The organism is Pseudomonas sp. B21-059, assembly GCF_026016285.1.
GTDB classification, from domain to species: Bacteria; Pseudomonadota; Gammaproteobacteria; order Pseudomonadales; family Pseudomonadaceae; genus Aquipseudomonas; species Aquipseudomonas danubii.
Genome location: NZ_CP087201.1, coordinates 4,685,001 through 4,742,671 on the forward strand (window position 1 = coordinate 4,685,001; position 57,671 = coordinate 4,742,671).

48 protein-coding genes (1 of these 48 only partly in view) are annotated in these 57,671 nt (G+C 64.6%); 27 read left to right on the forward strand and 21 right to left on the reverse strand.

All coding sequences use genetic code 11. The annotated features are described in order from the left end of the window. The first annotated feature begins 39 nt into the window (after positions 1-39). Both rhtA and LOY69_RS20490 read left to right on the forward strand, forming a co-directional pair. Positions 40-927 carry a threonine/homoserine exporter RhtA gene (gene rhtA / locus LOY69_RS20485; protein ID WP_102860986.1) on the forward strand — a complete coding sequence of 296 codons (888 nt, stop codon included), beginning with the start codon at positions 40-42 and terminating at the stop codon, positions 925-927. A gap of 158 nt (positions 928-1,085) precedes the next feature. Further along, positions 1,086-1,367 carry a hypothetical protein gene (locus tag LOY69_RS20490; protein ID WP_102880366.1) on the forward strand — a complete coding sequence of 94 codons (282 nt, stop codon included), beginning with the start codon at positions 1,086-1,088 and terminating at the stop codon, positions 1,365-1,367. A 9-nt stretch (positions 1,368-1,376) separates the two neighbouring features. On the opposite strand, the gene LOY69_RS20495 is transcribed toward LOY69_RS20490, so the two are convergent. Continuing rightward, complete coding sequence (locus LOY69_RS20495) at positions 1,377-1,946, reverse strand: TetR/AcrR family transcriptional regulator (RefSeq protein WP_102880367.1); 570 nt, start codon at positions 1,944-1,946, stop codon at positions 1,377-1,379. Positions 1,947-2,038: 92 nt separating this feature from the next. On the opposite strand from LOY69_RS20495, the gene LOY69_RS20500 reads away from it, so the two are divergent. Continuing rightward, positions 2,039-2,779, forward strand: coding sequence for an SDR family oxidoreductase (locus tag LOY69_RS20500; RefSeq protein WP_102860983.1), 741 nt, complete (start codon positions 2,039-2,041; stop codon positions 2,777-2,779). 35 nt (positions 2,780-2,814) lie between these two features. Beyond that, positions 2,815-3,408, forward strand: a complete 594-nt coding sequence (locus tag LOY69_RS20505; protein WP_102860982.1) for a 2-hydroxychromene-2-carboxylate isomerase — start codon at positions 2,815-2,817, stop codon at positions 3,406-3,408. 71 nt (positions 3,409-3,479) lie between these two features. Here the strand turns inward: LOY69_RS20505 and LOY69_RS20510 are convergent, their stop codons facing one another. From LOY69_RS20510 to LOY69_RS20525, 4 genes are all read right to left on the reverse strand, one after another. Further along, positions 3,480-5,288: an aminopeptidase P family protein gene (locus LOY69_RS20510; RefSeq protein ID WP_110653168.1), complete on the reverse strand. Its 1,809-nt coding sequence runs from the start codon at positions 5,286-5,288 to the stop codon at positions 3,480-3,482. A gap of 55 nt (positions 5,289-5,343) precedes the next feature. Then, complete coding sequence (locus LOY69_RS20515) at positions 5,344-6,513, reverse strand: cysteine desulfurase family protein (RefSeq protein ID WP_265073525.1); 1,170 nt, start codon at positions 6,511-6,513, stop codon at positions 5,344-5,346. Positions 6,514-6,723: 210 nt separating this feature from the next. Next, on the reverse strand, positions 6,724-7,338 hold the full coding sequence (locus LOY69_RS20520; RefSeq protein ID WP_102860979.1) for a LysE family translocator: 615 nt from the start codon (positions 7,336-7,338) through the stop codon (positions 6,724-6,726). 103 nt (positions 7,339-7,441) lie between these two features. Beyond that, positions 7,442-7,702 (reverse strand): hypothetical protein, encoded by a 261-nt coding sequence (locus LOY69_RS20525; protein ID WP_265073526.1) that lies wholly within the window; start codon positions 7,700-7,702, stop codon positions 7,442-7,444. 399 nt (positions 7,703-8,101) lie between these two features. Here LOY69_RS20525 and msuE point away from each other — a divergent pair, with 399 nt between their 5' ends. The 4 genes from msuE to LOY69_RS20545 all read left to right on the forward strand — a co-directional run bounded on the left by msuE (position 8,102) and on the right by LOY69_RS20545 (position 12,261). Further along, positions 8,102-8,665: an FMN reductase gene (gene msuE / locus LOY69_RS20530; protein ID WP_102860977.1), complete on the forward strand. Its 564-nt coding sequence runs from the start codon at positions 8,102-8,104 to the stop codon at positions 8,663-8,665. Between the two features lie 9 nt (positions 8,666-8,674). Beyond that, entirely contained in the window at positions 8,675-9,814 is a 1,140-nt protein-coding gene (gene ssuD, locus LOY69_RS20535; protein WP_265073527.1) for an FMNH2-dependent alkanesulfonate monooxygenase, read from the forward strand. 134 nt (positions 9,815-9,948) lie between these two features. Beyond that, a complete protein-coding gene (locus LOY69_RS20540) occupies positions 9,949-11,136 on the forward strand; it encodes an acyl-CoA dehydrogenase family protein (protein WP_110597227.1) in 1,188 nt (395 codons plus the stop codon). A gap of 24 nt (positions 11,137-11,160) precedes the next feature. Next, on the forward strand, positions 11,161-12,261 hold the full coding sequence (locus tag LOY69_RS20545; RefSeq protein WP_265073528.1) for a sigma-54 interaction domain-containing protein: 1,101 nt from the start codon (positions 11,161-11,163) through the stop codon (positions 12,259-12,261). Here LOY69_RS20545 and LOY69_RS20550 read toward each other — a convergent pair. Beyond that, a complete protein-coding gene (locus tag LOY69_RS20550) occupies positions 12,258-12,620 on the reverse strand; it encodes an antibiotic biosynthesis monooxygenase (RefSeq protein ID WP_265073529.1) in 363 nt (120 codons plus the stop codon). The genes LOY69_RS20545 and LOY69_RS20550 overlap by 4 nt on opposite strands. A gap of 108 nt (positions 12,621-12,728) precedes the next feature. Between LOY69_RS20550 and soxR the strand changes: the two genes are divergently transcribed. Continuing rightward, complete coding sequence (gene soxR / locus LOY69_RS20555) at positions 12,729-13,196, forward strand: redox-sensitive transcriptional activator SoxR (protein ID WP_102880377.1); 468 nt, start codon at positions 12,729-12,731, stop codon at positions 13,194-13,196. A gap of 96 nt (positions 13,197-13,292) precedes the next feature. Here the strand turns inward: soxR and LOY69_RS20560 are convergent, their stop codons facing one another. From LOY69_RS20560 to LOY69_RS20570, 3 genes are all read right to left on the reverse strand, one after another. Continuing rightward, the gene (locus LOY69_RS20560) at positions 13,293-14,063 is read right to left on the reverse strand and encodes a MetQ/NlpA family ABC transporter substrate-binding protein (protein ID WP_265073530.1); all 771 of its coding nucleotides are present in this window, start codon (positions 14,061-14,063) and stop codon (positions 13,293-13,295) included. Positions 14,064-14,151: 88 nt separating this feature from the next. Continuing rightward, the gene (locus LOY69_RS20565; RefSeq protein ID WP_110597225.1) at positions 14,152-14,817 is read right to left on the reverse strand and encodes a methionine ABC transporter permease; all 666 of its coding nucleotides are present in this window, start codon (positions 14,815-14,817) and stop codon (positions 14,152-14,154) included. A gap of 4 nt (positions 14,818-14,821) precedes the next feature. Further along, positions 14,822-16,045, reverse strand: a complete 1,224-nt coding sequence (locus tag LOY69_RS20570; RefSeq protein WP_265073531.1) for an SfnB family sulfur acquisition oxidoreductase — start codon at positions 16,043-16,045, stop codon at positions 14,822-14,824. 282 nt (positions 16,046-16,327) lie between these two features. Here LOY69_RS20570 and LOY69_RS20575 point away from each other — a divergent pair, with 282 nt between their 5' ends. The 10 genes from LOY69_RS20575 to LOY69_RS20620 all read left to right on the forward strand — a co-directional run bounded on the left by LOY69_RS20575 (position 16,328) and on the right by LOY69_RS20620 (position 24,608). Beyond that, positions 16,328-16,795, forward strand: coding sequence for a VOC family protein (locus LOY69_RS20575; RefSeq protein WP_110597223.1), 468 nt, complete (start codon positions 16,328-16,330; stop codon positions 16,793-16,795). 344 nt (positions 16,796-17,139) lie between these two features. After that, positions 17,140-18,363 carry a PepSY-associated TM helix domain-containing protein gene (locus LOY69_RS20580; protein WP_110597222.1) on the forward strand — a complete coding sequence of 408 codons (1,224 nt, stop codon included), beginning with the start codon at positions 17,140-17,142 and terminating at the stop codon, positions 18,361-18,363. Then, positions 18,360-18,899, forward strand: coding sequence for a thiamine pyrophosphate-binding protein (locus LOY69_RS20585; protein WP_102880384.1), 540 nt, complete (start codon positions 18,360-18,362; stop codon positions 18,897-18,899). The genes LOY69_RS20580 and LOY69_RS20585 overlap by 4 nt, the downstream gene beginning before the upstream one ends. After that, complete coding sequence (locus LOY69_RS20590) at positions 18,899-19,237, forward strand: hypothetical protein (protein WP_102880385.1); 339 nt, start codon at positions 18,899-18,901, stop codon at positions 19,235-19,237. The genes LOY69_RS20585 and LOY69_RS20590 overlap by 1 nt, the downstream gene beginning before the upstream one ends. Then, positions 19,234-19,806 (forward strand): DUF6162 family protein, encoded by a 573-nt coding sequence (locus LOY69_RS20595; protein ID WP_102880386.1) that lies wholly within the window; start codon positions 19,234-19,236, stop codon positions 19,804-19,806. The genes LOY69_RS20590 and LOY69_RS20595 overlap by 4 nt, the downstream gene beginning before the upstream one ends. A 35-nt stretch (positions 19,807-19,841) precedes the next feature. Beyond that, positions 19,842-20,771: a metal ABC transporter substrate-binding protein gene (locus LOY69_RS20600; protein WP_115580603.1), complete on the forward strand. Its 930-nt coding sequence runs from the start codon at positions 19,842-19,844 to the stop codon at positions 20,769-20,771. Further along, the gene (locus tag LOY69_RS20605) at positions 20,768-21,511 is read left to right on the forward strand and encodes a metal ABC transporter ATP-binding protein (protein ID WP_110653160.1); all 744 of its coding nucleotides are present in this window, start codon (positions 20,768-20,770) and stop codon (positions 21,509-21,511) included. Before LOY69_RS20600 ends, LOY69_RS20605 begins: the two co-directional genes overlap by 4 nt. Next, positions 21,511-22,410, forward strand: coding sequence for a metal ABC transporter permease (locus LOY69_RS20610; RefSeq protein WP_011062450.1), 900 nt, complete (start codon positions 21,511-21,513; stop codon positions 22,408-22,410). The genes LOY69_RS20605 and LOY69_RS20610 overlap by 1 nt, the downstream gene beginning before the upstream one ends. After that, positions 22,411-23,394, forward strand: a complete 984-nt coding sequence (locus LOY69_RS20615; protein WP_265073532.1) for a metal ABC transporter solute-binding protein, Zn/Mn family — start codon at positions 22,411-22,413, stop codon at positions 23,392-23,394. It abuts the gene before it with no gap. A gap of 386 nt (positions 23,395-23,780) precedes the next feature. Next, positions 23,781-24,608, forward strand: coding sequence for a class I SAM-dependent methyltransferase (locus LOY69_RS20620; protein ID WP_265073533.1), 828 nt, complete (start codon positions 23,781-23,783; stop codon positions 24,606-24,608). A gap of 430 nt (positions 24,609-25,038) precedes the next feature. On the opposite strand, the gene LOY69_RS20625 is transcribed toward LOY69_RS20620, so the two are convergent. The 4 genes from LOY69_RS20625 to LOY69_RS20640 all read right to left on the reverse strand — a co-directional run bounded on the left by LOY69_RS20625 (position 25,039) and on the right by LOY69_RS20640 (position 29,090). Continuing rightward, the gene (locus LOY69_RS20625; protein WP_016965112.1) at positions 25,039-25,263 is read right to left on the reverse strand and encodes an MbtH family protein; all 225 of its coding nucleotides are present in this window, start codon (positions 25,261-25,263) and stop codon (positions 25,039-25,041) included. A gap of 82 nt (positions 25,264-25,345) precedes the next feature. Then, positions 25,346-26,758 carry an aspartate aminotransferase family protein gene (locus LOY69_RS20630; protein WP_110597217.1) on the reverse strand — a complete coding sequence of 471 codons (1,413 nt, stop codon included), beginning with the start codon at positions 26,756-26,758 and terminating at the stop codon, positions 25,346-25,348. Between the two features lie 328 nt (positions 26,759-27,086). Continuing rightward, positions 27,087-28,412 (reverse strand): ATP-binding protein, encoded by a 1,326-nt coding sequence (locus tag LOY69_RS20635; protein WP_123394232.1) that lies wholly within the window; start codon positions 28,410-28,412, stop codon positions 27,087-27,089. Beyond that, positions 28,413-29,090 (reverse strand): response regulator, encoded by a 678-nt coding sequence (locus LOY69_RS20640; protein WP_102880393.1) that lies wholly within the window; start codon positions 29,088-29,090, stop codon positions 28,413-28,415. A gap of 154 nt (positions 29,091-29,244) precedes the next feature. On the opposite strand from LOY69_RS20640, the gene dsbD reads away from it, so the two are divergent. Genes dsbD through dsbG form a run of 3 tightly spaced genes read left to right on the forward strand, consistent with a single transcriptional unit; the run spans position 29,245 to position 32,596 of the window. Next, the gene (gene dsbD, locus LOY69_RS20645; protein ID WP_110653156.1) at positions 29,245-30,990 is read left to right on the forward strand and encodes a protein-disulfide reductase DsbD; all 1,746 of its coding nucleotides are present in this window, start codon (positions 29,245-29,247) and stop codon (positions 30,988-30,990) included. Beyond that, a complete protein-coding gene (locus LOY69_RS20650; protein WP_265073534.1) occupies positions 30,990-31,853 on the forward strand; it encodes a TlpA family protein disulfide reductase in 864 nt (287 codons plus the stop codon). Before dsbD ends, LOY69_RS20650 begins: the two co-directional genes overlap by 1 nt. Next, a complete protein-coding gene (gene dsbG / locus LOY69_RS20655) occupies positions 31,829-32,596 on the forward strand; it encodes a thiol:disulfide interchange protein DsbG (protein WP_110597215.1) in 768 nt (255 codons plus the stop codon). The genes LOY69_RS20650 and dsbG overlap by 25 nt, the downstream gene beginning before the upstream one ends. 67 nt (positions 32,597-32,663) lie before the next feature. Here dsbG and LOY69_RS20660 read toward each other — a convergent pair whose 3' ends face one another. The 5 genes from LOY69_RS20660 to LOY69_RS20680 all read right to left on the reverse strand — a co-directional run bounded on the left by LOY69_RS20660 (position 32,664) and on the right by LOY69_RS20680 (position 49,883). Then, entirely contained in the window at positions 32,664-33,482 is an 819-nt protein-coding gene (locus LOY69_RS20660; protein ID WP_265073535.1) for an alpha/beta fold hydrolase, read from the reverse strand. Positions 33,483-33,590: 108 nt separating this feature from the next. Continuing rightward, positions 33,591-33,947 carry a DUF6124 family protein gene (locus LOY69_RS20665; RefSeq protein WP_265073536.1) on the reverse strand — a complete coding sequence of 119 codons (357 nt, stop codon included), beginning with the start codon at positions 33,945-33,947 and terminating at the stop codon, positions 33,591-33,593. A 571-nt stretch (positions 33,948-34,518) separates the two neighbouring features. After that, positions 34,519-35,568 (reverse strand): hypothetical protein, encoded by a 1,050-nt coding sequence (locus tag LOY69_RS20670; protein WP_265073537.1) that lies wholly within the window; start codon positions 35,566-35,568, stop codon positions 34,519-34,521. A 119-nt stretch (positions 35,569-35,687) separates the two neighbouring features. Then, the gene (locus LOY69_RS20675; protein WP_265073538.1) at positions 35,688-36,725 is read right to left on the reverse strand and encodes a ParB/Srx family N-terminal domain-containing protein; all 1,038 of its coding nucleotides are present in this window, start codon (positions 36,723-36,725) and stop codon (positions 35,688-35,690) included. A 141-nt stretch (positions 36,726-36,866) separates the two neighbouring features. Continuing rightward, on the reverse strand, positions 36,867-49,883 hold the full coding sequence (locus LOY69_RS20680; protein WP_265073539.1) for a non-ribosomal peptide synthetase: 13,017 nt from the start codon (positions 49,881-49,883) through the stop codon (positions 36,867-36,869). A gap of 374 nt (positions 49,884-50,257) precedes the next feature. On the opposite strand from LOY69_RS20680, the gene LOY69_RS20685 reads away from it, so the two are divergent. Continuing rightward, positions 50,258-50,806 carry an RNA polymerase factor sigma-70 gene (locus LOY69_RS20685; RefSeq protein WP_011062465.1) on the forward strand — a complete coding sequence of 183 codons (549 nt, stop codon included), beginning with the start codon at positions 50,258-50,260 and terminating at the stop codon, positions 50,804-50,806. A gap of 40 nt (positions 50,807-50,846) precedes the next feature. On the opposite strand, the gene LOY69_RS20690 is transcribed toward LOY69_RS20685, so the two are convergent. From LOY69_RS20690 to LOY69_RS20700, 3 genes are all read right to left on the reverse strand, one after another. Then, a complete protein-coding gene (locus tag LOY69_RS20690) occupies positions 50,847-51,200 on the reverse strand; it encodes a pyoverdine biosynthesis protein (RefSeq protein WP_110594528.1) in 354 nt (117 codons plus the stop codon). Positions 51,201-51,295: 95 nt separating this feature from the next. Then, complete coding sequence (locus tag LOY69_RS20695) at positions 51,296-52,090, reverse strand: substrate-binding periplasmic protein (protein ID WP_102880405.1); 795 nt, start codon at positions 52,088-52,090, stop codon at positions 51,296-51,298. A 96-nt stretch (positions 52,091-52,186) separates the two neighbouring features. Continuing rightward, on the reverse strand, positions 52,187-52,810 hold the full coding sequence (locus LOY69_RS20700) for a TetR/AcrR family transcriptional regulator (RefSeq protein WP_102880406.1): 624 nt from the start codon (positions 52,808-52,810) through the stop codon (positions 52,187-52,189). A 178-nt stretch (positions 52,811-52,988) separates the two neighbouring features. Between LOY69_RS20700 and LOY69_RS20705 the strand changes: the two genes are divergently transcribed. The 4 genes in view from LOY69_RS20705 to atuD are tightly spaced (at most 41 nt apart) and all read left to right on the forward strand, a layout consistent with a single transcriptional unit that may run on beyond the window. Beyond that, entirely contained in the window at positions 52,989-54,779 is a 1,791-nt protein-coding gene (locus LOY69_RS20705) for an acyclic terpene utilization AtuA family protein (RefSeq protein ID WP_102860946.1), read from the forward strand. Between the two features lie 10 nt (positions 54,780-54,789). Then, positions 54,790-55,659 carry an SDR family oxidoreductase gene (locus LOY69_RS20710; protein WP_102880407.1) on the forward strand — a complete coding sequence of 290 codons (870 nt, stop codon included), beginning with the start codon at positions 54,790-54,792 and terminating at the stop codon, positions 55,657-55,659. Positions 55,660-55,662: 3 nt separating this feature from the next. After that, entirely contained in the window at positions 55,663-57,279 is a 1,617-nt protein-coding gene (gene atuC, locus LOY69_RS20715; RefSeq protein WP_265073540.1) for a geranyl-CoA carboxylase subunit beta, read from the forward strand. A 41-nt stretch (positions 57,280-57,320) separates the two neighbouring features. Then, positions 57,321-57,671, forward strand: partial view of a citronellyl-CoA dehydrogenase gene (gene atuD / locus LOY69_RS20720; RefSeq protein ID WP_102880409.1) — the 5' end (the start) only. It continues 807 nt past the right edge of the window; 351 of the gene's 1,158 nt are visible here — the first part of the coding sequence; the start codon lies at positions 57,321-57,323; its stop codon lies off the right edge, out of view.

The following is a 57,671-nucleotide window of genomic DNA, read 5'->3' on the forward strand; positions in this document are numbered from 1 at the left end:
CCACGTGCTCCTCCCCTCAGACTCTGGATGACTCTCCGCATGAACGACCAACCGCGCAGCCTTGCCTCGACCTTGTTTCCGGTGGGGTTACTGCTCATTGCCATGGCCTCGATTCAATCAGGCGCCTCCCTGGCCAAGAGCATGTTCCCCGTCGTTGGCGCCCAAGGCACGACCACCCTGCGCCTGATCTTCGCCAGCATCATCATGCTGCTTCTATTAAGGCCCTGGCGCGCCAAGTTCACCGCCAATACCCTGCGCACCGTGATTGTCTACGGCATGGCCCTGGGCGGGATGAACTTCCTCTTCTATATGTCCCTGAGAAGCGTGCCCCTGGGAATCGCTGTCGCTCTGGAGTTCACCGGCCCATTGGCGGTGGCCATCTACGCCTCACGCAAGGCTATCGACTTCCTGTGGATCGCCCTGGCCATCGTCGGACTGCTACTGCTGATTCCCACTGGAGCTACCGAAACCGCCATCGACCTAGTGGGCGCAGGCTACGCACTCGGGGCTGGAGTCTGCTGGGCACTGTACATCCTGTTCGGGCAAAAGGCCGGGGCCGAAAACGGTATCCAGACCGCAGCCCTGGGAGTCATGATCGCGGCACTCTTCGTCGCCCCTATTGGCATCGTCCACGCCGGCGCCGCACTACTCACACCTTCCTTGATCCCCGTAGCCCTGGGCGTGGCCATCTTGTCTACCGCGCTTCCCTATAGTCTGGAGATGGTCGCCCTGACTCGCATGCCCGCGCGCACCTTTGGCACCCTGATGAGTATCGAACCCGCTTTCGGTGCACTTTCCGGCCTGCTGTTCCTGCACGAATACCTTTCCCTCGCGCAATGGATGGCCATCGCCTGCATCATCCTTGCTTCCGTAGGGGCAACCCTGACCATGCGCCGCGAGTCCAAACCATTAGTTGCGGTTGATTGAGATTCAACTCTGGTAATTGCCGTTCAATTAGGCCATGTTTAGTCGGCTACTCAACGTCAGCCATGGAGTTGTCAGACAGGGATATCGCAAACGCAAAAGACCATAGCTAATGCAGTCACACTCGGGCGTTAGATCCGGGGCTAGCGATAAGGACGGGGATGAAACGATTTTTGATAATGTTGGCCGTACTTGCCATTGCAGGCTGCGCTGCGACCGCGAAAACTGAAGTCAAACGGGGTAAGAAAGGACTCCACATCAACTGCTCGGGTTTGTCTTCTTCCTGGGACAAGTGCTACACCAAGGCCACCCAGTCCTGCGGCCCCAAAGGCTACAAGGTGATCGCCAAATCTGGTGATGCCGTGGAGGACCCGGGGGATTACCCCTTCGGCCTGAACCCAGCCGGTTACACCAGCCGCAGCATGATCATCATCTGCAAATAGTGGCACCGTTCAATCTTCGGGCAGCCCTTCCAGCTGCCCAATGATCTGTTCATGGCTCGACGCCAGCACCTGCTGCTGGATACTCGGGCTCACCAGCATTCGCGCCACCACCAACGCGCCGACACACTGCGACAGAATCGACCAGGCCAGGCTTTCGCTACCTAAAGTCTGCGCCCAAGCCTGATGCAAACGGCAGATCCAGTCTTGCGCCTCCTGTCGGACTTCGACACTGCCCCGAGCAATCTCCGCACCCAACGCTGGCAACGCACAGCCCGCTCCCGGCTGCTGCAGATGCGCCACACTCAAATACTGCTTCAGACAGCGCCGCAGCTTTGCCTGATTCTGCCGCCCCTCCCCGCCCAGGCGCTCCAGGCTCTGGCTCAACTCGCGCTCGACAATGGAACCGAACAACTCGTCCTTGGACGTGAAGTGCGTATAAAAAGCCCCGCCACTGAGGCCGATGGCCTTCATCAACGCATCCACACCGACAGTAGAAAAACCGTTGTTCTTGGCCTGGGTGGCACTGCTCTGCAGCAGGCGTTCACGGGTTTCCTGCTTATGGCCGACTGAATAACGCATTCCTGATGGACTCCCCTGCTCGCTTGACGACAGAAAAATCATAGCATAACGTTCGTTTAGTTAACGATCGTTTACCCAATAGCGAGCCTCCCATGACTACAGCCTCGAACAAGAACAAAGTCGTACTGGTGGTCGGTGCCGGTGATGCCACCGGTGGTGCCATTGCCAAGCGTTTCGCCGCAGAAGGCTTTACTGCCTGCGTGACCCGACGCAGCGCGGACAAACTGCAGCCGCTGGTGGAGGCCATCCAGCAAACCGGTAGCCAAGCCCATGGTTTTGCCTGCGATGCGCGCAAAGAAGAAGACGTGGTGGCACTGATCGAACAGATCGAAACCCAGATCGGTCCGATCGAAGCCTTCGTCTTCAACATCGGCGCCAACGTGCCTTGCAGCATCCTTGAGGAAACCGCACGCAAATACTTCAAGATCTGGGAGATGGCCTGTTTTTCGGGCTTCCTCAATGCCCGCGAGGTGGCCAAGCGCATGGTTACCCGCAAGCGCGGCACCATCCTGTTCACCGGCGCCACCGCCGGGGTCCGCGGCGCCGCGGGCTTTGCCGCCTTTGCCGGCGCCAAGCACGGTATCCGCGCCCTGGCCCAGAGCATGGCCCGGGAGCTGGGGCCCTTGAACATCCACGTCGGCCACATCATCGTCGACGGCGCCATCGACACCGACTTCATCCGCACCAGCTTTCCCGAGAAATATGCCCTCAAGGATCAGGACGGCATCCTCAACCCCGAGCATATCGCCGAAAACTACTGGTACCTGCACAGCCAGCCCCGTGATGCCTGGACCTTCGAACTGGACCTGCGTCCCTGGAACGAACGCTGGTAATCCCCTTCCATAACAACAATCAGGGAATCTGCATCATGAATAAAAAGGTGGAGTTCTTCTTCGACCTGGGCAGCCCGACTTCATACCTGGCCTACACCCAACTGCCGAAGATCTGTGCCCAGACCGGCAGTCAACTGGTCTACCAACCCATGCTGCTGGGCGGCGTCTTCAAGACCACCGGCAACGCGTCCCCCATCAGCGTCCCCGCCAAAGGCCGCTACATGCTGCAGGACTTGGCGCGCTTCGCCCAGCGCTACCAGGTGGAGCTCAATTTCAACCCGCACTTCCCCATCAACACCCTGCTGCTGATGCGCGCCACGACCGGAGTGCAGATGCATTTACCGGAACGCTTCATCGATTTCATCGACTGCCTGTTCCGCGCACTCTGGGTCGACAAACGCAACCTCAACGACGCCGCCAGCGTCGCCCAGGTCCTGGAACAAGGCGGTTTCGACCCACAGCAGATCCTCGACCTGAGCAATGCCGAGGACGTCAAGACCGCTCTCAGGAACAACACCGAACAGGCGTTGCAGCGGGGAGTATTCGGTGCTCCCAGCATGTTCGTGGGTGAGGAATTGTTTTTCGGTCAGGATCGGCTCGACTTCGTCCGGGAAGCCTTGAGCAAGTGACCACCGGCATCTGCGGCGACGCTTGAGTCGCCGCAGCCACCTCACCCGCGTTGCGCGGGTGAGGCCTTGCATCAGATCGCTGCAGTGCGCGCCTGCAACCACTCCAGCGCCGCCCCTTCCAACAGCGGACTGAGACGCCTGCGAACATCACCGTGATAAGCGTTGAGCCACTCGCGCTCATCCTGAGTCAGCAACGACGGTTCCAGGCAACGGCTGTCGATCGGGCACAACGTCAGGGTTTCAAACTTCAGGAACTCACCAAACTCGGTCGTACCTGCCTCACGGTTCAACACCAGATTCTCGATCCGCACCCCCCAACGCCCGGGACGATAGGTCCCCGGTTCGATGGAGGTAATCATCCCCGGCTGCATCGCGGTTTGCGGCGCCGGTGCGGCCTGATAGGCAATCACCTGCGGCCCCTCATGCACGTTCAGGAAGTAGCCGACACCATGCCCGGTGCCATGTCCGTAATCCACGCCTTCGGCCCAGATCGGCGCACGGGCGATGGCATCCAGCAGCGGCGAAAGAATGCCCCGAGGGAACTGCGCCCGGGACAAGGCGATAACGCCCTTGAGCACTCGGGTGCAATCGCGCTTCTGCTCGGCACTCGGTTTACCGATCGGCACCATGCGGGTGATATCGGTGGTGCCGCCCAGGTACTGGCCGCCGGAGTCGATCAGCAACAGGCCATCGCCCTCGATCACCGCGTGTTCTTCAGGTGTGGCGTGGTAATGAGGCATCGCCCCATTGGCATTGAATGCGGCAATGGTATTGAAGCTCAGGGAGACATAACCCGGACGCCGCTCACGGGCGGCGGTCAGGTGTTCATCAATGGTCAGCTCGGTGACTCGTTCACGCCCCAGGGCACTCTCCAACCAGGCGAAGAATTCACAGAGGGCCGCGCCGTCCTGCTCCATAGCCTGACGAATGTGCTCGGCGTCCGCCAGGCTCTTGCGCGACTTGGCCAAGGTAGTGGGATTGAGCCCTTCCAGCAGCTTCACCCCGGGAAGCAGATTATCCAGCAGGCCGCTGGTGACCCGTGCCGGATCAATCTGCAAGGTCGCGTCTTCAGGCACTGCGCGCAGCGCCGCCGCCACTTCCGAATAGTCCCGCAGGCTCACGCCATCCGCCTCCAGCACCCCACGCAGCGGGTCATCGACCTTGCTCAAGGCCACGAACAAAGTGGCCTGCTGCTGGCTGATCAAGGCGAAGGACACAAACACCGGGTTGAACGAAACGTCCGCCCCCCGCAGGTTGAACAGCCAGGCGATATCGTCGAGGGTGGCGATGAAATGCCAATCCGCGCCACGCTCCTTGAGGGTTTCCCGCAGCTTGCCGAGCTTCTCCACCCGGCTCTGCGTCGCCTGTGGCGGCAAGTGTTGATAGACCGGCTGATCCGGCAACGCGGGACGATCACTCCACACTTCCTGGAGCAGATCGATGTCGGTCCGCAGACGGGCTCCGCGCTCCTGCAACTTGGCACTCAGGGTGCGGGCCGAGGCCACGGCCATCACCGCGCCATCCACCGCCACCACCGCGCCTTGCGGAGTCTGCTCCGCCAGCCAGTCCAGGGGGCCAGGCTGGCCCGGCTGCAACTTCACCAGTTCGATACCACTGCCCTTGAGCTCCTTGCTGGCCTGTTCCCAGTAACGGCTGTCAGCCCAGACTCCGGCAAAATCCGCGGTCACGATCAGCGTGCCCACCGAGCCATGGAAGCCCGACAGCCACTGGCGCCCCTGCCAGTAACCCGGCAGGTATTCCGAGAGATGCGGGTCGGCCGACGGCACCAACAAGGCATGAATGCCTTCGCGGCTCATCAACTGACGGACGTGCGCCAAGCGCTGGGGGACCACTCCCTGGGTCGAAGGCTGGGTACTCATTGTGTCTCCTTAACCGGCTTATTCATTGTTATGGAAGATCGAGATCACTCGACCCTCAAGACTGGGCTCCGGCCCAGAACGCCGGAGCAGTGGCGCATGACGCCTTGATCAATTGTGCGGCGCGATCCACATCCTCCTCGGTGGTAAAACGCCCGAGGCTCAAGCGAATGGTGCGACTGGCCTGCAATGCATCGTGCCCCAGGGCCAGCAGCACATGGGAAGGCGCATTGCTCGCCGAATTGCAGGCCGAGGTCGCGGAAAACGCCAGGGACGCACTCAGTGCTGCCGAGTCGAAGCCCCCCTCGCTGAAAGTCAGGCTCAAGGTATGGGGAATGCGCTGGCTGACACTGCCATTCAAGCGCAGGCCGGCAATGCCCGCCAGTTGCTCCAGCAGTCGCTGGCGCAAGCGGACGATGGCCGCGGTTTCTTCCTCGAACAACTCACCCGCCAGGGCAAAGGCCGCGCCCATGGCGGCGATCTGATGGGTGGCCAGGGTCCCGGAACGCAATCCGCCTTCATGACCGCCACCATGAATCTGCGCCAGCAGCCGCTGCTGCGCCCCCGGCCCGACATACAGCGCGCCGATGCCCTTGGGGCCATACACCTTGTGCGCGGAGAACGACATCAGGTCCACCGGCCAGTGCCCAAGATCAATCGCCACCTTGCCGGCCCCCTGGGCCGCATCCACATGCAGCAGCGCACCTCGCTCGCGCACCACCTGGCCAATCGCCGGGATGTCGTTGAGGGTGCCCAGTTCGTTGTTGACCAGCATCAACGACACCAGAAAAGTGTCGTCGCGCAAGGCTTCACTGACCGCCTGGGCGGTGATCAACCCGTCGGCGTCCGGCACCAGATAGGTCACCGCCACGCCGGCTTCCTGCAACTGGCGGGCGGTGTCGAGCACCGCCTTGTGTTCGATCTGGCTGGTGATGATGTGCCCACCGCTCAGGCCCCGAGCCTGCATCACGCCCTTGAGCGCCAGGTTGTTGGATTCGGTGGCGCCGGAAGTCCAGACGATCTGTTCAGGCTGCGCGCCCACGCACTGTGCGACTTGCTGCCGGGCGCGCTCGACACTGCGCCGCGCCTCCTGGCCAAAAGCATGGGAACTGGACGCCGGGTTGCCGAAATTGGCGTTGAAACCCAGACATTCCAGCATGACCTGGATGACCCGCTCATCCACCGGCGTGGTGGCGGCGTAGTCGAAATAAAGAGGACGTTTGTTCATGACTGAAGACCCGCAGAGCTTGTTCCAGGATCGGCATTGGCTCAGAGAAGATGATGCACAAGCGCGCCGTACAAGAACGGCGCGTCAACAGCGGGCACTGAGCAATACGCGATCGGATGCAGTTAAAGAAGAACACCTTCGTTTAAAAGTGCGTAGGAACGCTCCTGGGACGCAGCTTAACAGGCTCGGGGCAACGCGTTGAAGCGCCGCTTAACTGATGTTCTCCAGCAACAAGGGCGCCAGGGAAATCACCAGCAATCCGGCCATTCCCAGATTGAACAGGCGCAGCCAGCGAGGGTTGCGCAGCACATTGCGCAACAGGCTGCCGCACGCGGCCCAGAGGCTGACCGTAGGGGCGTTGATCAAAGCGAACACCGCCGCGATCACCAGCACATTGGTGAAATAACCCTGCAACGGGGTGTAAGTGCTGATGGCCCCCACCGCCATCACCCAGGCCTTGGGATTGACCCACTGAAACGCGGCAGCGCCCCAATACCCCAAAGGTTGCCCCTGGCCCTGCTGCTCTTCGGACATGGGCCCGGAACGGGCGATCTTCCATGCCAGGTACAGCAGGTACGCCGCTCCGACATATCGCAGCACGCTGTACAGCAACGGATAAGCCTCGAACACCGCCCCCAGACCCAGGCCAACCGCCAGCACCAGAACGAAAAAACCGCAGCTGATGCCCAGGATATGAGGAATGGAACGGTTGAAGCCGAAGTTCACCCCCGAGGCCAGCAACATGGTGTTGTTAGGGCCGGGCGTGATGGAAGTGACCAGGGCAAACAGGGCGAACGCCAACAGCAGGTCAACGGAAAGGGTCATGAATGCAAGGTCCTGGGCAAGGGCGATCAGGCCTCGACCCTAACTCAGGGCCTGCCTGAAACCCACGGACAGTTACGCAAAACTTCGACCCGTACAGTTCTCTTCAACTGGCCGGATGGTGTCGACTGATATTGCGCTGGGCGCTCATCTCGCCCTGGCTATCGAACGCCGCAGGACGGCCAAGCAACTCGGCCTTTTTCTGCTGGTACTCATCGAACGACAAGCCGCGGCGATTCAAGGCTTCCAGCGCCAGTTCGCGGGTTTCCTCGGCCGTGTAGGGACGCAGCTCAGGAGTGCCCGGGCTGGCACAGCCGGCCAGCACACTAAAAACCAACATCGACAGAACAACGGAGGAAGCCTTCATGGCGAGCACCTGGAGCGGGTTGCGAACAATGAACAAAGGCTACTCGCGCACCGGCACTGGCAAAAATCATCCCGCTCGATAGTCGCTATTGACCGTTCCAAGGCCTTGGCAGTCGCTCCTTATATTCCATAAAGACCTATAAATATGGAAACAAGCTCTTTTGAGGAATAACAGCAAGCCTTTATAACAGCTGCATTGCGTTGCCCAACTGTTGCCCTGGCAACTGTTCGTCCGGCAACAGTCGATCAACAAAACAGTGCCTGCGCAACAGCAGCCAATACGCACCGGATCGCCGGAAAGCCCCGTAATACAAGGCTTTAACGGGTTGGTACAGCTCTTGCTCCCGATCCAGGACACCTGCCATTGCTCGTAGAGCCACTGTTTAAAAAGGAACCGATCATGTCCCGTCCCTTGAACGTCGTTGCCCTCTCCGGTGGAACCTGGCGCCCGTCCCGCACCCTGGTGCTGACCCAGGCCCTGCTGGACGAACTGTCCGGGCACCTGCCGATCAACAGCCACCTCATCGAACTGGGCGATATTGCCCGTCCGCTAGGCGCAGCCCTGTCGCGCCAGGAACTGCCGGCCGAGGTCGAGGCCGAGCTCCAGGCCATCGAAAACGCCGACCTGTTGATCGTTGCCGCCCCGGTCTATCGCGGCTCCTACCCCGGCCTGCTCAAGCACCTGTTCGACCTCATCGACCTGAACGCCCTGATCGATACCCCGGTGCTGCTGGCCGCAACCGGAGGCAGCGAGCGCCACGCCCTGGTGCTGGATCACCAGTTGCGTCCGCTGTTCAGTTTCTTCCAGGCCCTGACCCTGCCGATTGGCGTGTACGCCACCGAAGCCGACTTCAGCCATTACCAGATCACCAGCGAACTGTTGAAAGCTCGCATCCAGCTGGCCGCCGAACGGGCCGCGCCGCTGTTCGGCGCTCACCCGAAAAACCTGCTGAAAATCGCTTAAGGACCTGTCATGGATGTGTTCTGGTTTCTTCCGACCCACGGCGACGGCCACTTCCTGGGCACTGCCCAGGGCGCCCGCCCGGTCACCCTCAACTACCTCAAGCAAGTCGCCCAGGCTGCGGACAGCCTGGGCTATCACGGCGTGCTGATTCCCACCGGACGCTCCTGCGAAGACTCCTGGGTCATCGCCTCGGCCCTGGTGCCGCTGACCGAGCGCCTGCGCTATCTGGTGGCGATTCGCCCGGGGATCATCTCCCCCACTGTTTCCGCGCGCATGGCCGCCACCCTGGACCGGCTGTCCAACGGCCGCCTGCTGATCAATGTGGTCACCGGTGGCGACCCGGACGAAAACCGTGGCGACGGCAGCTTCCTCAGCCACAGCGAACGCTACGAAGTGACTGACGAATTCCTGCAGATCTGGCGCCGGGTGCTGCAAGGCGAAGCCGTGGACTTCGAAGGCAAGCACCTGCATGTGCAGAACGCCAAGGCCCTGTATCCACCAGTGCAGAAACCCTATCCCCCGCTGTACTTCGGCGGCTCCTCCGAGGCCGCCCACGAATTGGCCGCCGATCAGGTGGACGTGTACCTGACCTGGGGCGAGCCTCCGACGGCGGTGGCCCAAAAGCTGGCCGACGTGCGCGAACGCGCCGCGCGCAAGGGCCGCACGGTGAAGTTCGGCATTCGCCTGCACGTGATCGTCCGCGAAACCGAGGACGAAGCCTGGAAAGCCGCAGACAAACTGATCGAACACATCAGTGACGACACCATCGCCGCCGCCCAGCAATCCTTCGCGCGCTTCGACTCCGAAGGTCAGCGGCGCATGGCCGCCTTGCACGGCGGTCGCCGCGATCAACTGCAGATTGCTCCCAACCTCTGGGCCGGGGTCGGCCTGGTGCGGGGTGGCGCCGGCACCGCCCTGGTGGGCAACCCGCAACAAGTGGCCGAGCGCATCAAGGAATACGCCGACCTGGGGATCGAGAGCTTTATCTTCTCCGGCTACCCGCACCTGGAAGAGGCCTATCGCTTCGCCGAACTGGTGTTCCCACTGCTGCCGGAACCCTATGCCAGCCTGGCCGGCCGCGGTGTGACCAACCTCACCGGGCCGTTCGGCGAAATGATCGCCAATGACGTGTTGCCCAACAGCCGCTGAAATCCCCAAAGCTGTTGTAGGAGCCGGCTTGCCGGCGAAGGCGATCTTCCGGCCCTCTTCGCTGGCAAGCCAGCGCCTACAGCTCGCAGCACCTTTTCCCGGCCGCCGCAACGGCCACGAACGAGGAACACCGCGTGACTGCCAAACCGCAAAGCGCCCTGTTGTCCCCCTTGCAGACCGCCCGCCAACTGGCCGCCGAGTTTGCCCTCACCGCCGTCGAACGCGATGAACGTGGCGGCACCCCCAAAGCCGAGCGTGATGCCCTGCGCCACAGTGGCCTGCTGGCCCTGAGCATCCCCACCCAGTTCGGCGGGCTCGGCGCGCCCTGGAGCGAAACCCTGAACATCGTCCGCGAGTTCGCTCGGGTCGACAGCTCCATCGCCCACGTCTTCGGCTTCCATCACCTGATGCTGGCCACCGTGCGCCTGTTCGCCAAGCCCGAACAATGGCAACCCTGGTTCGAACAGACCGCGCGCAAGAACTGGTTCTGGGGCAACGCCCTCAATCCACTGGACACCCGCACCCTGGTCAAGAACCTCGGCGGCTGGCGCGAGTTCTCCGGCAAGAAGAGCTTCTGCTCCGGGGCCAGCGATTCGGAAATGCTCATCGCCTCGGCGGTGGATGAGAGCAACGGCGGCAAATTGCTGATCGCCGCCATTCCCAGTGGTCGCAGCGGCATCACCCTGCACAACGACTGGAACAACATGGGCCAGCGCCAGACCGACAGCGGCAGCGCCACCTTTGAACGGGTCAGGGTGGAAGAGTCGGAACTGCTGCTGGACCCGGGCCCGCTGAGCACCCCGTTCGCCTGCCTGCGCCCGCTGATCGCCCAACTGACCTTTACCCACATGTTCCTCGGCATTGCCGAAGGCGCCTTCGAGGAAGCTCGGCAATACACCCTGAGCGAGACCCGGGTCTGGCATAAGTCCAGCGCCCAGGATGTGCGCCAGGACCCTTACATCCTCAGCCACTACGGCGAATTCTGGGTGGCCCTGGAAGGCATCCGCCTGCTGGTGGAACGGGCCGCCGGGCTGCTGGACCAGGCCTGGGCCAAAGGCCCGAACCTCAGTGCCGAGGAGCGCGGGCACCTGGCCACGGCGATCGCCACCGCCAAGGTCGCCGCCAGCCGCCAGGGCCTGGACCTGTGCAGCCGGCTGTTCGAAGTCACCGGCGCACGCTCGACCCACGCCTCCCTGCGCCTGGACCGCCATTGGCGCAACCTGCGCACCCAGACCCTGCACGACCCGCTGGATTACAAGCTTCACGAGCTGGGTGACTGGGCACTGAACCAGTCCCTGCCGACCCCGACTTTTTACTCCTAGCCCTTTTGTTCACGGAGAGTGCCGATGCAGCTGCTGACCCTACCCCCTTCGCCTGCCCTGGCGACCTCGATCCGCGCCACCGCCCAGGTGTTCGAGGACCCGAAATCCCAGGCCCTGCTGGCGCACCTGCAACAGGTGGCACCCAGTGAAGCCAGCGTGCTGATCATCGGTGAAACCGGGACCGGCAAGGAGCTGGTAGCACGCCATATCCACAACCTCAGCGCCCGGCGCAACCGGCCGTTCGTGGCGGTGAACTGCGGCGCCTTCTCCGAATCCCTGGTGGAGGCCGAACTGTTCGGCCATGAAAAAGGCGCTTTCACCGGCGCCCTTAGCGCCAAGGCCGGCTGGTTCGAAGAGGCCGACGGCGGCACCCTGTTCCTCGACGAGATCGGCGATTTGCCCATGGCCATCCAGGTCAAGCTGCTGCGGGTGCTGCAAGAACGGGAAGTGGTGCGCCTGGGCTCGCGCAAAAGCATCCCCATCGACGTGCGGGTCCTGGCCGCCACCAACGTCCAGCTGGAAAAGGCCATCAATGCCGGGCACTTTCGCGAGGACCTGTATTACCGCCTGGACGTGGTCAGCCTGGAACTGAGCCCGCTGCGCGAACGCCCCGGCGACATCCTGCCCCTGACCCGGCATTTCATCGAGGCCTACAGCCAGCGCCTGGGCTACGGCAGCATCAGCATCAGCAAAGAGGCCGAACACAAACTCAAGAGCTACAGCTGGCCGGGCAACATCCGCGAACTGGAAAACGTCATTCACCACACCCTGTTGATCTGCCGCAACGGCGTGATCGAGCGCGATGACCTGCGCCTGTCGAACATGCGCATCGAGCGTGCCGATGACAGCCATCCCAACCACGACGACTCCGCCGAAGCGCTGCTGGACCGCGCCTTCCAGAAACTCTTCGCCGAGCAGGCCGGCGCCTTGCATGAAAAGGTCGAGGACGCCCTGCTGCGCGCGGCCTATCGCTTCAGCCACTACAACCAGGTGCACACCGCCAACCTGTTGGGCCTGAGCCGCAACGTCACCCGCACCCGGCTGATCAAGATCGGCGAACTGGCGGTCAACAAGCGGCGCCCGGTGGACGCCCACAGCGAACGCACCCTGCAGTTGTCGATCTAGAGCAGGTTGCAGTGCAAGGCATTGTCCTGGCTGCGGGCAATACTGCTCAGCACCTGGAACGAACCGAAGGTCACGGTCTTGGCCTGATGGGTCAGGATCAACTGCCAGAAATCCTGCTCGCCGCTTTCGAAACGCTCGAAGGCCGCCTCGCCGGCTTCCCGGGATTGCCATTGCAGGTAATTGAGCACCCGCCGACCGTCGTCGCTGGCCTGCACACTGGCACTGAGAAAGCCGCCATAGCCTTGGGCCAGGCGCTCGGTCTGCGCGGACAAGGCCGACACCAGAGCCTCCTGCTGGTGCGGTTCGATCTCGAACTCGATCAACTGGGTGAAACTGCGGTTTCTCTCAAATGCGGTCATGAACGGCTCCTTACAGCGGTCGGACAGAATCTTGCGATTGAATGCGCTGCAGGGTAAAACCTCTAGTTAAGTCAAGGTCAAGCCTGTTTTTCATCCTGGTGCCTTTTAATGATCGAACCCGACGCCCTCCACAAAGAACTGACGGTGGGCCAGCTCTCGGCTCGCAGCGGCGTGGCCGTGACCGCGCTGCACTTCTACGAAAGCAAAGGACTGATCAAGAGCAACCGCAACGCCGGCAACCAACGGCGCTATCCGCGCTCGGTGCTGCGTCGCGTGTCCTTGATCAAAGTGGCCCAGCGCCTGGGCATTCCCCTGGCGGAGATTGGCCAGGCCCTGGCGACCCTGCCCGCCGACCGCGCGCCCACTGCCGCGGACTGGCAGCGCCTGTCGGAACAGTGGAGCCGCGAACTGGACGAACGCATCCGCCAACTGAGCCTGCTGCGCGAGCGGCTGAACCAGTGCATTGGTTGCGGCTGCCTGTCCATGGAAGGGTGTCCGCTGCGCAACCATGGAGATGCCCTGGGAGACGCCGGCCCGGGCGCCCGCCTGCTGGAGCCCGACGCCACCACCCCGTAACCGGCTTGTCTCATAGGAGCCGGCTTGCCGGCGAAGGCGATCTCACGGGCCCCTTCGCTGGCAAGCCAGCTCCTACGGCCGGGGACGGGGCGATGCTCAGAAGCCGGGGGCGATCTGGCCTTTGTAGCGGGTCAGGATGAATTGGCGCACAGCGTCGGAGTTCAGCGCCTTGGCCAGTTTCTGAATCCGCGGGTCGTTGCGGTTGTCCGGGCGGGCCACCAGGAACTCGATGTACAGGTCCTTGCCCTTCTCTACGATCAAGGCGCTGTTGGTGTCGATCCCGGCCTCCAGGGCGTAGTTGGCGAAGACGAACGCCAGGTCCACCTGGCTCACCGAACGGGCCAGCAAGGCGCCTTCCAGTTCACGGATTTTCAGGTGCTTGGGGTTGTCGACGATGTCACGCGGGGTGGCCAGGGTGTTGCTCGGGTCCTTGAGCTTGATCAGCCCCGCCTCATGCAGCAGCACCAGGGCACGGCCGGTGTTCACCGGGTCGTTGGGAATCGACACCGTGGCGCCGTCCTTGAGCTCGGCAATGTGCTTGATCCTGGTGGAATAGGCACCAAAGGGCTCGATGTGCACCCCCACCACCGGCACCAGGTCGGTGTGCCGGGTCTTGTTGAAGTCATCGAGGAACGGCCGGTACTGGTAGTAGTTGGCGTCGAGGTTCTTCAGGGCCAGTTGCTGGTTGGGCTGGATGAAGTCGGTGAAGACCTTGATGTCCAGGTCCACGCCCTCCTTGGCCAACTCGGGTTTGACGAATTCGAGGATCTCGGCGTGAGGAACCGGGGTGGCGCCCACCACCAGCTTCTCGTTGGCATGCACGCTCAAGGACAGCACAGCGGCCAATACGGCCAGGGTCTTTTTCATGGAGTTGCTCCTAAGGCAGATGACTGACAGCCGTCGTGAGGCGCACGTGGGCCGTGTGTTTTGGGTGTTTGTTATTCACGGGTTTGATTCAACGTCGGCTGTAGCGCGCCACCAGACGGTCGCCGGTCATCTGCAGGGCCTGCACCAGCACCAGCAGCAGGACCACGGTGACCAGCATCACGTCGGTCTGGAAACGCTGGTAGCCGTAGCGAATGGCCAGGTCCCCCAACCCGCCAGCGCCGATCACCCCGGCCATGGCGGTGTAGTCCACTAGCACGATGGCGGTCACCGTGACCGCTGCCAGCAGGCCGCCTCGGGCTTCGGGCAACAACGTGTGGCGGATGATCTGCCAGGTGCTGCCGCCCATGGCCTGGGTCGCCTCCACCACTCCACGGTCCACCTCCCTCAGGGCGGTTTCCACCAGCCGGGCAAAGAACGGTGTACAGCCCACCACCAGCGGCGGGATGGTGCCCGGCACGCCGAGGGAAGTGCCCACCAGCAGCGTGGTCAGGGGAATCAGCACGATCAGCAGGATAATGAAGGGCAAGGAGCGCAGCACGTTGACCAGCACCGACAGCACTCGATAGATGCCCTGGGCTTCATGCAACTGGCGCTGGCCGGTGAGAAACAGCAGCACCCCCAGCGGCAGCCCCAATAGCACGGTAAAGCCCAGGGCTGCACCAAGCATGCTCAGGGTGTCGAGACAGGCCTGGGCGATATCGGCCCAATAGATGTTCTTGAACCACTCGGCCATGGCGTCAGGACCAGTCGTGGCGCGGTGGCTTGATGTCGTTGAGCAGCCAGTTGCCCACCACGTGGTACTTCCAGCGCACCGGGTCGTGCAGGGTGTGCACCCGGGCATTGCGCCAGTGGCGGTCGAAGTTGTGGCGCTTGAGGGTCGAGCGGGTGCCACCCAACTCGAACAGCTTGTTGCTGGCCTCGATGGCGATTTCGGTGGTCAGCACCTTGGCCTTGGCCACCGCCAGGGAAGCCCGGGCGACACTGTCTTCATCAGGTGCCGGACGCGCCGCATCCAGGGCCAGGCCGGCCCGTTCCAGCAGGGCTTCGGCGGCCTCCAGGCGGATCTCCAGGGCCCCCACCTGGATGATGGTCAGTGGATCTTCACTGGCCTTTTCCACCCCGGCGTCGATCCACGGCCGGGCGTGCTGACGAACAAAGGCGATGGTGTCCCGTAGCGCCGCCCGGGCGATGCCGGCGTCGATGGCCGCCGTGGTCAGCTGGGCGAAGGGCCCGGCCAGGGTCGGGCTTTCATAGGAGCGATAGGTGGGGAACAGGTTGAAGGCCGGCACCAGCAGGTTTTGCGCCAGCACCGTGCCACTGGACGTGGTGCGCTGGCCGATGCTGTCCCAGTCATCGATCACCACCAGCCCTTCGCTGCCCCGGGGCACAAAGGCCAGTTGCCCGCGGCCCTGCTCGTCCAGGGCCAGCACCGCCAGCCAGTGGGCGTACAGCGAACCGGTGCAGTAACCCTTGCGGCCGTTGATCACATAACCGTCACCTGAGCGCCGGATGCTGGCCTGAATGTCCTGAACGTTCTTGCCGCCGGTTTCCGACAGCGCATTGGCAAAACGGTGGCCTTGCAGGGCCAGGGCAAAAAAATGCGCCTGCTGCTCCGGGGTGCCTTGCAGGCGGATGTCTTCCAGCAGGCAGTAGTGATTCTGCGGGATCTGCCCCAGGGACGGATCGGCGGCGGAAATGATGGCGATCACCTCGGCCAGCACCGCGTAGGACACCTGTGCGCCGCCATATTCCCGGGGCACGCTGATGCCCCACAGGCCACTGTTGGAATACAGGTCGACCACCTGCGACGGCACCTCACGAGTGCGGTCGCGCTCGGCGTCCTGCTCCAGCAGGACGGCAGCCACGCGCCGGGCCACGATCAACGCTTCGGCGCCATCGCGGATCACATGGGCGGCCGGGGTATGCAGGGGATAAACGGCAGATTCAGGCAATGAAGACATACAGCGCTCTCGGGCGAATGAAGGTTCCAACCCGCCATTGCAGCTTCTGTGCCGAAAGATCAGCCCCATGAATTCAAGGGCTTACAGCCCGTTCCTGGCGGTTGCCCAGCGGGCCGCCAGACAAATTGCTGGAGGGCTGTTGTTGGGCCAACAGTGAGTCGCTGTTGCCTGGACGACACCTCGTCAGCCCACACCGGTACCGAAGGTTCCCGGGTATAGAGTGAGAGCTGCTCGATCCAGCGACGGACCCGTTTCCAACAACAACATCAAGGAGAAACCCAGATGAGCGTCAAACCCATTCCCGAAGGCTTCAACGGCGTCACTCCCTACTTGGGCATCAAGCGCGCCGCCGAGGCCATCGAGTTCTACAAGCAGGCCTTCGGCGCGGTGGAAACCATGCGCCTGGAGATGCCCGACGGCAGCGTGGGCCATGCCGAACTGCGCATCGGCGGCTCGGCCATCATGCTCGGCAGCCCCTGCGAGGAAACCCCGATGGAAAGCCCGGACAGCCACAAGACGTCGGTTGGGCTGCATCTGTATGTGGAAGATGTCGATCGCAGCTTCGCCCGGGCATTGGCCGTCGGCGGCACCGAGGTGTCGGCAGTCAAGGACCAGTTTTACGGCGACCGCAGCGGCAGCCTGCGTGACCCGTTCGGCCATGTGTGGTTCCTGGCCAGCCGCAAGGAAGACCTGAGTACCGAGGAAATCAGCCGGCGGGCGCAGGAAATGTTCCAGCAACAACCCCATTGACCCGCCCTGACGCCCAGCCGGCGAAGCCCCTCTCACGGCCCTCCTCTTGTAGGAGCCGGCTTGCCGGCGAAGGCGATCTCACGGTCCCCTTCGCTGGCAAGCCAGCTCCTACACCGGTCAGCCGCCCCTGATGCACAAATCGAACGACCAGGAATCCCCGTTTCACGGGGCTTTCCTGGCTTCGTAACATTTACTTTCATATCGCCTTTCAGGATTTACGATTCTCATTCGTCTTAATTAGATGCAGCAGGCCGCGTTGGCCAAGGCTATGCCCGGCACCTTTGCGCCGGGCTCGGCCCAGGGTTCCAGTGCCGCTCCATTCCTCGAATCAAGACGCCCACTCCATGTCGAAGAAGTCCCGTTCAAAAATCTGGTTTCTGGTGCACAGCTGGCTGGCCCTGCCCATCTGGTTCTTCGTGCTGATCGTCTGTGTCACCGGCACCCTTGCGGTGGTCAGCCAGGAGATCGTATGGCTGGCCAATCCGGATATCCGAGCCAGTAAACCCAGCGATGATGCCCAGCCGCTCAATTACGACCAGATCGTGGCGGCCATCAAGCAGGCCGACCCCAGCACACGCATCGATACCATCGTGACCCCGGACGAAAGCCATTTCGCCCTGAGTGTCAGCGTCAGCTACCCGGACGGCCGTTCCCCAACGCTGTACGTCAACCCCTACACCGGGGCGATCCAGGGCACCAGCCCAGTGTTCGACTTCCAGGGCTTCACCCGGGCCCTGCATGGCTGGTGGCTGGTGCCCTTCACCAACGGCTACAGCTGGGGTTGGTACCTGGTGTCGTTCCTCGGCCTGCCGCTGCTGATCTCGTTGATCACCGGGCTGGTGGTCTACAAGAAGTTCTGGAAGGGCTTTCTCAAGCCGACCCTGCGCCTGCGCCATGGGGCACGGATCTTCTGGGGCGACTTCCACCGCCTGAGCGGCATCTGGTCCATCTGGTTTATCACGGTGATCTCGATCACCGGCATCTGGTTCCTGATCGAGGCCGTGCTCGCCGACAACCACATCAGCATTTCCAGCCAACCCATTGTTCCGGTCATCGCCCGGGAGCAGGTGCCGACCACCACCGATGGCAGCCCCGCGCCGATGATCGGCCTGGACCAGGCCATCGGCATCGCCACCCAGAAGATCCCCGGTTTCGACATCAGCTTCGTCAGCCTGCCAAGCAATGCCTACAGCCACCTGTACGTAGGCGGTCGTGGCTGGTACCCGCTGATGTACCAGACCGCCAACATCAACCCCTACACCGGCTCCCTGGACACCTCTCACCTGCTGGGGGACCGCAGCACCCTGGAGTTCGTCACCGAGTCCATGCGCCCGCTGCACACCGGTGATTTTGGCGGGATCTGGGTCAAGCTGATCTGGTTCTTCTTCGGTCTGGTGCTGAGCATGATGGTCCTCAGCGGGCTGTTGATCTGGACCAAGCGCACCGCCCTGGCCACCGCCAACGCCCTCAAGCGTGAGGAGAAGGCCGCCCGGGCGCGTCCCGCGAGCAAACCCGTGCCGACGCCCACCCCGGCCATGAGCATCGAAACTTCGGAGAGCCACCCGTGAGCCAGACCCACAGCGCAACCGCGCCTTCGCAGCTGAGCCGGCTTTGGCATAAATGGCGCTTTCACCTGAACATCCTGCTGTTGCTGATCCCCCTGGGCTTCATGCCCAAGTACCTCGCCGATGCCTCGTTGTTTCGCGGCGACAGCGGCCTGGGGGAACGGGAGATCGGTGAAATCCAGGTCGGCCCCTGGAGCCTGCGCCTGGCCGAGATGCGCAACGAAGCGCCCCGCAGCGATGGCCCCGCCGGCTACCTGAAAAGCTTCAACGCCGCCCTGTGCCAGGCCTGCATCGAACCGGTCAAGGCGACCTACCTGCGCATCGGCAAACCCCGCAGCCTGCGGGCCGCCGGGGTGATCTTCTTCGGCAGCCCGTACCGCATGGGGGCCAGCCTGCCGATTCCGCAAAAGACCAAAGCCGACGCTGAGCTGTGGATCACCCTGGAAGGCTGGGACGGCAGCATGCACCAGGCATCCATTCCCCTGAGCCAGGCGTCCCCCGCCACCGTGGCCTGGCTCGAAAAACAAGGAGGCAAATGATGATTCGCGCAGTATCTACCCGGCGCCTCGGCGCCGCTGCCCTGTTGCTGCTGAGTGCCGCCTTCAGCCACAGCGCCCTGGCCCACAACCCGATGTGCGAGTGCAAGGCCATCGACGCCGAGCAGATCCGCTGCACCGGCGGTTTTTCCGATGGCAGCGGCGCTCCGGGGGTGACCCTGGACGTGATCGGCTACGACGAAACCATCCTCGTGCCGGGCAAGCTCGGCAGCGATTCGACCCTGACCTTCAAGAAACCCTCCAGCGAGTTCTACGTGCTGTTCGATGCCGGCCCCGGTCACGTGGTCGAGATCGACCAAGCGGATATCGAGACCCCATGACTCCTGCCACCACCCAGGTCGTGCGCCCCGCCGGCGCCGGTCACGAAACCCTCTACGTCCTGTTGCTGTGCCTGCTGATTCTGTGTGTCGCCGGCAGCGTGGTGCTGTGGCGCGGCGAAACAGTCGAAACCGCCAGCGTCGCCAGCCACCAGCTCGACGCCCGCCGCGATCTGAGCGCCGGCGAACAAGGCATCTACGCCGACCTGCGAGTGACCCTCGACGAGATCCATCTGCTGCAGGCCGAAAGCCAGACGCTGCCAAGCCCGGAGCAACTGGCCGAGGAAGGCTTCGCCCCCTTTGCCCAGGACGCCAGCTCGGTGAGTCGCGGCGGCCATGCCTGGCAATTGCAGGACCAGGCCTACCTGGGCCTGAGCCAGAACCCGCAAGTGGCCGGCTCCTTCCTGATGCGCCTGGACACCGAAGATCAGGCCAAGGTGGACATCTGGCTCAACCGCGCCCCGTCCGTCGCCGTGCCGGTCGATCTCAGCGACGCGACGCTGGCTGCCGCTGGCTGGCAACAGGTGGTCGCGCAATTCGATGCCGGGGTGACTCGCCAGCATCGTCACTGATCTTTTTGCATTCACCCGAGAGAAGAACGCTAGCCATGCCCATTTCATCGCAACGCCGCCCATTCCTGCGGGTGCTGCTGGTCAGCCTGCTGGCCCTGGTGCTCAGCCCCCTGGTCAGCGCCGACCCGGCCAAGCGCCTGCGCATCGGTATCACCCTGCACCCTTATTACAGCTACGTGGCGAACATTGTCGGCGACAAGGCCGAGGTGGTGCCGCTGATTCCCGCCGGCTTCAACCCCCACGCCTACGAGCCCCGGGCCGAAGACATCAAGCGCATCGGCAGCCTGGACGTGATCGTGCTCAATGGCGTGGGCCACGATGACTTCGCCGACCGCATGATCGCCGCCAGCGAGCGCCCGGACATCCCGGTGATCGAAGCCAACGAGAACGTGCCGCTGCTGGCCGCCACCGGCGTCGCCGCCCGGGGCGCCGGCAAAGTGGTCAACCCGCACACCTTCCTGTCCATCAGCGCCTCCATCGCCCAGGTCAACAACATCGCCCGGGAGCTGGGCAAGATGGACCCGGCCAACGCCAAGACCTACACCCAGAACGCCCGGGCCTACGGCAAGCGCCTGCGGCAGATGCGCGCCGACGCCCTGGCCAAGCTGACCCAGGCGCCCAACGCCGACCTGCGGGTGGCCACGGTACACGCGGCCTACGACTACCTGCTGCGCGAGTTCGGCCTGCAAGTCACCGCGGTGGTGGAACCGGCCCACGGCATCGAGCCCAGCCCCAGCCAGTTGAAGAAGACCATCGACCAACTGCGAGAACTGGACGTCAAGGTGATCTTCTCGGAGATGGACTTCCCCTCCACCTACGTCGAGACCATCCAGCGCGAATCCGGGGTCAAGCTCTACCCGCTGTCGCACATTTCCTACGGCGACTACAGCGCCGAGAAATACGAGAAGGAAATGAAAGGCAACCTCGACACCGTGGTCCGGGCCATCCAGGAGGCCGGGGCATGACCGCCATCGAGACCCTGCTGCGGGGCCCGGCCATCGAGTTCGACCAGGTCAGCCTGACCCTGGGCCGCACCACCATCCTCGACCGCGTGACCTTCCAGGTGCAGCCCGGCAGCGTGCACGCACTGGTGGGGCCCAACGGCGGCGGCAAGAGTTCGCTGATCAAGACCCTGCTGGGGCAGATGCCGCACCAGGGCCAACTGCGCCTGCAATGGCCCGGCGCTCCCGGCACCATCGGCTACGTGCCCCAGGCCCTGGAGTTCGACCGTGGCCTGCCGATGACCGTGGACGATTTCATGGCTGCCATGTGCCAGCGCCGCCCGGCCTTCCTTGGCCTGAGCCGGCATTACGCCCAGGCGATTGGCGAAGCCCTGGAACGGGTCGGCATGCAAGACAAGCGCAAACGGCGCATGGGCGCCCTGTCCGGGGGCGAACGCCAGCGCGTACTGCTGGCCCAGGGCCTGATCCCGGCCCCGCAACTGCTGGTGCTGGACGAACCGATGTCGGCCCTGGACGAAGCCGGGATCCAGGTCTTCGAACGCCTGCTCCACGATTGGCGACAGAGCGGCATCACCCTGCTGTGGATCGAGCACGACCTTGAGGCGGTGGGCCGCCTGGCGGACCGGGTCACCGGCCTCAATCGCCGGGTGCTGTTCGACGGTCCGGCGCAACAGACCCTGACCCCGGAGCGCCTGCTCAGTCTGTTCTCCACCCATCCACGAGCCGCCGGGAGCGCTGCCTGATGACCTATGAAGCATTTCGCCTGATGGTCCAGGGTTGGGCCTCGGCCGGCTACCTGCCCGAAGCCCTGGCCTATGGCTTTGTGGTCAATGCGTTGCTGGCCGGCCTGCTGATCGGACCGGTCCTGGGCGGCCTGGGCACACTTGTCGTAGTCAAGCGCTTCGCCTTCTTCTCCGAAGCCGTGGGCCATGCGGCGCTGACCGGGGTGGCCATCGGTATCCTGCTGGGCGAACCCTACACCGGCCCCTACGGCAGCCTGTTCGGCTATTGCCTGCTGTTCGGCATCCTCCTCAACTACCTGCGCAACCGCACCGGGCTGGCTCCGGACACCCTGATCGGGGTGTTCCTCTCGGTATCTCTGGCCCTGGGCGCCAGCCTGCTGCTGATCCTGGCCGGCAAGATCAACGTGCACATTCTGGAAAACGTGCTGTTCGGCTCGGTGCTCACGGTCAACGGCAACGACCTCTTGGTGCTGTTGATCGTCGGCGCCCTGGTGCTGGGCCTGAGCCTGCCGCTGTACAACCGCATCATGCTGGCCAGCTTCAATCCGCAGCTGGCGGCCGTGCGCGGAGTGGCGGTGAAGACCCTGGACTACCTGTTCGTGATCCTGGTGACCCTGATCACCGTGGCCGCGGTGAAGGTCATCGGCGCGATCCTGGTGGGCGCGCTGCTGGTGATTCCGGCCGCAGCGGCCCGCCTGCTCAGTCAGTCGCTCAAGGGCTTTTTCTGGATCTCGGTGAGCATCGCCACCGTCAGCACCTTGTGCGGCATCTTGCTGCCCATCGTCTTCGACCTGCCGGTGCCTTCCGGCGCGGCCATCATCCTGGTGGCCGGCGTGGCCTTCGCCCTGGCCGCCATCGCCCGCGGCACCGTCCCCAGCCTGAAAGGGAATATCGGATAAATGCACAGCTCACTGCGTCACTTGTCATTGCCTCAACTGAGCCTGGCCCTGATCCTCGGCGGCCTGATCAGCAGCCCGGCCCTGGCCGAGCGCGACCACTTCGAACCGATGCGCGTGGTGGCCAGCCACGGCATGGGCAATACCGCGCTGCACAGCGCCGCCTCGCAGAAACCGCTGACGGTGCTGGCCTCGCTGCCGGTGACCTTCGGCCTCGGCCAGCTGCTGCTGCAAGGCACACACATCAAGCTGGAACGGGCGGCCCCGGCCAATCTTCCCGGCTCGCGGCAGACCGCCTATTTCACCGGGCGCGGCGCTGCGGCCCTGAGCAAGCTGGCGCTGGATGCCGACGCGGTGATCGGCCTGCGCTCGATCTGGCCGGACGACCCGCTGTACCCCAATGCCCGGCGCAGCAATATTCGTATCGTCGAGATCGATGCCGCGCGCCCGGTGGATGGCGCCCTGGCCGGGGTGGCCCTGCAACCGGGCCAGAGCGACGGGCTCAATGCCCAGCCCTGGCTGTCCAGCAACAACCTGGGACGTATGGCCGACGTGCTCGCGGCCGACCTGGTACGCCTGGCCCCCGAAGCCAAGCCACAGATCGAGCGCAACCTGGCGGGAATCAAACAACGCCTGCTCAAACTCAGCGCCGACAGCGAAGCGCGCCTGGCCGAGGCCGACAACCTCAGCGTGCTGAGCCTCTCCGAGCACTTTGGCTATCTGGTCAGTGGCCTGAACCTGGAACTGGTGGGAGTCGACGCCCGCGCCGACAACGAATGGACGCCCGAAGCGCTGCAGAAGCTGCAAGCCCGGCTCAAGGACAACGACGTGGCCCTGGTCCTGCACCACCGCCAGCCGTCCGAGGCACTGAAAGCCGCCATCAGCGCCGGTGGCAGCCAGTTGCTGGTCCTTGAAACTGACGGCGCCGACCCGCTCAGCGAACTGGAAGGCAACCTGCAAAAAGTCACCCAGGCCCTGACCCTGTAGCCGCTGCCGCAGGCTGCGAAGGCCTGGGCGGTACTCCGGCGCAGGGACGCGGCGCTCGACAGACAATCGCCAGGCAAGGTCCTGCGGACCTTTGCGCAGCTTCGCCATGGCTCAGCAGCGGCTACAGCACCCATCTCGATCCGGGCTTTTGTAGCCGCTGCCGCAGGCTGCGAACGGTCTGGGCGACACTCCGGCGCAGGGACGCGGCGCTCGACAGCAATCGCCAGGCAAGGTCCTGCGGACCTTTGCGCAGCTTCGCCATGGCTCAGCAGCGGCTACAGTCGGGGTCAGGGGACCGGGGCCGCTTACATATTTGCTCAAGATCGCGGTCATTTCCCGGTGCTAGTCTGCGCGTCGCAACAATGCCCAGACAGGAAGACCAGGCCATGAGCGAATACCTGACCCTCAACAAGACCAATTGGGACGAACGCGCGCCCTTGCACGCGGCCTCGGCGGATTACGCGGTGCAGCGCTTTGTCGACGACCCGCAGTTTCTCTCCGACGTGGTGCAGTTCGACCGTCCTCTCTTGGGCGACATCCAGGGCCTGCGCGGCGTGCATCTGCAATGCCATATCGGCACCGACACCCTGTCCCTGGCGCGCCTGGGCGCACGGATGAGCGGGTTGGATTTTTCCTCGGCCTCCCTGGCTGAAGCCCGGACCCTGGCCCAACGCTGCAATACGCCTATCGACTACCACGAGTCGGACGTGTTCGCGGCCACCGACGTACTGCCCCGCGGCGAATTCGATCTGGTCTACACCGGCATCGGCGCGCTGTGCTGGCTGCCGAGCATCGAGCGCTGGGCACAGACCGTCGGCGCCCTGCTCAAGCCCGGTGGCCGGCTGTTTATCCGCGAGGGGCATCCAATGCTCTGGGCCCTGGATGAAGAACAGCGCGATTCGCTGCAAGTGGCGTTTCCCTACTTCGAACGCAGCGAGCCGCTGGTCTGGGACGAGGACACCACCTACGTGGAAACCGAGAGCAGCCTCAAGGCCACGGTGACCCACGAGTGGAATCACGGCCTGGGGGAAATCATCAGCGCCTTGCTGGCCCAAGGCCTGGAAATCACCGGACTGGTGGAACACCAGAGCATTCCCTGGGAGGCCCTGCCCGGGCAAATGGTGGTGGATGAACGCGGCGAATGGCGACTCAAGGAAGCGCCATGGCGCCTGCCACTGAGCTACACCCTGCAAGCCGTCAAGCGCATGGCCTGATCGCCCGGCATGAAAAACCGCCAAGCTCAAGACGCCAGCGCCTTTGTAGCCGCTGCCGCAGGCTGCGAACGACTCCGCAGGAGGCGCTGCTCTTGAGATCGCAAAAGGTCCTACGGCCCTTTGCGCAGCTTCGCCGTGGCTCAGCAGCGGCTACACAACAATCTCGATCCGGTTTTTTGTAGCCGCTGCCGCAGGCTGCGAACGGCTCCGCAGGAGGCGCTGCTCTTGAGATCGCAGAAGGTCCTGCGGCCCTTTGCGCAGCTTCGCCGTGGCTCAGCAGCGGCTACACAACAATCCCGATCCGGTTTTTTGTAGCCGCTGCCGCAGGCTGCGAACGGCTGCGCAGGAGGCGCTGCTCTTGAGAACGCTGAAGGGCCTGCGGCCCTTTGCGCAGCCTCGCAGGCTCGGCAGCGGCTACAGGTCTTGCAGATCAGCCGGCCACGGCCTGCTGGTCCATCTTCTGGCGCAGGCTCAGGGGCCGCATGTCGGTCCAGACTTCTTCGATGTAGGCCAGGCACTCTTTCTTGAAGCCGCTCTTGCCCACAGTGCGCCAGCCCTGGGGCACGGCCTTGTAGTCGGGCCAGATCGAGTATTGCTCTTCGTGGTTGACCACTACCTGGAACAGGATGTCCTCACGGTCGAATACTGAAGTCATTGCTTGTCTCCGTCGTTAATAAGGTGTGCCGCGCCCCAGGCGTGGCAGTTGTGTAGAAGGAACGAACCAGGGCCGCGAAAAATTAAAGACTGGCCACCGCGGCGGCCACTGCCTTGCTGAAGATGTCCGCCACCTGATCGATCTGCGCCGCGCTGATGATCAGCGGCGGCAGGAAGCGCACCACGCTGCCATGGCGCCCGCCCAGTTCGAGGATCAGGCCGCGCTTGAGGCATTCACGCTGCACCAGCGGCGCCAGGCGCAAATGTTGCGGCGGATGGCCCTGGGCATCCCGGGCGCCGGCAGGGTCCACCAGCTCGACGCCAAGCATCAGGCCACGGCCACGGACATCCCCCAGTTGCGGGAAGTCCCGCTGCAGGATCAGCAGGTGCTCGCGCAAGCGCTCGCCCATCGCCGCCGCGTGCTCGGGCAGCCGGTGCTGCTTGAGGTAGCGCATCACCGCGGAACCGGTGGCCATGGCCATCTGATTGCCACGGAAGGTCCCGGCGTGTGCCCCCGGCTGCCAGGTGTCGAGCCAGTCGCGATAGACCATCACCGCCAGCGGCAGGCTGCCGCCGATGGCCTTGGACATCACCACCACATCGGGAATGATCCCGGCGTGCTCGAAGGCGAACATCTTGCCGGTGCGACCGAAGCCGCTCTGGATTTCATCGACGATCAGCGCCACCCCGGCCTGCTCGGTGATGCGCCGCAACCCTCGCAGCCAGTCCAGGTCCGCCGGAATCACCCCGCCCTCGCCCTGCACCGCCTCGACGATGACCGCCGCTGGCAGGGCCACGCCCGCTTCAGGATCGCTCAGCAGGTTTTCCAGGTAATGCAGGTTGACCTTGACCCCCTCGGCGCCCCCCAGCCCGAACGGGCAGCGGTAGTCATAGGGAAAGGGCAGGAACTGCACACCATTGTTCAAGAGTCCCGCCAACGCACGCTTGGGCCCCAGGCTGCCCATCAGGCTCAGCGCGCCCTGGCTCATGCCGTGGTAACCGCCCTGGAACGACAGCACGGTGCTGCGTCCGGTGGCGGTGCGCACCAGCTTCAGCGCGGCTTCCACGGCATCAGTGCCGGTGGGGCCGCAGAACTGGATCTTGGCTTCGGCGGCCAGGGCCTCGGGCAACAGGCCGAACAGGTCCTGGACGAACTGGTCCTTGACCGGGGTGGTCAGGTCCAGGGTCAACAGCGGCAGTTCATCGGCCAGCACCTGCTGGATCGCGGCGATCACCACCGGGTGGTTGTGGCCCAGGGCCAGGGTCCCGGCCCCGGCCAGGCAATCGATGAAACGCCGGCCTTCGACATCCTCGACATGAATGCCACTGGCCCGTTTCAGGGCCAGGGGAATGCGCCGCGGATAGCTGCGGGCATTGGATTCCTGACGGCTCTGACGGGCCAGCAGGGGCGACTCCTCGAACTGGTAAAGCGCCTCGGCCGGGGCGGGAGCAAGGCCCACCGGCTGATCGTCCATAAGGCTGGTAACGGCTGACATGTCTCGAACCCTCGCGCTGCAATTTGAGCAAAACGACCACCGGCCGGATGCGCAGCCCAAGCGCGGGTGCGCACTGACAGGTTTTCCTGTTCTAAAAACGCATCAGCGCGGTCGGGATTTACACCCCAGGACGAGGAAATTGCACATACCGCCCCGTAGGAGCCAACTTGCTGGCGAAGGCGATCTCAGGGGCCTCTTCTCTGGCAAGCCAGCTTCTGCGGCGGGCAGGGGGGAACGTACAAGGCACTGTAGGAGCCAGCTTGCTGGCGAAGGCGGCCTCAAGGGCCTCTTCGCTGGCAAGCCAGCGCCTACAGGGGACGGTGATGGGTCAGGCGCGGTGGGCAGGCAGGGTCAGCTCGACCCGCAGGCCATCAGGAAGACTGTCGAAGTGCAGCTCGCAAGCGCAACGCTGGACAATGGCCTGGACAATCGCCAGGCCCAGACCGCACCCGGTGCTCTGGCTGTTGCGCCAGAAACGCTGGGTCAGGTGTTGCAGGTCTTCCTGGGCAATCCCCGGGCCATGGTCACGCACCTGGAAACGCAGGCGACCGGCCACCAGCTCCAGGTTCAACTCCACCGGGCAGTCTTGCGGGGTGTGGCGCAGGGCGTTGTCCAACAGGTTGCGCAAGGCGGCAATTGCCAAGGTCGAGGGCATGACCACCGGGGCCTCGGCGGTGTGCTCTCCCAGGTGCACCTTGACCCGCTGCCGGGCGCCCACGGCGGCATCCTGGATTGCCAGGCGAACCACTTGCTCGGCATTGCAGTGCACGCCGTCATCGAACGACAGGCTGCCCTCGACCCGAGCCAGCAACAGCAGTTGTTCCAGGGTCCGGTGCAGGCGGTCGGCGCCCTCCTCCGCCCGGGCCAGGGATTGATCCCGGGCCGCGCCGTCGGTCATGCGCGCCACCTGCAGGTGGGTCTTGATCGCAGTCAGCGGGCTGCGCAATTCATGGGCGGCGTCGCCAGTCAGACGGCGTTCGCGCTCGATGGTCTTGGCGATGCGCTGGAACAGCTGGTTCTGGGTGTCCACCAGCGGCCGCAATTCGCTGGGCATGGGCCGGATCTGCAACGGCTCCAGGGAGTCAGCGCTGCGGCGCATCAACGCGTCGCGAATCCGGTTCAGCGGCGCCAGGCTCTGGCCGATGCCCAACCACAACAGCCACAGACAGCCCAGCAAGGCCACCCCCACCGGCACCGAAGCGGCCAGCAGCACCGACATGTTCAGCGCCTCGCGTTCCACCTGGCGGTCAGCGGTGGTGATGCGCAGATCACCGCGCACCAGGGTGAAGGTGCGCCAGGGCGCGCCGTCGATCATCTGGTCATGAAAGCCCAGCTTCTCGGCTTCCAGGGTGTGCTCCGGGGTGCTGTGGCTGCGGGCCAGGACCTGCCCGCGCAGGGAACTGACCTGACAGGCCATGCCCCCGGGAATGGTCAAGGCCGCGCTGGCAATCGGATGGGCATGTGTATCGGAAGGCAGCGCCGGCATCTGTTCCAGTAGACCGGCCACCATGCGCGCCGAAGCCACCAGCCGCTGATCCAGGGAAAACATCATCTGATTACGCAGATCGCTGAGCATCCAGGCCGCGGCCAGGGTCCAGATCAGAATGAAGGCGGCGCCCAGGGTCACGCTCAGGCGCAGGCGCAGGCTCCTCACTTACGACTGCTCCTGGCCATCGGCCGGCCCCAGGCGATAACCCAGGCCGCGCACCGTCTCGACGATGCCGTTGCCCAGTTTGCGCCGCAGGTGGTGGATGTGCACGTTGAGGGCGTTGCTTTCCAGTTCATCGTTGAACCCGTAGACGCTGTCCTTGAGCTGTTCGCTGGACAGCACCCGGCCGCGGTTGTGCAGCAGGGCCTGAAGCAGCGCCTGCTCGCGCCGGGACAGATCCACCGGCTCGCCGCCCAGGCGGGTTTCCCGGGTGCTGGGGTCGTAGGTCAGGCGTCCGTGCTCGATCAGGTTGACGCTGCGCCCCGCTACCCGGCGCAACAGGGTATGCAGACGCGCCGCCAACTCCCGCAGGTCGAACGGCTTGAGCAGGTAATCGTCGGCCCCGGCCTGCAGGCCGTCGACCCGATCGGTCACCGAATCGCGGGCGGTGAGGATCAGCACCGGAATCTCCAGGCCCTGCTGGCGCTGTTGCTTGAGCAACTTCAAACCATCTTCATCCGGCAGGCCCAAGTCCAGTACCATCACGTCGAAATCGGCCACGCCGAGCATGGCCCGCGCCGCCGAGGCGGAGGCCACATGCTCGACCGTCAGGCCCTGGGCCGTGAGGCCGGCGACTATTCCGCTGGCAATCAGCTCATCATCTTCACAGACAAGTACGTGCATGGTCGGTCCTGTAACAAAGGCGTTGATTAGACAGGCGGCGGATTAAGCGGACATTATGCCCGCCACCGCCGTGCAACAACCCAAGTATGGTTAATCATCGGTTAATCAGGACCCGCCATTGTGCATCCCACTTGCACCGGTTTAAGGCTTGACCATGCGTCGATTGCTCATTTTGCTGTTTATGCTGTTCACCACCCTGGCAGAAGCCAGCAACAATCCGTTCGAGGTCAAGCCCGACTTCCTGCCGGTGGACAAGGCCTTCACCTTCACCTCCGAGCGCCTGCCTTCCGGAGAAACCCAGCTGTTCTGGCAGATTGCCGACGGCTACTACCTGTACCAGAAACGCCTGAAGTTCGATGGCCTGGCCCAGGAGCATCAGCCGACGCTGCCGGACGGCGAACACCACAGCGACGAATTCTTCGGCGAGCAGACCGTGTATCGCCAGGGCCTGGAAGTGAAGCTGCCGCCCGCCGCCAGCGGCAAGGTCAAGCTGGGCTGGCAGGGCTGCGCCGACGCCGGCCTGTGCTACCCGCCGCAAACCCTGGAACTCGACCTGGGTGGTGCGCCCGCCGCCAGCAGCCCGGTCGCCGCCGGCCCTGGCACGGCCCAGGACCAACTGCTGGCCAACGACCTGCAACAAAAATCCTGGGGCCTGGGCCTGCTGGCCTTCTTCGGTTTCGGCCTGCTGCTGGCCTTCGCCCCTTGCTCACTGCCGATGCTGCCGATCCTCGCGGGGATCGTTGTCGGCAGCGGCGCCAGCCCGCGCCGAGGCTTGGCCCTGGCCTCCAGCTACGTGCTGTGCATGGCCCTGGTGTATGCCGGCATGGGGGTGATCGCCGCCCTGCTGGGCAGCAACCTGCAGGCCTGGTTGCAACAGCCCTGGGTGCTGGGCAGCTTTGCCGCGTTGTTCGTGCTGCTGGCGCTGCCGATGTTCGGCTTCTTTGAATTGCAAATGCCCGCGTTTCTGCGCGACCGCCTGGAAGGCGCCAGCCGCCAGCGCCAGGGCGGCAGCCTGATCGGCTGTGGCGCTCTCGGCGCCCTGTCGGCGCTGTTGGTAGGTCCGTGCATGACCGCGCCCCTGGCCGGTGGCCTGCTGTACATCGCCCAGACCGGCAACGCCCTGTTTGGCGGCCTGGCGCTGTTCGCCCTGGGCCTGGGCATTGGCCTGCCGCTGCTATTGCTGGTGACCGTGGGCAACCGCTTCCTGCCCAAGCCGGGGCCGTGGATGAACCTGCTCAAGGGCGTGTTCGGCTTCCTGTTCCTGGGCACCGCTATCTATATGTTGCGCCCGGTGCTCGACACCAGCCTGTGGATCGGTCTGTGGGGCGCCCTGGCCCTGGTACTGGCCTATTGCGCCTGGCAGCAACGCGCCATCGCCGGGCGCCTGCTGCACCTGTTTGGCGCCGCAGCCGTGTTGTTTGGCCTGTGGGGCAGCGTGCTGCTGGTGGGCGCCGCTGGTGGCAGCGATGACCTGTGGCGACCGCTGAAGGTCTACAGCGGTGGCAGCGTGGCCAGCAGCGCCACGGCCCACGATGCCTTCACCACCGTCAAGTCGCCTGCGGAACTGCAACGTGCCCTGGACAGCGCCCAGGCCCAGGGCCAATGGGTGCTGCTGGACTACTACGCCGACTGGTGCGTGTCCTGCAAGATCATGGAGAAAACCGTGTTCGGCCAGCCCCAAGTCCTCGACGCCCTGAAGGACGTGCGCCTGCTGCGCCTGGACGTCACCCATGACAACGCCGACGGCCGCGAACTGCTCAGCCGCTACAAAGTGCCCGGCCCACCCAGCTTCCTGTGGATCGGCCCGGACGGCAGCGAACGCCGCAGCCAGCGCATCACCGGTGAAGTCGATGCCACGGCCTTCCTGCAACGCTGGACTCAGACCCGGGAAGCCCGTTGATGCTGACCTTTACCATCGGCACCTTCGCCATCGCCCTCAACCACCTGCTGCTGATCAGTGCCCTGGCCCTGGCCACCCTGGTGGGCTGGCGGGTGGCCAAGCGCGGCGGCGACAATCCGGAATCGGTGCTGTTCATGCTGTTCCTGCTGGGCATGCTCGCGGCGCGGATCTGCTTTGTCATCGCTTACTGGAAGCACTACCAGCACAACCTGTGGCTGATCATCGACCTGCGCGACGGCGGCTTCCTGGCCTGGCCGGGGGTCATCATCATGCTTCTGGCAGCCCTGGCCTGGGGCTGGAAACGCCCACCGCTGCGCCGCCCGCTGGGCGCCGGTATCGCCAGCGGCCTGGCCTTCTGGCTGCTGGCCAGCCTGTCCCTGGCGCTCTACGACCAGGGCACCCGCCTGCCGGAAATGCCCCTGCGCAATGCCACCGGCGACACCGTGCAGCTCACCGACTACCAGGGTGGGCCACTGGTGATCAACCTCTGGGCCACCTGGTGCCCGCCGTGCCGGCGAGAAATGCCGGTCCTGGAGCGCGCCCAGCAGCAACGTCCGGACCTGACCTTCCTGTTCGTCAACCAGGGTGAAAGCATGCAAAGCGTGGCCACCTTCCTCGCCACCCAGGAACTGAACCTGAACAACGTGCTGTTCGACAGCGGCGGCCGCCTGGGCCAGGCCGTGGGCTCCATGGCCCTGCCCACTACACTGTTCTACAGCGCCGACGGCCGTCTGCTGAGCAGTCACCTGGGTGAACTCTCGGAAGCCAGCCTGGCCCGTGCCCTGGAAAACTTCGACGACGCCCATCCGACCCCGGTCGCCCCTGCAAGGAAACTGCCATGCCCTTCATCCGCCACCTGCTGAGCCTGTCCTTGGGCGCAGCCCTGCTCAGCGCGCCGCTGCTGCACGCCGAAGAACTGCCCGCACCGATCCGCAAGATCGAAGAAAAAGGCGCCAAGATCCTCGGCAGCTTCGATGCCCCGGATGGCCTCAAGGGCTACGCCGCGCAGTACCAGAACCGAGGCATGGCCCTGTACCTGACCCCGGACGGCAAGCACGTGCTGCTGGGCAACCTGTACGACGCCGACGGCAAGGACCTCAGCGCCGAGCCGCTGCAGAAACTGGTCTACGCACCGATGGCCAAGGAAGTCTGGAACAACCTGGACAAGAGCAACTGGATCGCCGACGGCAAGGCCGATGCGCCGCGCATCGTCTACCTGTTCAGCGACCCCAACTGCCCCTACTGCAACATGTTCTGGCAACAGGCGCGGCCCTGGGTGAACGCCGGCAAGGTGCAACTGCGGCACATCATGGTGGGCATCATCCGCGAAGACAGCCCGGGCAAATCCGCCGCCCTGCTGGCCGCCAAGGACCCGCAACAGGCCCTGCAGGACCACGAGAAAGCCGGCAAGGCCAGCGCCCTGAAACCCCTGGCGAGCATTCCAGCGGCGGTGCAGGCCAAGCTCGACGCCAACATGAAACTGATGGAAGAGCTGGAGCTGTCGGCGACCCCGGCGATCTTCTACCTCGACGACAAGGGCGAACTGCAACAACAGCAAGGCGCCCCTGCCCCGGGCAAGCTGACGCAGATTCTCGGCCCGAAATAACCCCCCTGCGTGGCGAGGGTGCTTGCTCCCTCGCCACCAAAGCTCCCCCGCCACCGCCCTTGGCGGGTCAATGCGAATGGCGCGTCGCCAGGAAATCCAACAAGGCCCGGGTCACGAACTCCGGGTTCTCGCGGCTGGAGATATGCCCCGCCTCGGGCACCAGCTGATAAGGGCAGCCGATGCGCTCGGCCATCTCGACGGTTTCCGCCGGTGGCCGCGGCTGGTCCTGATCGCCGCACAGCAGCAAGGTGCTCTGTCGATCCAGGCGCGCCAGCTGATCCAGCACATCCGCCCGGCTGAAGGTAATGCGCCCCATGGGAATCACGCTCGCGCGCAGGCGCTCGGCCGGCAGCGCCGCGAGGCTGGCGCGAAAATCCTGGAACAGCGCCGACTGCCGATCAATACCCGGACGGAAGAAGATCGGCACCACGATATCCAGCAGCGGCTCAGCGATCAGGCCGCTGTCCTCGATCTGCTGGAACAGGGAAAAGTAGTACTGCCGGGTCGGCTCAGGCTCGGCGCCCAGGTAAGTGTCCATCAGCACCAGACCGTCGATGCGCTGCGGCGCCGCCAGGGCCATACGGGCGCCCCACATGCCGCCCACCGACAAGCCCACCAGGGTCACCTGCTCAATTTGCAAATGGTCGAGCAAGGCCAGCATCTGCCGCGCCACATCGTCCAGCGACGCGGTGCCTTGCGGCAACGGCCCGGACTGGCCATGGCCCCACAGGTCCACGGCAATCACCCGGTACCGCGCCGACAACGCCTCGATCTGCGGCGCCCACATGCCGGTGTCCCACAAATAACTGCCGGCCAGGAACACCACCGGCCCCTGGCCCTGGTCAAGGTAGTGCAACGGTTGTCCATCGATGGTCGCGAAAGGCATTGGCTAGCTCCTGCAGGAAATGACGAAAAAGGTCCGACAGACTGTGCCGTGAAAAAAGCTCAGTCAATCGGACCGGGGCGACAAAAACGTATCAGGAAATGCCCGGATTCAAGGCCCGCGCTGGCCGTCGAGCAAGGCCTCGACCACCGCCCGCGCCATCTCCACCGAATGCACCATGGACCAGATCAGCCCGCGCTCCAGGCCGCTGCCCTGCTGGGTGATTTCATCGCAGACCTCTTCGGCGCATTTGAGCAGCAGCGCCACATGCACCAAGGCCTCTTCGGCGCTGACGCCTTCGCGCACGCTGAACAGCGAGTCGGGGGAAACGGGGTTGGCTTGGGTCGTGAGCTGGAACAGCGCGGGGTCCAGCGGTTGCCGGGCCAGGGCCACGCGCAGGGTGGCGTTGGCGGCTTTAAGGGCGGGATCGCGGTAGGAAGTGGGGGGATCGGGGACGAGCTTTTTCATGGTCAAACTCCTGGTAATGACAAGGAGCTGACACCGTTCGCTTGCACACGAATAAGGTGGCAGCCGTACGCGGGTGTGCAAGACCGAGTTACCAGAACCCCGGCAGATCCGAAGATCTCCCGCGCACGGCCGCCATAACACGGCGAACATGAAATCGCTCAGGCATGACTGAGCGCTTATGCGTCTGGTAACAGTCGGACTTGCACATCCGAGCCATCGATTGGGCGATGGCTCCGGAACCCTAGCCCGCCCACCAGGCGCATTCAAGCGGCCCGCAGTTTCTCGGATTTGCCTTACAAAAGAAAGCGACTAAACGCCATTCCAGCGACCTTCCAGCCTGTTTCCGAAATCACCTTGCCCCGATCGGCATTGGCCTGTGGACCTATGGCCCTGCGGACCTGTAGCCGCTGCTGAGCCTTGGCGAAGCTGCGAAAAGGTCCGCAGGACCTTGCTTGACGATCTCCCGTCAAAGACCGCTGGCGGCCTTGAAATCGCCGCGTCTGCTGCGCAGCCGTTCGCAGCCTGCGGCAGCGGCTACAAAAAACCGATTGGCATCAGCCGCAAGCATGACTCAGCGGTATTCTTCCGGCGCCTCGCGCTCGAGGATTTCTTCAAGATCGCTCAGGTCACCGCGTTCCTTGAGGATGCCGCTGACCTGGTCGATCCACGTCTGCTCCGAGGCAATCCCCGCCCAGGACTGGCTGCCGAAGCCGTGATACGGCCGGTCGTCGAAGGTGCTGATCAGCAACTGGTTGAAGCGCCCGGTGTCGAGTTTGTTGCGCTGGATTTGCACTTGCAGCGCCCCCAGCACCTTCTGCTGCTCTTGCGGGTTGGGGCGATAGCGGTAGAGCCGCGGCGAGCTGAGCACCAGAAACTCCGGCGGCAGGTTTTCATCGATGGCCGCCTGCAGGCGGTAATGGCCATCGAGAATCAGATAGCAGCTCAGACCGGTGACGTACCACAGCAGGATCGGCGGCAAGCTGCCTTCGCGGGCTTTTTTGCGCCACCACTTCAAGCGCCCGGAATGCGGGTCCACGGCATGCAGGCCGACTACTGCGCCACCGTACTCCCCCAACCCGACCCAGCGCGCCGTACCGGCCTGTTGGTTGTCGAGGATGTTGCGGCCATAGATCGCCCACTGCGGCATATGGCTCAGGGCATCTTCACCGCCCTTGAAGTACCAGGCTTCGGTGCCGCTGAGCAGCGGCCGCATCGGTTTCTGCGATGCCGGGCGCAGGGCCCGCACCAGCCAGTAGCCGGGGTAAAAGAAGTCCGGCTGGTGCTGCATCAGTTGCTCGACGAAGAAGCGGCTCCAAGCCTTGAGGCGCAGCGCCGGGTCGAGGCGCGCCTGTTGTTCCACCTGAGGCGAGTCGATGGGGCCCACCAGGGTTTGCGGCAGTTGCTCCGGCAGGTGATTGCGCACCAGCCATACGCCATACAGGCAGCGGGACATGGTGCCCCAGAGCAGGGTCTGGTCGCCCAGCACCAACTGCATACGGCAGTTGTTGCCACTGAGCAGGCACAGGTTGGGTTTGCCGTTGGCCGGGCGTTTGACGTCCACGCCGAGGCCGTTCCAGTGGCCGGCCAAATCCTCGATGTCACGCCAGAAAATCTGTTCCACGATTGTCCCTAATCCTTGATCAATGACCGGCCCAGCGGCAGGCGGGCGCGACTATAGCAGAGGGCTGGAGGGCGCATTCGCCTGTAGGAGCTGGCTTGCCAGCGAAGGCGGCCGGCGCTTTACCCATGGCGCGCAATGACCGCGTCCACTTCGTCTGCCAACCCTTGCCCGCCCAGGCACTGACGCACCTCGTCACACCACTGCGACTCCGGTTCATTGCCGGCCCAGGCCGGGGTAGCGCTGCGGTACTGCGGCCGGTCATCGAACGCCTGGATCAGCACCCGGTTGAGGTTGTCGGTGCTCAGGGCCGGGTTGCGCGGCACCGCGTCGCCGCGCTTGCGCAGTGAATCCATGACCCGTTGCTGATGCTCCAGGCTCGGTGCGAAGCCGCGCTCGCGGGTGGCGCTGAGGACGATAAATGATGGCGCGAGGTTTTCCGCGATGGCCGCCTGCAAACGGTAATGGCCGTCGATCACCACGTAGGACGCCAACCCGCCGACGTACCACAACAGGATCGGCGGCAGGCTGCCTTCGCGGGCCTTCTTGCGCCACCACTTCAAGCGCCCAGCCTCGGGGTCGACACGGTGCAGGCCGATGAGCTTGCCGCCGCCGTGCCACCAGTCGATCCACTCCAGGGTCTGGGGTTGCAGGTTGTCGAGAAAATCCTCGCCGTACAGCCGCCAGTTGGGCACGTGGGTCAGGGCATCTTCGCGGGAGCTGAAGCGCCAGTTGTCCAGGCCGCTCGCGGTGCTGGAGGGCTCCGGCAGCAGGCCCTGGGCCAGCCAGAAACCGGGGGTGAGAAAGTGCCGGGCGCTTTCACTGAGATGGCTGACGAAATAGCGGCTCCAGGCCTTGATCCGCCGCTCGGGCGCCAGCGCCGCGTGCTGCTCCACCGTGGGTGAGTCGATGGGTGCCAGCAACCGGCATTCGGCGCCGTCCGCCAGCGGGTTGCGCACCAGCCAGACGCCGCCGTGGTCGCGGGCCAGGGTGGCCCAGAACAACGGCGTGTCGTGGTGCATCAACTTGATCCGGGCATTGGCGCCGGTGCGCAGGTACAGCGGCGGTTTGTCCGTGGCACCCGGCTGCACGTCGACACCCAGGCCACTCCAGTTGCCCAACGTATCTTCGATGTCGTGCCAGTAAAGCGGCTCTGCCATGGTTCCGGTCCTTGAATGAAAACGCCCGGCGCAGGTGCTTGGACCTGAGCCGGGCGCGATCATAACAGAGGGTCCAAGGGCCTATGTACCGTCAACCCGACTCCTGTAGGAGCTGGCTTGCCAGCGAAGCCGACACCTGGGTTACAAGCCCTCCAACTCGGCCATCAGATCACTCAGCCGGTCGACCTTCTCCTCGCTGATCTCGCTCCCGACCAAGCCGTCGATGTACGCGGCCAACTCCTGCACTGTGCTGCATTCGAACATGGCCCGCAGCGGTACGTTGCGTTGCAGGGTCTTCTGTACCCGCGAGGCAATCTGCGTGGCCAGCAAGGAATGCCCGCCCAATTCGAAGAAGTTGTCGCGCACGCCCACCCGTTCGACCTTGAGCACCTCGGCCCAGATATCGGCCAGGGTTTGCTCCAGCTCACTGCTCGGGGCTTGATAGTCCTGGCTCTGCAACTGGCCGATCTCCAGGGCCGGCAGGGCCTTGCGATCGAGCTTGCCGTTGGCGTTGAGCGGCAGGCGCTGCAGCCACAGCCAGTGCAGCGGCACCATGTATTCCGGCAGCTCGGCGCGCAGACGCGGTTTGATCCGCTCCAGGCATTCGCTCGGGCTCAGGCTTGAGTCACTGGCCACCAGATAGCCCACCAGATGCTTGCCGTTGACCCCTTCCTGCACCCCCACGGCGGCATCGCGCAGTTCCGGCTGTTCGTGCAGGCGCGCTTCGATTTCCCCCAGTTCAATGCGATAGCCACGGATCTTCACCTGATGGTCGATCCGGCCGACGTATTCCAGTACGCCGTCGCTGCGCCGGCGTGCCAGATCGCCGGTGCGGTACAGGCGTTCGCCCGCCGCACCGAACGGATGGGGCACGAAGGCCTGCGCGGTACGCAACGGGTCGCTGACGTAGCCACGGCCGACACCGGTGCCCGCTACGCACAGCTCGCCGACGGCGCCCAGGGGTACCAGCTCCAGGGCTTCGTCCATCAGGTACAGCCGGTTGTTGTCGGTGGGCGTACCGATGGGCAGGTAGGCGCCCCGGGTCGAAGCCAGGTCCACCCGGAAGAAGGCCACGTCATCGGAACATTCCGCCGGACCGTAGGCGTTGACCAAACCGATCTGTGGATAACGCAGCAGCCATTGGTGCGCCAACTCCGGTGGCATGGCCTCGCCGGTGGGCAGCATCCAGCGCAGGCCATCCAGGGCAATGGCGTCCTGGGCGAGCATGCCCTGGATCAGCGACGGCACGCTCTCCAGCACGGTGATGCCCTGCTCCTGGACGTGAGCCAACAGGCCCTGGGGATCGTGGGCGATGGCGTTGGGCACGATGTCGACCCGGGCGCCGAACAGCGGTGCGGCAAGGAACTGCCAGACCGAAATGTCGAAGCTCTGGGACGCGGTCTGGGCGATCACGTCGGCTTCGCTTAAGTGCAGGTACGGCACCTTGCTCAGCTGGTTGTTGAGCATGCCGCGCTGCTCCACCATCACGCCCTTGGGCAGGCCGGTGGAACCGGAGGTGTAGATCACGTAGGCCAGGTTGTCCGGCGCGCTGTAGCGGCCCGGATTGTGCTCGGCATGCCCGGCGCCTTGCAGCTCTTCCCAGACCAGCAACCGTGGCCGCCCGGCACAGGCGAACTCGTCCAGCAGGGCCTGGGCCTGTTCGCGGCAGGCCGCGCTGCAGACCAGGATCGGCGTGCGGCTGAGCTCGATAATGCGCCCCAGGCGCTGGCTTGGCAGGCCCGGGTCCAGGGGCAGGTAGCCGGCCCCGGCCTTGAAGCTGCCGATGATCATGCCCAAGAGTTCCAGGCCGCGCTCGGCCAGCAAGGCCACCGGTTGGTCAAAGCCCACGCCGTTGGCAATCAAGGCATGGCCCAGGCGGTTGCTGCAGCGGTTCAACTCGGCGTAGCTGTAGCGCTGGTCCAGGCAACTGGCGGCAATGCGTTGCGGATGGGCCGCCACCTGGGCCTCGAACAGCTCCACGTAGCTGCGCTGCAGCGGGTACTCATGCTGGCTCTGGTTGCAGCCGGCCAGCAGGAAGTCCTGCTCCTCTTCACCCAGCAGCGGCAGTTCGGTCATGTCGCCGTGGAAACCCTGCATCAGGGCCAGCAGCAGGCGCTTGAACTCGCCGAGCAGGCGCTCGATGGTCGCCTGTTCGAAGTAGCGCTGGTCGTAGGACAGGTGCAGGCCCAGGTCATCCCCCGGGTAGCACACGGCGGTGATCGGGAAGTTGGTGTGGGTACGGCCGGAATCCGAACTGGCGTTCAAACTCTGGGCACGGTCCAGCACCGAGACTTCCACCGGGGCGTTTTCGAACACGAACAGGCTGTCGAACAGCGGTTGGCCCTTGGGCAGCTCGCTGCACTCCTGAATCGCTACCAGCGGCAGGTATTCGTATTCGCGCAGTTGCATGTTGCGGTCGAGCAAGCCGCTGAGCCACTGGCGCACGCTGCAGCGCTCCCCCTCCTCGGGCAGCTTGACCCGCAGGGCGATGCTGTTGATGAACAGGCCGACGGTGCGTTGCATCTCCGGCATGTCCACCGGACGCCCGGCCACGGTGACGCCGAACAATACGTCGCGATCGCCGCTCATGCGCCGCAGCACCAGGGCCCAGGCCGCCTGGGCGAAGGTGTTGACGGTCAGCTGATGCTGCTGCGCCAGCTCGCGCAGTTGCGCGCCGTCCCGGGCATCCAGGCGGGTGTAGCAGTCGCCGACGATCATGCCGCCGCTGTCACCGGCGTGTTCTCGCAGGAACGGCCGGTCGCTGGGGATCGGCGTGGTGCGTTCAAAGCCTTCAAGGTTCTGCCGCCACCACTGCCGCGCCTCGGACAGGCTCTGGTGTTGCAACCAGCCGATGTAGTCGCGGTAACGCGGCGGTACCGCCAACTGCGCCTCGCGGCCTTCGCCCAGAGCGGTGTAGATCTCGAAGAAGTCGTTCATCAGCAGCGAGCGGCACCAGGCATCGATGAGGATGTGGTGGTTGCTCATCATGAACCAGTAACGGGCCGCACCGACGCGGATCAGCCGCAGGTGGAACGGCGCCTGATTGAGCAGATCGAAACCGGCCTCGCGCTCCTGTTTATGCAGGGCTTGCAGCTTGGGTTCCTGCTCGGCCTCGGGCACCGCGCTCCAGTCGAGGAACTCGATCGGGGTGCGGCCCGGCTTGTGGATAACCTGCAGCATGTCTTCGCCGACGTTCCAGCAAAAAGACGCGCGCAAGGCTTCGTGGCGCGCCACCACCGCCTGCCAGGCCTGGGCGAAACGCTCGGGGTCCAGCTCGCTGTTGATGCGGTAGCGATCCTGCATGTAATACAAGCCGGTGCCCGGCTCCAGCAGGGTGTGCAGCAGCATGCCTTCCTGCATCGGGGTCAGCGGGTAGACGTCTTCGATCTGCACAGCCGCCACCGGCAGGCCATCGAGTTGGGCCTGGGTCAGGCGCGCCAGGGGGAAGTCCGACGGCGTCAGGCCACCGGCATCGTCGCGCAGGCAATGGGCAATCAGACTCTGCAGCTCGCCCAGGTAGGCGTCCGCCAGTTCGCCGATCAGCTCGGCGTCGAAACGTTCGCCGCTGTAAGTCCAGCGCAGCACCAGCTCGCCGCCATAGACCTGACTGTCGATGCTCAGCTCGTTGGGCAACGGTGCTTCAGGTGCATGGGTCGGACCGACGGATTCATCCAGCGGACGCAGCAATGCGTCGGCGCCGAAGCTCTGGTCGAACTGGCCCAGGTAGTTGAAGGTCACCGGCGCCAGCGGCAGCGCCGCCAAAGCCTCGCGGCAGGCGTCATCGGCCAGGTAGCGCAGCACGCCATAACCCAGGCCCTTGTGCGGCACCGCTCGCAGTTGTTCCTTGATGGCCTTGATCGAGGCGCCCTGCCCGGCCGCTTCTTCCACTTGCAACGGGGTCAGGCGCAGCGGATAGGCGCTGGTGAACCAGCCGACGCTGCGGGTCAGGTCGATTTCGTCGAACAGCGCCTCGCGGCCGTGGCCTTCCAGTTGCACCAGGGCCGAAGGCTGCCCGCTCCAGCGGCACAGCACCCGGGCCAGGGCGGTCAGCAGCAGGTCGTTGACCTGGGTGCGGTAGGCCGCCGGGGCCTGTTGCAGCAGCTGGCGGGTGCGTTCGGCATCCAGGGTCACGCTGTGGCTGCGGGCCTGCTGATGCTGCTGGCGGCCAGTGGCGTTGAGCCCCGGCAGTTTCGCCGCTGGGCCGGCCAGTTGCTGCTGCCACCAGCCGAGTTCTTCACGCAGGGATTCGCTGCCGGCATAGGCCTGCAGGCGGCTCGACCAGTCCCGCAGGGCGCTGGTCTTGGCCGGCAGGTTCAGAGCCTGCCCGGCTTCCAGCTGACGATAGGCGTTCTGCAGATCCTCCAGCAGCACACGCCAGGACACACCGTCCACCACCAGGTGGTGGATGGCCAACAACAAGCGTTGCTCGCCTTCCGGCCCGTCCACCAACACCGCCCGCAGCAGCGGCCCGTGTTCTAAGTCGAGGCTGCGTTGAGCGTCGGCGAACAGCGCCTCGCAGGTGGCCATGGACGGCACCCGCACTTGCCACAACACAGGCGCGTCGGACAGCGGCAGGTACTCGGCGCGCCACTGCCCGTCCGCTTGAGAGAAACGCAGGCGCAGGGCGTCGTGCTGCTCCAGCACCGCCAGCAGCGCTTGCTCCAGCCGTTGAGCATCGAGCACGCCCAGCGGCTCCAGCAGCAGCGCCTGGTTCCAGTGCTGCGGCTGGGGAATGCGGCTGTCGAAGAACCAGTGCTGGATCGGCGTCAGCGGCGCTTCGCCACTGAGCTGACCCTGCTCGGCGCTGACGCGCTGAGTGTGGCTGGCGACCCGGGCCAGGGTCTGCACGGTCTGGTGCTGGAACAGGTCCCGCGGGGTGAAGTGAATCCCCAACTGGCGGGCACGGCTGACCACCTGGATCGACAGGATCGAGTCGCCCCCCAGTTCGAAGAAGTTGTCGTTAAGGCCCACGCGCTGCACGTTCAGCACTTCGCCCCAGACCTTGGCCAGGGTCTGCTCCAGATCATTGCTCGGCGCCACGTACTGCTGGCGATTGAGCTCTGGGTCCGGCATCGGCAAGGCCCGGCGGTCGAGCTTGCCGTTGGCGGTCAAGGGCATGCTCTCCAGCAGGATCAGGTGGGTCGGCACCATGTAGTCCGGCAGCTGGGTTTTCAGCTGCTGCTTGAGGGCTTCACGCAGGTTGGCCTGCTGCACCTCGTTGTGCTCGGCAACTTCGCTGACCAAATAGCCGGCCAGCTGTTTGCCGGCCGGGGTGTCGAGAGCTAGCACCACCGCTTCACGCACGGCCGGATGATCCAGCAGACGGGTTTCGATTTCCCCCAGCTCGATGCGGAAACCGCGAATCTTCACCTGATGGTCGACCCGGCCGATGTACTCCAACTGGCCATCGGCGCACTGGCGCACCAGATCGCCGGTGCGGTACAGGCGCCCGCCATCGCCGGAGAACGGATCGGCCACGAAACGCTCGGCGCTCATCCCTGGACGACGGTGATAACCCTGGGCCAGCCCGGCGCCGCCGACATACAGCTCACCGGTGGCACCGGATGGCACCAGCGCCAGATCGGCATCGAGAATGTAAGCCACCCGCGCCCCGACAATACGGCCGATGGGCACGCTGGCCACGCCTTCGGCCAAGTGCTCCGGCGCCAGGCTGGCCAAGGGCATGACCACGGTTTCGGTGGGGCCGTAGGCGTTGAAGAACAGGCTCGGCTGGAACGCCGCGCGAATGCGTTGCAGGTGTTCGCCGGTCAGAGCCTCGCCGCCAGTGATGCACATGCGCACCGGTAGAGTCTGCTGCTGGGTGGCCAGATGCTGGGCCAACTGGCTGCCGTAGCTCGGGGTGAAACCGAGGATGCTGATGCGATGCTGACGGATCAGTTGGCAGATTTCCTCGGCGTCCCACTGGCCCTGGGCCCGCAGTACCACCTGGGCGCCGCTGAGCAGCGGCACCAGCAGGCGCTCGGTGGCAGCGTCGAAGTTGATGGAATAGAAGTGCAGCTCGCAATCATCCGCGCGCATGCCGAAACGACGGATCACCGCCTGGCAGTGCATGGCGATTTCCCCGTGGGACACCACCACGCCCTTGGGCTGGCCGGTGGAGCCGGAGGTGTAGATCAGGTACGCCTGATGCTGGGGCAGGCTGATCAAGGGCAGCTCGCTGGCCGGGTAGTTGGCCAGCAACGCGCCGTCCTCCTCCAGGCACCAACGACCGACACTCGCCGGCAACTCACCCAGGGCGGCGAACATCCGCGCATCGCTGAGCAGCAGGCCGAGGCCGCTGTCTTCGATCATGTAATGCAGGCGGTCCAGGGGGTATTCCGGGTCCAGGGGCACGTAGGCGCCACCGGCCTTGAGGATCGCCAGCAGGCCGACAACCATTTCCAGGGAACGCTCCAGGGCCAGGCCGACCCGCACTTGCGGGCCTACGCCACGCTCGCGCAGCATCCAGGCCAGGCGGTTGGCGCGGCTGTCCAGTTCGCTGTAGCTCAGGGTCTGTCCGGCGAAGGTCAGGGCCGGGGCGTCGCGACGGGCCAGGGCCTGTTCGCTGAACAGGTGGTGGATGCACTGGTCCAGACGGTGCTCGCCGGGCTCGACGCTCAGGCTGTCCAGCAGTTGCTGCTGTTCCTCGGCGTGCAGCAGCGGCAGTTCGCACAAGCGTCGTTGCGGATCGTCAATCAGGGCCTGCAGCAGGTTGCGCCAATGGGCGGCCATGCGCGCAATGCGTGGTTCATCGAACAGGTCGGTGCTGTAGGTCAGGCAGCAACCCAGACGCTGATCCAGATCGGTGACTTCCAGGTTGAGGTCGAACTTGGTGGCCCGGGCATCGTTGACCAGGTAGTCCACGGTCATGCCCGCCAGTTGACGGCTTTGCTGGAACTCCCAGCGCTGGACGTTGCACATCACCTGGAACAGCGGGTTGTAGGCGGTGCTGCGCGGCGGTTGCAAGGCTTCCACCAGCTGGTCGAAGGGCAGGTCCTGGTGGGACTGGCCCTCGATCACGGTGTGGCGCACCTGCTCCAGCAACTGGCCGACGCTCATCTGCCCGTCGAGCTGGCAACGCAGCACCTGGGTATTGAGGAAGGCGCCGATCAGCCCTTCGCTTTCCGGGCGGATGCGGTTGGCCACCGGCGCGCCGATGCGCAGGTCGGTCTGGCCGCTGTAGCGATAGAGCAGCACCGACAACGCGGCGGTCATGGTCATGAACAGGGTCAGGCCGTGCTCGGCATTGAAGGCCCGCACCCGGGCCGCCAGCTCGTCACTCAAATCGAAGCGGTAGAGCTCGCCCTGGTGGCTTTGCACCGCCGGGCGTGGCCGGTCGCTGGGCAGTTCCAGCAATGGGTGTTCGCGGCCCAGTTGCCCGGTCCAGTAGTCCAGCTGGCGCTGGCGCTCGCCGGATTCCAGCCACTGGCGCTGCCACACGCTGTAGTCCAGGTACTGCACCGGCAAGGGTTCCAGGGGCGATTCGCGGTCGTCGAGGAAGGCTTCGTACAGCGCGCCCAGCTCGCGGGCGAAGATGTCCATGGCCCAGCCTTCGGTGACGATGTGGTGCAGGGTCAGGACGAAGTAGTGCTCCTGCTCGCCGGCCTTGACCAGGCAGGCGCGCAGCAGCGGGCCGGTCTCCAGGTCGAAGGGCTGGTGGGCTTCGCTGTCCGCCAGTTGTTGCAGGCGTTGTTGCCGGGCATCCGGAGCCAGGGCCGAGAAGTCCTTCCAGGCCATGCGCAGGCCGGTGTCGGCATGCACCTGCTGGTGGGCCACGCCATTGACGCTGGGGAAGGTGGTGCGCAGGGTTTCGTGGCGCAGGATCAACGCCTGCAACGCGGCCTCGAAGCGGCCCACGTCCAGCACCCCGGACAGCCGCGCCATGCCGCCGACGTTGTAGGCCGGGCTGTCGGGCTCCATCTGCCAGAGGAACCACATGCGCTGCTGGGAGTAGGACAGCGGCACCGGCTGGCTGCGGTCGACCCGGGCAATCGGCGGCTGCTGGTTGCGCGCGCCGGACTGCTGGATCAGCAGCACCTGCTCGGCAAAGTCTCCCAGCTCGCTGGCTTCGAACAGCGCCCGCAGCGGCAGCTCGACATCGCAGGCCTGACGGGTGCGGGAAATGATCTGGGTGGCCAGCAGGGAATGCCCGCCCAGGGCGAAGAAGTCGTCCTTGAGGCCGATCCGTGGCTGACCCAGCACTTCGCGCCAGATCTGGGCGATCTGCCGTTCCAGATCGGTGCTCGGTTCAACGTGTTCGCGTACCTGCCATTGCGGTTCCGGCAGGGCCCGGCGATCCAGCTTGCCGCTGGGGCTCAGGGGCATGGCCTCCAGGCGCAGCAGTTGCGCCGGCACCATGTACTCCGGCAGTTCGGCGGCCAGGGCGGTGGTCAGCCGAGCGCGTTGCTCGGTTTCATCTTCGTCGCTGGCCTGGGCGGTGTAGTAGCCGATCAACTGCGGGCCGGCGACGGTGTCGCGCACCAGCACCGCGGCCTGGGCCACGCCGTCCTGGGCCAGCAGCCGCGCTTCGATTTCCTGCGGCTCGACCCGAAAGCCCCGCAGCTTGACCTGCTGGTCGAGGCGGCCGAGGTACTCCAGCACGCCGTCAGCGCACCAGCGCACCCGATCGCCGGTGCGGTACAGGCGCGCGCCCTCCTCACTCAGCGGGTCGACCACAAAGCGCTCGGCGGTCAGCGCCGGGCGTCCCAGGTAACCCCGGGCCAGGCCCTGGCCACTGATGCACAGCTCGCCGGGCACCCCGGCGGGCAGCAGGTTGAGCTCGGCATCCAGCACCCGGCACAGCACATTGCCCAGCGGCCGGCCAATGGGCGAGCGCTCGCCGTCATCCACCGAGCACTGCCAGTGGGTAACGTTGATCGCGGTTTCGGTGGGGCCGTAGCGGTTGTGCAGTTGCGCGTTCGGCAACTGCTCCAACAGCCGGTTGCGCAGTTCGGCGGGCAAGGCTTCGCCACCGGAGAACACCCGGCGCAGGCTGTGGCAGTCGGCGCTCAGCGGTTCATCGACGAACAGCTGCAACAGCGGCGGCACGAAGTGCAGCGTGGTCACGCCGTACTCCTGAACCAGCTGGGCGATGCGATGCGGGTCGCGGTGCTCGCCAGGGGCGGCGAGCAGCAGGCGGCAACCGCTGATCAGCGGCCAGAAGCACTCCCACACCGACACGTCGAAGCTGATGGGAGCCTTCTGCATCAGCACATCGTCGGCCTGCAATTGATAGCTGTCCTGCATCCATTGCAGGCGCTCCATCAAGGCGCGATGGGTGTTGCCCACGCCCTTGGGCTGGCCGGTGGAGCCGGAGGTGTAGATCACATAGGCCAGGTGCTCGCCGTCCAAGTGCAGGCCCGGAGCCTGGCTCGGCCAGCTGTCGAGCTTGAGACTGTCCATGGCGATGGCGCTGACGCCTGGGGCCTCGGGCATCTGGCCGAGCAGTTGGGTTTGGGTCAGCAGCAGTTGCACGCCGCTGTCTTCGAGCATGTAGGCCAGGCGCTCGGCGGGGTAGTCCGGGTCCAGGGGCACGTAGGCGCCACCAGCCTTGATGATCGCCAACAGGCCGATCAGCAGTTGCGGCGAACGCTCGGCGGCGATGGCCACGCACACGTCCGGGCCGACGCCCTTGTCCCGCAGGTAATGGGCCAGGCGGTTGGCCTGGGCATGGAGTTCGGCAAAGCTCAGTTGGCCGCCGTTCCAGATCAGCGCGGTGCGCTCCGGGGTCTGCTGCAGTTGTTCATGCAGGCGTTCCGGCAGCCAGCGTTCGGCGCTCGCGCAAGGCGCCACGCTCCATTGTTGCAGTTGCGCCGCTTCGACCTTGCCGAGCAACGGCAAGTCGCCCAGGGCGCTGTCCGGCTGCTGGCAGGCATGCTCCAGCAGGCTGATGAAGTGCCCGGCCAGACGCTCGATGGTCGTCGCGTCGAACAGCTCGTCGGCGTAGTCGAAGGCCAGGCTCAGGCGGCCGTTGCGGTCTTCCTCGGTGTGCAGTTGCAGGTCGAACTTGGCTTCGCGGCTGTGCCACGGCAGCTCTTCGGCCAGCAGCCCCGGCAAGCGGCGCAAGGCGCTGAGGTCGCGCTGCTGGTGGTTGAACATGACCTGGAACAGGCCTTGCTCGCGGGCGTCGGGGAAGGCTTCGAGCAACTGTTCGAAGGGCAGGTCCTGATGCGCCTGGGCTTCAAGGGCGATGCGGCGGGTCTGTTGCAGCAGCTCGGCGAAGGTCTGGCGCGCATCCAGCTGGCCGCGCAGTACCTGGGTGTTGATGAAGAAGCCCAGCAGGCCCTGGGTTTCCAGGCGTGGACGGTTGGCGTTGGGCACGCCGATGCGGATGTCGGTCTGCCCGCTGTAGCGGTGCAGCAGGGTCTGGAAGGTGGCCAGCAACAGCATGAACGGCGTCACTTGCTGGGCCTGGGCAGTCTGGCGGATCGCCTCGCTGAGGGTCACGCTCAAGCGCTGGCTGTGGCGCGCGGCGCTGTGGCGGACCTGGGCCGAACGCGGGTGGTCGGTGGCCAGGCTGAGTACCGGGGCCTCATCGGCCAGTTGCTGCTTCCAGTAGTCCAGCTGACGCTGGCCTTCGCCCTGGGCCAGCCATTGGCGCTGCCAGCTGCCGTAGTCGGCGTACTGCAAGCTCAGGGGCGCCAGCTCCAGGCTCTGGCCCCGGGCCGCGGCGGCGTAGAGCCGGGAGAACTCGTCGATCAGCACATTCAGCGACCAGCCGTCGGCGATGATGTGGTGCAGGGTCAGCAGCAACTGGTGCTCTTCATCGTCCAGGCGCACCAGGGTCGCCCAGTACAGCGGGCCTTGCTCCAGGTCGAACTGGGTGCGGGCTTCGTCTTCGCGAATCTGCTGCGCCCGGGCTTCGCGTTCGGCCACAGGCAGGTCGCTGATGTCGATCACCTGCAGGTTGAATTCACCGGCGGCGTCCACCTGTTGCAGGGCCTGGCCGTCGCGCTCGAAGAACCGCGTGCGCAGCGCTTCGTGACGCTGGAGCAGGTGCTGGAAGCTGCTGCGCAGGGCGTCTTCGTCCAGTTCGCCACGCAGGCGCAGGCCGCCAGGAATGTTGTAGGCGCTGCTGTGCGGGTCCAGTTGCCAGGTGATCCACAGGCGGTTCTGCGCCAGGGATTGGGGCAGCGGCTGCTGGCGCGACAGGGCCTGAATGCTGCCCTGGGCCACGCCGCCGTCCTGTTGCAGGCGCGCCACGGCGGCACTGAATTCACCCAGGGTCGGCGCTTCGAACAACAGGCGCAGGCTCAACTCCAGGCCCAGTTCCTGCCCCAGGCGGGCCATGACCTGGGTGGCCGCGATGGAGTTGCCCCCCAAGAGGAAGAAGTGATCGTCGGCGGCCACTGCCGCGCATTGCAGTTGCTCCTGCCAGATTCGCCCGATCAGTTTTTGCAGTTCATCGTCAGAACCTTCACCGACGCGGGCGGGTTCGCTGCCGGCCTGCGGGAACAGCGCGTAGTAATCCAGGCTGCCATCGACCAACCGTGTGCGGCAGGCGGAGCGCTGCAACTTGCCGCTGGAGGTTTTCGGCAGGGCCCCGGGGTTGAGCAAGACCACCACGCTGGGCGCTTCCTGACAGGCTTCGGCCACGGCCTGGCGGATGGCCTTGATCAGCGCTTCGGGGGGCAGGATCTTCTGCACGCTGCGGCTGATTTCCGCAGCGATGCCGATGCCTTCCTGGCCCTGGTCGCTGACCGCAAACGCCGCCACCCGGCCCTTGCGCACCACTTCCACTTCGCGCTCGATGGTTTTTTCGATGTCCTGGGGGTACAGGTTGTGCCCGCGTACGATCAGCAGGTCTTTCAGGCGCCCGGTGATGAACAGCTCGCCGTCACGCATGAAACCCAGGTCGCCGGTGCGCAGCCAGGTACGGCCGGCATGCTGGACGAAGGTCTTGGCGCTGGCTTCGGGATTGCGCCAGTAGCCGTGGGCAATGCTCGGCCCGGCGGCCCAGACTTCGCCGATGCGGTTGTCAGGCAGTTCGCTGAGCTGCTGTGGGTCCATCACCAGCACGGCGTGCTCCGGCTGGCTGAAGCCGCAACTCATCATCGCACTGCCCTGCCCAGGCTCGGCACGGTTCTGCGCCAGGGCCTGGTCGTCCAGACGCAACGCCGGGATGCCGCGGCCGCGCACGCCGCCAGCGACGAACAGGGTGGCTTCGGCCAGGCCGTAGGAAGCCAGGAAGTTGTCGCGACAAAAACCGCTGGCGCTGAACTTTTCGGCAAAGCCTTCCAGGGTGTCGAGGCGGATCGGCTCGGAACCGGAATAGGCCACGCGCCAGCGGCTGAGGTCGAGGCGCTCCAGGGCCGATTCACTGACTCGCTCGCTGCACAGGCGGTAGGCGAAATCCGGGCCGCCGCTGATGGTGCCGCCGTATTCGCTGATCGCTTCCAGCCAGCGTACGGGGCGGGCCAGGAAGTAGGCCGGCGACATCAGCACACAGGGCACGCCGCTGAAGATCGGTTGCAGCAGGCCACCGATCAGGCCCATGTCGTGGTACAGCGGCAGCCAGCTGACAATCACGTCGTCCGGATTGAGATCAATGCCGAAACCGCGGCGGATCAACAGCTCGTTGGCCACCAGGTTGCCGTGGCTGACCTGCACGCCCTTGGGCAGCGCGGTGGAACCGGAGGTGTATTGCAGGAAGGCGATGTCGTGGTCCTCAAGCTCAACCGCCTGCCAGTCTTCGGCCAACCTGGCGTCCAGGGTGTCCACACAGAGCAGTTGCGGCGCGCCGGCGGCCTTGAGTTCGTCCATCTGCAACAGCGCATCGCGCAGCCCGGCGCTGGTCAGCAACAGCCGTGGCTCGGCGTCGGCGAGGATCGAGATCAGGCGCTCCTGGTGATGACGACGGGTCGATTCCGGCGGGTAGGCCGGCACCGCGATCACCCCGGCATACAGGCAACCGAAAAATGCCGCGACGTAGTCCGGACCACTGGGGAACAGCAGGACCGCCCGATCTCCCTGCCGGGCATTGGCTTGCAGGGCGGCCGCAATGGTCCGCGCGCGAAGGTCCAGATCCCGATAACTGAGGACCACGCTCTGCGCCTGCTCTTCGGCGAGGAAACGCAACGCCACTTGATCAGGTGCCAGGACTGCCCGGCGTTGAAGGGCTTGGGCCAGGGTACTGGGGAGTTCGAACGCGTCCGTCATGGGGTTTCCTGCCAGGATTATGCTTGCAATGGAGATCGGGCCCTGCTCTGCCATAACCTAAAAAACTATCTATAAATCAAATAGTTATAAGTAAATCATGGGCATCCGGAAGGCGCCGTGGCCGGGCTTGCTGCCCGGAATCTTTCTCCAATGAGAACGGATGACGTCTTGAAATAATTAGTCCGCATGCTGCCCTTCAAGGCCCTGATCCACCCCATGAACGAGCAGCCGTTCTCAATCTTCACCGGCAGAGAGCATTAGTTCTTTTTCTCAATTGACAATCATTATCATTCAGCCTAATTTGTCGCTCGATGTGTAGGGCAGGTCGGATTTTTCTGACGTCCCACTTACCTCTTTGCAACAAGGTGATTTCCATGACGGAACAAGTATCCACAAGCAGGTGCGATTCACCGTTACTCCAGGCTTTTGTCGACAACCGTCTGATCCTGGTCAAGATCGCAGCCCGAATTACCGGCTGCCGATCCCGGGCTGAAGATGTGGTCCAGGATGCCTTTTTCCGCCTGCAGTCGGCGCCGCAAATCACCTCCTCGTTCAAGGCCCAGCTCAGCTACCTGTTCCAGATCGTGCGCAACCTGGCCATCGATCACTACCGCAAGCAGGCCTTGGAGCAGAAGTATTCAGGCACTGAAGAGGAAGGCTTGAATGTGGTCATTCATGGCGCTTCACCTGAAACCTCCCACATGAACTTTTCCACCCTGGAAAACATCGCCGAAGCCCTGACCGAACTGCCCAGCCGCACGCGCTACGCCTTCGAGATGTACCGCCTGCATGGCGTTCCGCAAAAGGACATCGCCAAGGAACTGGGGGTCTCGCCGACCCTGGTGAACTTCATGATTCGCGATGCCCTGGTGCATTGCCGCAAAGTCTCGGGCAACCGACCCGACACCTTCGCCCGCCGCTGACCTGCGACCGGCACCCTGCAGCACCTGGCTTGAACCGTGTTCACACCTCAAGCAGGCCACTCTGGCCAAGCACCAGCAATGCCGCACGTTTGTGCAACAGATCGAACTCCTGCTGGCAGTACCGACAACGGTTATGCCCGGCACAGGCGGGGGCGTGGGCGAATGCCGGGGGCGCTTGAGTGCCCGGCGGGTCCAGGTACAGCGCGTGTACCTGCGCCGACAGCCAGAATGCCAGCCGGTCCTGCCGGGCCGCTTCGACGGACTGGGCATCGGTGGGCGCCGCCCCTCGGGCACAGATCCATTCGAACAGCCGCTGCCGGCCGGCAACCTCGTCGATCACCGGCGCCCTGCCTGCGGACACAGCCTCGACACTCAGCGGATTCACAAGGGACATGGCAAGGCTCACCGTCAATGGGCATTCAACCAAGTGACGTGGGCCGCCGGGAGAAATTTAGCCGCGCTCCCCGCAGAAGCGGGAAAAACCGGGCCTCAGGCGTGGGGCACGGGCATCACGACGATGCGGTAGGGATCGAAGATTTTGCGCATCTGGCCGTTGTCCCGCAGTTTTTGCAGGAACCCGGCAAAGTCTTCGGCGCTGATGGGCGCCTTGGGCCGGATCAGGGTGTAGTGGTGGTAGACCTGATCGATGCGCTGGGACACCAGCAATTGGCCGCTGCTCTGGGCGTTGCGGGCCAGGAAGTCGCTGAGGTAGGAACGGGTCACCAGGGCCATGTCCGCCCTGCCCCGCAGCACCATCAGCAGGTTGCTGTCATGGGAATAGGTGAGCGTGGCGTTGTAGCTGTCGGCCAGGTACTTGGGGTCGGCATTGAACTGGGCGAAGGCGTAGTGATAGCCGCTGAACAGTGCCAGGCGCTTGCCCTTGAGCTCGGCAAAATACTCCTGGCCGCGACCGGGCTCACGCTGCGCAACGAAAATCTCCGCATCTTCCAGGCCCATGTCGACACTGGTATGGGCAATCTTCTCCCAGCCCCAGGCCGGATTCTCGAAGATCGCCAGGTCCACTCGACCTTGTTCGAAGTCTCGGAAGCGTCGGGGAATCGACGTGGGAACCAGGACGAACTGGTAGTCGTTCTGGGACTGGTTGAGCGCTTCCACCAACTGCGGCAGCAAACCGGTATCGGCACCGGTTTCAGGACGGACGGTATAGGGCGGAAAATGCGCCGCCGCGACCCGCACCAGCTGCGCCGAGAAGGCCGGACAGACCCAAAGTGTTGCCAGCGCCAGCAAGAGCATTCGCAAGGCTGACCGCAGCGGCAAGGACATCAAGGCAACACACCTCGGAGAAAAGAAAAGGAATGCCGTAAAGCTAGGCGTTTTCAGGCGCTTCGACAATCTCGCGGCAGAGAATAAATCAGCGCCTCAATGATCCTTGAGCACCAACAGCAAGGCTTCCTGGGCCAATTGCTCCAGCGTCATGCTGCCCTGGGCGCGGAACCAGGTAGTGGTCCAGGACAAGGCGCCAGTGAGGAAGCGCCGGGTAATGAACACATCGCCCTTGATGAATCCGGCGTCCTTGGCCTCGCCCAGCACCTGCAGCCAGATCTGTTCGTAGATGTCCCGCAATGCCAGGACCGCGGCCTGACCTTCCGGGGACAGCGAACGCCACTCATAGACCAGCACCGCCATGGCTTCGCCGCTGCCGCCCATGATCGATTGCAGTTCGCAGCGGATCAGCGCCAGCACTCGCTCGCGCACGCTGCCGGCCTCGGCCAGTTCGGCGCGCATCAAGGCGGTGTTGTAGTGAATGGTTTCCTGCATCACCGCGCGCAGGATGTCGTCCTTGCTCTTGAAGTGGTGGAAGATGCTGCCGGATTGAATACCCACCGCGCCGGCCAGATCGCGCACCGTGGTGCGTTCGTAACCCTTGTTGCGAAACAGGTGCGCGGCAGTCTGCAACAGCTTGCCCCGGGCGCTCTCGGGATCGGTCACTTGTCCGCTGGCGATCAGCTCGCGCACTACCTGCAAGGCTTTTTGCTCATCCACCGGTGTTCTCCTACCGTCACTTCGTCAAAAGCTCAGCCGGAAACCGGCTGTAGCGCGCGCAATTTAAGCCCCTCACTGCTACCAAGCAAGCGCTTGGGTCGAAGAATCCACTCGCCCATTTACAAACCAAGCGCTTGCTTGGTAGCCTCCTCGCAGTTCTTTTCTCGAGAGCCCTGCCATGACCAAGACCGTACGAATCGGCTGCGCCAGCGCCTTCTGGGGCGATACCAGCAGCGCCGCCGCGCAACTGGTGGAAGGTGGACGCCTGGATTACCTGGTGTTCGATTACCTGGCGGAGATCACCCTGTCGATCATGGCCGGGGCCCGCATGAAAGACCCGGACACGGGTTACGCCACGGATTTTGTCGAGGTGCTCAAGCCGCTGCTGGCGTCGATCCACGAACAGCAGATCCGCGTGATCAGCAATGCCGGCGGGGTCAATCCCCACGCCTGCGCCAGTGCCTTGCGCAGCGCCTGCGAGCAGGCCGGGGTGCCACTGAAGATCGCCGTGCTGCTGGGGGACGACCTGCAACCGCAGTTCAAGCAACTGGCCGGCGCCGGAATCAAGGAAATGTTCAGTGACGCCCCCTTGCCACCGATGTGCGTCTCCACCAATGCCTACCTCGGCGCCCCGGGCATCGTCGAGGCCCTGCGCCTGGGAGCGGATATCGTGATCACCGGTCGCGGCGTCGACAGCGCGGTGGTCAGCGGCGCCCTGGTCCACGAATTCGCCTGGTCCTGGCGGGACTACGACCGCCTGGCCCAGGCGGCCCTCGCCGGACACATCATCGAGTGTGGCGCCCAGTGCAGTGGCGGCAACTTCACCGATTGGCGCGAGGTGCCGGACTACGAGCACATCGGCTTTCCCATCGTCGAGGTCGACGCCGACGGCGGGTTCGTGGTCAGCAAGGCTCCGGGGACCGGTGGGCTCATCAGTCCGCTGACAGTCGGTGAGCAGTTGCTGTACGAAATCGGCAATCCACGGGCTTATCTGCTTCCCGATGTGGTGTGCGATTTCTCCCAGGTGCAGGTACAGCAGTCGGCACCGAATGAAGTCCGGGTCCAGGGTGCCAAGGGTCTGCCCCCGAGCCACCAGTACAAGGTCAGCGCCACCTACCCGGACGGCTTCCGTTGCACCGCCAGTTGCCTGATGGCCGGGATCGACGCGGTGGCCAAGGCACGCCGGGTCAGCCAGGCGATCATCGACAAGACCCGCGAAATGTTCAGCCAGCGCGGCTGGCCGGACTACAGCGAAGTCAACATCGAACTGTTGGGCAGCGAAGCCACCTACGGCCCCCATGGCCGTCGCCAGGACAGCCGCGAAGTGGTGATCAAGCTGGCGGTGCGCCATCCGCACAAGGCGGCGCTGGTGCTGTTCTCCAGGGAGATTGCCCAGGCCGCCACCGGCATGGCTCCAGGGCTGACCGGCATCGTCGGTGGACGACCCACGGTGTATCCGGTGATCCGGCTGTTTTCTTTCCTGCTGGACAAGGACGCCTGCCACCTGGAAATCGACCTCGCCGGCCAGCGTCATCCCTGCGCCCTGCCCGAAGTCGACCGCCTGGACGCCAGCGCCCTGCCCGCCCCGCATTCACTGCCCAAGCCCCAAGGCCGTCCCGATGCCAGCGTGCCCCTGGTCAAGTTGGCGGTGGCGCGCTCGGGCGACAAGGGCAACCACAGCAACATCGGTGTGCTGGCGCGCCATCCCGACTACCTGCCATGGATCGCCGAAGCCCTGACCCCCGAAGTGCTGGTGGACTGGATGGGGCATGTGCTGGACCCGGTCCACGGCCGGGTCCAGCGCTGGTACCTGCCGGGCATTCATGGCCTCAACTTCCTGCTGGAAAACGCCCTGGGCGGCGGCGGTGTCGCCAGCCTGCGCATCGACCCGCAAGGCAAGGCCTTCGCCCAGCAGTTGCTGGAAATCCAGATCCCGGTGCCGCAGAGCATTGCCGATGCCGTCAATTAAAGGAGCTGCCGTGGTGTACGACTCGATTTTCAAAGCGCAACTGTTTGCCGGCCAGACCATCATCGTCACCGGCGGTGGCAGCGGCATTGGTCGTTGCACGGCCCATGAGCTGGCGGCCCTGGGTGCCCAGGTGCTGCTGGTGGGGCGCAAGGCGGAGAAACTGCAGAAGGTTGCCGGGGAGATTGCCGAGGACGGCGGCCAGGCCCACTGGCAGGCCTGCGACATTCGTGACGAAGAAGCGGTCAAGGCCCTGGTAGGGCAGTTGGTCGAGCGCTTTGGTCCGATCCACGGCCTGGTGAACAATGCCGGCGGCCAATATCCGGCGCCCCTGGCTTCGATCAACCAGAAAGGTTTCGAAACCGTGCTGCGCACCAATCTGGTGGGCGGCTTCCTGATGGCCCGGGAAGTGTTCAACCAATCCATGAGCCGCCACGGCGGCAGCATCGTCAACATGCTCGCCGACATGTGGGGCGGCATGCCCGGCATGGGCCACTCCGGCGCGGCCCGCTCGGGGATGGACAACTTCACCAAGACCGCTGCCTACGAATGGGGCCACGCCGGGGTCCGGGTCAACGCCGTGGCACCGGGCTGGATCGCCTCCAGTGGCATGGACACCTACGAAGGCGCGTTCAAGGCAATCATTCCCACCCTGCGCGAGCACGTGCCGCTCAAACGCATCGGTACGGAATCGGAAGTCAGCGCGGCCATCGTCTTTCTGCTCAGCCCCGGTGCGGCCTTTGTCAGTGGCAGCACCTTGCGCATCGACGGCGCCGCCAGCCTCGGCAGCCGCGCCTGGCCGTTGGCCAAGGCGCGCAACAGTGAGTCGTACAACGGTTTTCATCGGGCCTACCTGCCCGATGTGCTCAAAGGCGAGGACTGAGCCATGCCGGTGATCCAATCCCAGCTCGATCCCCACAGCCCGCAGTTCGCGCAGAACCGCGAGGCGATGCTGGCGGGCTTGCAACAGTTGCAGGCCCTGCAGCAAAACCTACTGAACAAGGCGGCCGAGGCCAAGGCCAAATTCGACCAGCGCGGCCAGCTGCTGCCCCGGGAACGCCTCAACCTGCTGCTGGACCCCGGCGCGCCCTTTCTTGAACTGGCCAGCCTCGCCGGCTACAAGCTGCACGATGACAAGGACGGCAGCCAGGCCGGTGGCGGCCTGATCGCCGGCATCGGCTATGTGTGCGGGGTGCGCATGCTGGTGGTGGCCAACAACAGCGCGATCAAGGGCGGGACCATTTCCCCCAGCGGCCTGAAGAAGTCCCTGCGCCTGCAACAGATCGCCATGGAGAACAAGCTGCCGGTGGTAACCCTGGCGGAAAGCGGGGGCGCCAACCTCAACTACGCGGCGGAGATCTTCGTCGAGGGCGCGCGCAGTTTCGCCAATCAGGCGCGAATGTCGGCCATGGGCCTGCCACAGATCACCGTGGTCCACGGCTCGGCCACCGCCGGTGGCGCCTACCAGCCCGGGCTCTCGGATTACGTGGTGGTGGTACGGGGCAAGGCCAAGCTGTTTCTCGCCGGACCACCACTGCTCAAAGCCGCCACCGGCGAGGTGGCCACCGATGAACAACTGGGCGGCGCCGAGATGCACGCCCAGGTCGCCGGTACCGCCGAGTACCTGGCGCAGAACGACGCCGACGGCATCCGCATCGTCCGCGAGATCGTCAGCCTGTTGCCGTGGAACGCTCAATTGCCGGTACAGCCCGCCAGAACCTGGAGCGAGCCGCTGTATCCCATCGACGAACTGCTCGGACTGATTCCCTCTGATCCGAAAAAGCCCTATGACGCCCGGGAAATCATCGCCCGCCTGGCGGACGGCTCGCAGTTCCTGGAATTCAAGGGCGAGTTCGATGCCCAGACCCTGTGCGGCCACCTGCAGATCCAGGGCCGGCCCTGCGGTTTTATCGGCAACAACGGCCCGATCACGCCCCAGGGCGCGAGCAAGGCGGCGCAGTTTATCCAGCTCTGCGATCAGAGCCGCACGCCGCTGCTGTTTTTCCACAACACCACCGGCTTCATGGTGGGCACCGAATCTGAGCAGCAAGGGGTGATCAAGCATGGGGCGAAGATGATCCAGGCGGTGGCCAATGCCCGGGTGCCGAAGCTGACCATCGTCGTCGGCGGTTCCTACGGCGCCGGCAACTATGCGATGTGTGGCCGTGGCCTGGACCCGCGCTTCATCTTCGCCTGGCCCAACAGCCGTACCGCGGTGATGGGCGGCGCTCAGGCCGGCAAGGTGCTGCGCATCGTCACCGAGGCCAAGCATGCGAAGAACGGCCAGGAAGCCGACCCGAAGATGCTCGACATGCTGGAGCAGGTCACCGCGCAGAAACTCGACGGCCAGTCCACGGCCTTGTACGGCAGCGCCAACCTGTGGGACGACGGCCTGATCGACCCCCGGGATACCCGCACGCTGCTGGGCTACCTGCTGGACATCTGCCATGAGGCCGAGGCCCGGGTCTTGCAGCCCAACAGTTTCGGTGTGGCACGGTTTTGATAGGGCATTTCGCGGTCTGACCCCACTTGAGGAGAACAACAATGATCTTCACCCAGGAACACGAAGAACTGCGGCGCACGGTGCGCCAATTTGTCGACCGCGAAATCAACCCCCATGTGGAGGAATGGGAGAAAGCCGGGCGCTTTCCCATCCACGAGATTTTCCGCAAGGCCGGCGAGCTGGGGCTGCTGGGCATCTCCAAACCGGAAAAATTCGGCGGCATGGGCCTGGACTACAGCTATTCCATCGTCGCCGCCGAAGAGTTCGGCACCATCCATTGCGGCGGTATTCCCATGTCCATCGGCGTACAGACCGACATGTGCACCCCGGCCCTGGCGCGCTTCGGTTCCGATGAGCTGCGCGACGAGTTTCTGCGCCCGGCCATCACGGGC

Coding starts and splice junctions, on each gene's coding strand:
- LOY69_RS20605 (WP_110653160.1), top strand. CDS start 20,768: ATGACCGCCATCGAGACCCTGCTGCGGGGCCCGGCCATCGAGTTCGAC.
- LOY69_RS20660 (WP_265073535.1), bottom strand. CDS start 33,482: ATGCCTTTCGCGACCATCGATGGACAACCGTTGCACTACCTTGACCAG.
- LOY69_RS20665 (WP_265073536.1), bottom strand. CDS start 33,947: ATGAAAAAGCTCGTCCCCGATCCCCCCACTTCCTACCGCGATCCCGCC.
- LOY69_RS20525 (WP_265073526.1), bottom strand. CDS start 7,702: ATGAAGGCTTCCTCCGTTGTTCTGTCGATGTTGGTTTTTAGTGTGCTG.
- ssuD (WP_265073527.1), top strand. CDS start 8,675: ATGGATGTGTTCTGGTTTCTTCCGACCCACGGCGACGGCCACTTCCTG.
- LOY69_RS20630 (WP_110597217.1), bottom strand. CDS start 26,758: ATGTCAGCCGTTACCAGCCTTATGGACGATCAGCCGGTGGGCCTTGCT.
- LOY69_RS20505 (WP_102860982.1), top strand. CDS start 2,815: ATGAATAAAAAGGTGGAGTTCTTCTTCGACCTGGGCAGCCCGACTTCA.
- LOY69_RS20610 (WP_011062450.1), top strand. CDS start 21,511: ATGACCTATGAAGCATTTCGCCTGATGGTCCAGGGTTGGGCCTCGGCC.
- LOY69_RS20495 (WP_102880367.1), bottom strand. CDS start 1,946: ATGCGTTATTCAGTCGGCCATAAGCAGGAAACCCGTGAACGCCTGCTG.
- LOY69_RS20680 (WP_265073539.1), bottom strand. CDS start 49,883: ATGACGGACGCGTTCGAACTCCCCAGTACCCTGGCCCAAGCCCTTCAA.
- LOY69_RS20685 (WP_011062465.1), top strand. CDS start 50,258: ATGACGGAACAAGTATCCACAAGCAGGTGCGATTCACCGTTACTCCAG.
- LOY69_RS20590 (WP_102880385.1), top strand. CDS start 18,899: ATGATTCGCGCAGTATCTACCCGGCGCCTCGGCGCCGCTGCCCTGTTG.
- LOY69_RS20550 (WP_265073529.1), bottom strand. CDS start 12,620: ATGACCGCATTTGAGAGAAACCGCAGTTTCACCCAGTTGATCGAGTTC.
- LOY69_RS20575 (WP_110597223.1), top strand. CDS start 16,328: ATGAGCGTCAAACCCATTCCCGAAGGCTTCAACGGCGTCACTCCCTAC.
- LOY69_RS20520 (WP_102860979.1), bottom strand. CDS start 7,338: ATGACCCTTTCCGTTGACCTGCTGTTGGCGTTCGCCCTGTTTGCCCTG.
- LOY69_RS20545 (WP_265073528.1), top strand. CDS start 11,161: ATGCAGCTGCTGACCCTACCCCCTTCGCCTGCCCTGGCGACCTCGATC.
- LOY69_RS20620 (WP_265073533.1), top strand. CDS start 23,781: ATGAGCGAATACCTGACCCTCAACAAGACCAATTGGGACGAACGCGCG.
- LOY69_RS20565 (WP_110597225.1), bottom strand. CDS start 14,817: ATGGCCGAGTGGTTCAAGAACATCTATTGGGCCGATATCGCCCAGGCC.
- LOY69_RS20690 (WP_110594528.1), bottom strand. CDS start 51,200: ATGTCCCTTGTGAATCCGCTGAGTGTCGAGGCTGTGTCCGCAGGCAGG.
- LOY69_RS20695 (WP_102880405.1), bottom strand. CDS start 52,090: ATGTCCTTGCCGCTGCGGTCAGCCTTGCGAATGCTCTTGCTGGCGCTG.
- LOY69_RS20500 (WP_102860983.1), top strand. CDS start 2,039: ATGACTACAGCCTCGAACAAGAACAAAGTCGTACTGGTGGTCGGTGCC.
- soxR (WP_102880377.1), top strand. CDS start 12,729: ATGATCGAACCCGACGCCCTCCACAAAGAACTGACGGTGGGCCAGCTC.
- msuE (WP_102860977.1), top strand. CDS start 8,102: ATGTCCCGTCCCTTGAACGTCGTTGCCCTCTCCGGTGGAACCTGGCGC.
- rhtA (WP_102860986.1), top strand. CDS start 40: ATGAACGACCAACCGCGCAGCCTTGCCTCGACCTTGTTTCCGGTGGGG.
- LOY69_RS20600 (WP_115580603.1), top strand. CDS start 19,842: ATGCCCATTTCATCGCAACGCCGCCCATTCCTGCGGGTGCTGCTGGTC.
- LOY69_RS20705 (WP_102860946.1), top strand. CDS start 52,989: ATGACCAAGACCGTACGAATCGGCTGCGCCAGCGCCTTCTGGGGCGAT.
- dsbD (WP_110653156.1), top strand. CDS start 29,245: ATGCGTCGATTGCTCATTTTGCTGTTTATGCTGTTCACCACCCTGGCA.
- LOY69_RS20510 (WP_110653168.1), bottom strand. CDS start 5,288: ATGAGTACCCAGCCTTCGACCCAGGGAGTGGTCCCCCAGCGCTTGGCG.
- LOY69_RS20595 (WP_102880386.1), top strand. CDS start 19,234: ATGACTCCTGCCACCACCCAGGTCGTGCGCCCCGCCGGCGCCGGTCAC.
- LOY69_RS20625 (WP_016965112.1), bottom strand. CDS start 25,263: ATGACTTCAGTATTCGACCGTGAGGACATCCTGTTCCAGGTAGTGGTC.
- LOY69_RS20560 (WP_265073530.1), bottom strand. CDS start 14,063: ATGAAAAAGACCCTGGCCGTATTGGCCGCTGTGCTGTCCTTGAGCGTG.
- dsbG (WP_110597215.1), top strand. CDS start 31,829: ATGCCCTTCATCCGCCACCTGCTGAGCCTGTCCTTGGGCGCAGCCCTG.
- LOY69_RS20640 (WP_102880393.1), bottom strand. CDS start 29,090: ATGCACGTACTTGTCTGTGAAGATGATGAGCTGATTGCCAGCGGAATA.
- LOY69_RS20675 (WP_265073538.1), bottom strand. CDS start 36,725: ATGGCAGAGCCGCTTTACTGGCACGACATCGAAGATACGTTGGGCAAC.
- LOY69_RS20650 (WP_265073534.1), top strand. CDS start 30,990: ATGCTGACCTTTACCATCGGCACCTTCGCCATCGCCCTCAACCACCTG.
- LOY69_RS20490 (WP_102880366.1), top strand. CDS start 1,086: ATGAAACGATTTTTGATAATGTTGGCCGTACTTGCCATTGCAGGCTGC.
- LOY69_RS20580 (WP_110597222.1), top strand. CDS start 17,140: ATGTCGAAGAAGTCCCGTTCAAAAATCTGGTTTCTGGTGCACAGCTGG.
- LOY69_RS20570 (WP_265073531.1), bottom strand. CDS start 16,045: ATGTCTTCATTGCCTGAATCTGCCGTTTATCCCCTGCATACCCCGGCC.
- LOY69_RS20515 (WP_265073525.1), bottom strand. CDS start 6,513: ATGAACAAACGTCCTCTTTATTTCGACTACGCCGCCACCACGCCGGTG.
- LOY69_RS20615 (WP_265073532.1), top strand. CDS start 22,411: ATGCACAGCTCACTGCGTCACTTGTCATTGCCTCAACTGAGCCTGGCC.
- atuC (WP_265073540.1), top strand. CDS start 55,663: ATGCCGGTGATCCAATCCCAGCTCGATCCCCACAGCCCGCAGTTCGCG.